This window comes from Pseudomonas sp. P867, assembly GCF_019891455.1.
GTDB lineage: Bacteria > Pseudomonadota > Gammaproteobacteria > Pseudomonadales > Pseudomonadaceae > Aquipseudomonas > Aquipseudomonas synxantha_A.
Genome location: NZ_JAFLXB010000006.1, coordinates 169,788 through 226,418 on the forward strand (window position 1 = coordinate 169,788; position 56,631 = coordinate 226,418).

Annotated in this window: 54 protein-coding genes (2 of these 54 running past the window's edge); 32 read left to right on the top strand and 22 right to left on the bottom strand. The window is 60.9% G+C overall.

Going from position 1 to position 56,631, the window contains the following annotated elements:
- Window positions 1-1,238, top strand: partial view of an AMP nucleosidase gene (gene amn / locus J1G33_RS13450; RefSeq protein ID WP_164699529.1) — the 3' portion only. 235 nt of this gene lie to the left of the window's left edge; 1,238 of the gene's 1,473 nt are visible here — the last part of the coding sequence; its start codon lies beyond the left edge, outside the window; it ends in the stop codon at window positions 1,236-1,238.
- Window positions 1,239-1,309: 71 nt separating this feature from the next.
- Window positions 1,310-1,942, top strand: coding sequence for a pseudouridine synthase (locus tag J1G33_RS13455; protein ID WP_005791693.1), 633 nt, complete (start codon window positions 1,310-1,312; stop codon window positions 1,940-1,942).
- Here J1G33_RS13455 and J1G33_RS13460 read toward each other — a convergent pair.
- The gene (locus J1G33_RS13460) at window positions 1,937-2,146 is read right to left on the bottom strand and encodes a DUF2788 domain-containing protein (protein WP_025999909.1); all 210 of its coding nucleotides are present in this window, start codon (window positions 2,144-2,146) and stop codon (window positions 1,937-1,939) included. The two genes, J1G33_RS13455 and J1G33_RS13460, sit on opposite strands and share 6 nt — an antisense overlap.
- Window positions 2,147-2,339: 193 nt before the next feature.
- Window positions 2,340-2,819 (bottom strand): Lrp/AsnC family transcriptional regulator, encoded by a 480-nt coding sequence (locus J1G33_RS13465; RefSeq protein WP_003194418.1) that lies wholly within the window; start codon window positions 2,817-2,819, stop codon window positions 2,340-2,342.
- A gap of 416 nt (window positions 2,820-3,235) precedes the next feature.
- On the opposite strand from J1G33_RS13465, the gene J1G33_RS13470 reads away from it, so the two are divergent.
- On the top strand, window positions 3,236-4,192 hold the full coding sequence (locus J1G33_RS13470; RefSeq protein ID WP_032879324.1) for a DUF6515 family protein: 957 nt from the start codon (window positions 3,236-3,238) through the stop codon (window positions 4,190-4,192).
- Here J1G33_RS13470 and J1G33_RS13475 read toward each other — a convergent pair.
- Window positions 4,189-5,082 (bottom strand): cation diffusion facilitator family transporter, encoded by an 894-nt coding sequence (locus J1G33_RS13475; RefSeq protein WP_103734846.1) that lies wholly within the window; start codon window positions 5,080-5,082, stop codon window positions 4,189-4,191. The genes J1G33_RS13470 and J1G33_RS13475 overlap by 4 nt on opposite strands.
- A gap of 9 nt (window positions 5,083-5,091) precedes the next feature.
- Window positions 5,092-5,511 (bottom strand): hypothetical protein, encoded by a 420-nt coding sequence (locus tag J1G33_RS13480; RefSeq protein WP_005791686.1) that lies wholly within the window; start codon window positions 5,509-5,511, stop codon window positions 5,092-5,094.
- A 318-nt stretch (window positions 5,512-5,829) separates the two neighbouring features.
- Between J1G33_RS13480 and J1G33_RS13485 the strand changes: the two genes are divergently transcribed.
- The 4 genes from J1G33_RS13485 to J1G33_RS13500 all read left to right on the top strand — a co-directional run bounded on the left by J1G33_RS13485 (window position 5,830) and on the right by J1G33_RS13500 (window position 10,185).
- Window positions 5,830-6,480 (top strand): hypothetical protein, encoded by a 651-nt coding sequence (locus tag J1G33_RS13485; RefSeq protein WP_223018208.1) that lies wholly within the window; start codon window positions 5,830-5,832, stop codon window positions 6,478-6,480.
- A 54-nt stretch (window positions 6,481-6,534) separates the two neighbouring features.
- Window positions 6,535-9,045, top strand: coding sequence for an ATP-dependent helicase HrpB (gene hrpB / locus J1G33_RS13490; protein ID WP_223018209.1), 2,511 nt, complete (start codon window positions 6,535-6,537; stop codon window positions 9,043-9,045).
- A gap of 128 nt (window positions 9,046-9,173) precedes the next feature.
- A complete protein-coding gene (locus tag J1G33_RS13495) occupies window positions 9,174-9,746 on the top strand; it encodes a hypothetical protein (protein ID WP_223018210.1) in 573 nt (190 codons plus the stop codon).
- A 13-nt stretch (window positions 9,747-9,759) separates the two neighbouring features.
- Complete coding sequence (locus J1G33_RS13500) at window positions 9,760-10,185, top strand: hypothetical protein (RefSeq protein ID WP_005791680.1); 426 nt, start codon at window positions 9,760-9,762, stop codon at window positions 10,183-10,185.
- A 415-nt stretch (window positions 10,186-10,600) separates the two neighbouring features.
- On the opposite strand, the gene J1G33_RS13505 is transcribed toward J1G33_RS13500, so the two are convergent.
- The 4 genes from J1G33_RS13505 to J1G33_RS13520 all read right to left on the bottom strand — a co-directional run bounded on the left by J1G33_RS13505 (window position 10,601) and on the right by J1G33_RS13520 (window position 16,234).
- Window positions 10,601-11,557, bottom strand: coding sequence for a TauD/TfdA family dioxygenase (locus tag J1G33_RS13505; RefSeq protein WP_223018211.1), 957 nt, complete (start codon window positions 11,555-11,557; stop codon window positions 10,601-10,603).
- 31 nt (window positions 11,558-11,588) lie between these two features.
- Entirely contained in the window at window positions 11,589-12,326 is a 738-nt protein-coding gene (locus J1G33_RS13510; protein ID WP_005791677.1) for a TSUP family transporter, read from the bottom strand.
- A 329-nt stretch (window positions 12,327-12,655) separates the two neighbouring features.
- On the bottom strand, window positions 12,656-15,112 hold the full coding sequence (locus J1G33_RS13515; protein ID WP_223018212.1) for a membrane-bound PQQ-dependent dehydrogenase, glucose/quinate/shikimate family: 2,457 nt from the start codon (window positions 15,110-15,112) through the stop codon (window positions 12,656-12,658).
- 219 nt (window positions 15,113-15,331) lie between these two features.
- Window positions 15,332-16,234 (bottom strand): GntR family transcriptional regulator, encoded by a 903-nt coding sequence (locus J1G33_RS13520; protein WP_005791674.1) that lies wholly within the window; start codon window positions 16,232-16,234, stop codon window positions 15,332-15,334.
- 189 nt (window positions 16,235-16,423) lie between these two features.
- Between J1G33_RS13520 and J1G33_RS13525 the strand changes: the two genes are divergently transcribed.
- Window positions 16,424-17,191 (top strand): TIM barrel protein, encoded by a 768-nt coding sequence (locus tag J1G33_RS13525; RefSeq protein WP_032879335.1) that lies wholly within the window; start codon window positions 16,424-16,426, stop codon window positions 17,189-17,191.
- Window positions 17,192-17,194: 3 nt separating this feature from the next.
- On the opposite strand, the gene J1G33_RS13530 is transcribed toward J1G33_RS13525, so the two are convergent.
- Window positions 17,195-18,283 carry an endonuclease/exonuclease/phosphatase family protein gene (locus J1G33_RS13530; protein ID WP_032879337.1) on the bottom strand — a complete coding sequence of 363 codons (1,089 nt, stop codon included), beginning with the start codon at window positions 18,281-18,283 and terminating at the stop codon, window positions 17,195-17,197.
- Between the two features lie 41 nt (window positions 18,284-18,324).
- On the bottom strand, window positions 18,325-18,984 hold the full coding sequence (locus J1G33_RS13535) for a YciC family protein (RefSeq protein ID WP_057703350.1): 660 nt from the start codon (window positions 18,982-18,984) through the stop codon (window positions 18,325-18,327).
- Window positions 18,985-19,167: 183 nt separating this feature from the next.
- On the opposite strand from J1G33_RS13535, the gene J1G33_RS13540 reads away from it, so the two are divergent.
- From J1G33_RS13540 to J1G33_RS13550, 3 genes are all read left to right on the top strand, one after another.
- Window positions 19,168-19,890, top strand: a complete 723-nt coding sequence (locus tag J1G33_RS13540; protein WP_223018213.1) for a DUF2076 domain-containing protein — start codon at window positions 19,168-19,170, stop codon at window positions 19,888-19,890.
- A 120-nt stretch (window positions 19,891-20,010) separates the two neighbouring features.
- Window positions 20,011-20,487: an NYN domain-containing protein gene (locus J1G33_RS13545; protein WP_005791666.1), complete on the top strand. Its 477-nt coding sequence runs from the start codon at window positions 20,011-20,013 to the stop codon at window positions 20,485-20,487.
- A gap of 31 nt (window positions 20,488-20,518) precedes the next feature.
- Window positions 20,519-21,130 carry a 3'-5' exonuclease gene (locus tag J1G33_RS13550; protein WP_032879341.1) on the top strand — a complete coding sequence of 204 codons (612 nt, stop codon included), beginning with the start codon at window positions 20,519-20,521 and terminating at the stop codon, window positions 21,128-21,130.
- 68 nt (window positions 21,131-21,198) lie between these two features.
- Here the strand turns inward: J1G33_RS13550 and J1G33_RS13555 are convergent, their stop codons facing one another.
- Window positions 21,199-21,660: an Lrp/AsnC family transcriptional regulator gene (locus J1G33_RS13555; RefSeq protein ID WP_005791661.1), complete on the bottom strand. Its 462-nt coding sequence runs from the start codon at window positions 21,658-21,660 to the stop codon at window positions 21,199-21,201.
- Between the two features lie 161 nt (window positions 21,661-21,821).
- Between J1G33_RS13555 and yedA the strand changes: the two genes are divergently transcribed.
- Window positions 21,822-22,718 (top strand): drug/metabolite exporter YedA, encoded by an 897-nt coding sequence (gene yedA / locus J1G33_RS13560; protein WP_032879345.1) that lies wholly within the window; start codon window positions 21,822-21,824, stop codon window positions 22,716-22,718.
- A 48-nt stretch (window positions 22,719-22,766) separates the two neighbouring features.
- On the top strand, window positions 22,767-24,101 hold the full coding sequence (locus J1G33_RS13565; RefSeq protein WP_032879347.1) for a DEAD/DEAH box helicase: 1,335 nt from the start codon (window positions 22,767-22,769) through the stop codon (window positions 24,099-24,101).
- Window positions 24,102-24,221: 120 nt separating this feature from the next.
- On the opposite strand, the gene J1G33_RS13570 is transcribed toward J1G33_RS13565, so the two are convergent.
- Both J1G33_RS13570 and J1G33_RS13575 read right to left on the bottom strand, forming a co-directional pair.
- Window positions 24,222-25,448: a TIGR03862 family flavoprotein gene (locus J1G33_RS13570; protein ID WP_223018214.1), complete on the bottom strand. Its 1,227-nt coding sequence runs from the start codon at window positions 25,446-25,448 to the stop codon at window positions 24,222-24,224.
- Window positions 25,449-25,619: 171 nt separating this feature from the next.
- Entirely contained in the window at window positions 25,620-26,540 is a 921-nt protein-coding gene (locus J1G33_RS13575) for a histone deacetylase (RefSeq protein WP_005791657.1), read from the bottom strand.
- Between the two features lie 76 nt (window positions 26,541-26,616).
- On the opposite strand from J1G33_RS13575, the gene J1G33_RS13580 reads away from it, so the two are divergent.
- Genes J1G33_RS13580 through J1G33_RS13590 form a run of 3 tightly spaced genes read left to right on the top strand, consistent with a single transcriptional unit; the run spans window position 26,617 to window position 28,678 of the window.
- Window positions 26,617-27,186: a GNAT family N-acetyltransferase gene (locus J1G33_RS13580; RefSeq protein ID WP_005791656.1), complete on the top strand. Its 570-nt coding sequence runs from the start codon at window positions 26,617-26,619 to the stop codon at window positions 27,184-27,186.
- 38 nt (window positions 27,187-27,224) lie between these two features.
- Window positions 27,225-28,094 (top strand): acyl-CoA thioesterase II, encoded by an 870-nt coding sequence (gene tesB, locus J1G33_RS13585; protein WP_005791655.1) that lies wholly within the window; start codon window positions 27,225-27,227, stop codon window positions 28,092-28,094.
- Window positions 28,091-28,678 carry an HAD family hydrolase gene (locus J1G33_RS13590; protein WP_032879354.1) on the top strand — a complete coding sequence of 196 codons (588 nt, stop codon included), beginning with the start codon at window positions 28,091-28,093 and terminating at the stop codon, window positions 28,676-28,678. Before tesB ends, J1G33_RS13590 begins: the two co-directional genes overlap by 4 nt.
- Window positions 28,679-28,810: 132 nt before the next feature.
- Here J1G33_RS13590 and J1G33_RS13595 read toward each other — a convergent pair whose 3' ends face one another.
- The 3 genes from J1G33_RS13595 to J1G33_RS13605 are packed head-to-tail and all read right to left on the bottom strand — an operon-like array spanning window position 28,811 to window position 31,129.
- Window positions 28,811-29,785, bottom strand: a complete 975-nt coding sequence (locus tag J1G33_RS13595; RefSeq protein ID WP_223018215.1) for an alpha/beta hydrolase — start codon at window positions 29,783-29,785, stop codon at window positions 28,811-28,813.
- Window positions 29,786-30,673: a neutral zinc metallopeptidase gene (locus J1G33_RS13600; RefSeq protein ID WP_032879358.1), complete on the bottom strand. Its 888-nt coding sequence runs from the start codon at window positions 30,671-30,673 to the stop codon at window positions 29,786-29,788. It lies immediately after the preceding gene.
- A 45-nt stretch (window positions 30,674-30,718) separates the two neighbouring features.
- Complete coding sequence (locus J1G33_RS13605; protein WP_223018216.1) at window positions 30,719-31,129, bottom strand: membrane lipoprotein lipid attachment site-containing protein; 411 nt, start codon at window positions 31,127-31,129, stop codon at window positions 30,719-30,721.
- Between the two features lie 184 nt (window positions 31,130-31,313).
- Between J1G33_RS13605 and J1G33_RS13610 the strand changes: the two genes are divergently transcribed.
- Window positions 31,314-32,192, top strand: coding sequence for a DMT family transporter (locus J1G33_RS13610; protein ID WP_005791650.1), 879 nt, complete (start codon window positions 31,314-31,316; stop codon window positions 32,190-32,192).
- Between the two features lies 1 nt (window position 32,193).
- On the opposite strand, the gene J1G33_RS13615 is transcribed toward J1G33_RS13610, so the two are convergent.
- Window positions 32,194-33,528, bottom strand: coding sequence for an MFS transporter (locus J1G33_RS13615; RefSeq protein WP_148854033.1), 1,335 nt, complete (start codon window positions 33,526-33,528; stop codon window positions 32,194-32,196).
- Window positions 33,529-33,754: 226 nt separating this feature from the next.
- Between J1G33_RS13615 and quiC the strand changes: the two genes are divergently transcribed.
- A complete protein-coding gene (gene quiC, locus J1G33_RS13620) occupies window positions 33,755-35,656 on the top strand; it encodes a 3-dehydroshikimate dehydratase QuiC (RefSeq protein ID WP_032879364.1) in 1,902 nt (633 codons plus the stop codon).
- Window positions 35,657-35,731: 75 nt separating this feature from the next.
- Window positions 35,732-36,397 (top strand): TetR/AcrR family transcriptional regulator, encoded by a 666-nt coding sequence (locus tag J1G33_RS13625; RefSeq protein WP_032879366.1) that lies wholly within the window; start codon window positions 35,732-35,734, stop codon window positions 36,395-36,397.
- A gap of 80 nt (window positions 36,398-36,477) precedes the next feature.
- On the opposite strand, the gene J1G33_RS13630 is transcribed toward J1G33_RS13625, so the two are convergent.
- Complete coding sequence (locus tag J1G33_RS13630) at window positions 36,478-37,329, bottom strand: shikimate dehydrogenase (RefSeq protein WP_187432799.1); 852 nt, start codon at window positions 37,327-37,329, stop codon at window positions 36,478-36,480.
- Window positions 37,326-37,772, bottom strand: a complete 447-nt coding sequence (gene aroQ, locus J1G33_RS13635; protein WP_005791645.1) for a type II 3-dehydroquinate dehydratase — start codon at window positions 37,770-37,772, stop codon at window positions 37,326-37,328. The genes J1G33_RS13630 and aroQ overlap by 4 nt, the downstream gene beginning before the upstream one ends.
- Before the next feature lie 205 nt (window positions 37,773-37,977).
- Here aroQ and J1G33_RS13640 point away from each other — a divergent pair, with 205 nt between their 5' ends.
- From J1G33_RS13640 to J1G33_RS13680, 9 genes are all read left to right on the top strand, one after another.
- Complete coding sequence (locus tag J1G33_RS13640) at window positions 37,978-38,499, top strand: RNA polymerase sigma factor (protein ID WP_223018217.1); 522 nt, start codon at window positions 37,978-37,980, stop codon at window positions 38,497-38,499.
- A gap of 63 nt (window positions 38,500-38,562) precedes the next feature.
- Window positions 38,563-39,561, top strand: a complete 999-nt coding sequence (locus tag J1G33_RS13645) for a FecR family protein (RefSeq protein ID WP_103734833.1) — start codon at window positions 38,563-38,565, stop codon at window positions 39,559-39,561.
- A gap of 222 nt (window positions 39,562-39,783) precedes the next feature.
- Window positions 39,784-42,441, top strand: coding sequence for a TonB-dependent receptor (locus J1G33_RS13650; RefSeq protein ID WP_223018218.1), 2,658 nt, complete (start codon window positions 39,784-39,786; stop codon window positions 42,439-42,441).
- Window positions 42,442-42,522: 81 nt separating this feature from the next.
- The gene (locus J1G33_RS13655; RefSeq protein WP_032879376.1) at window positions 42,523-43,143 is read left to right on the top strand and encodes a heme acquisition protein HasA; all 621 of its coding nucleotides are present in this window, start codon (window positions 42,523-42,525) and stop codon (window positions 43,141-43,143) included.
- A 170-nt stretch (window positions 43,144-43,313) separates the two neighbouring features.
- Complete coding sequence (locus J1G33_RS13660; protein ID WP_122734118.1) at window positions 43,314-45,062, top strand: type I secretion system permease/ATPase; 1,749 nt, start codon at window positions 43,314-43,316, stop codon at window positions 45,060-45,062.
- Window positions 45,059-46,384 carry an HlyD family type I secretion periplasmic adaptor subunit gene (locus J1G33_RS13665; RefSeq protein ID WP_223018219.1) on the top strand — a complete coding sequence of 442 codons (1,326 nt, stop codon included), beginning with the start codon at window positions 45,059-45,061 and terminating at the stop codon, window positions 46,382-46,384. The genes J1G33_RS13660 and J1G33_RS13665 overlap by 4 nt, the downstream gene beginning before the upstream one ends.
- Window positions 46,381-47,709: a TolC family outer membrane protein gene (locus J1G33_RS13670; protein WP_223018220.1), complete on the top strand. Its 1,329-nt coding sequence runs from the start codon at window positions 46,381-46,383 to the stop codon at window positions 47,707-47,709. The genes J1G33_RS13665 and J1G33_RS13670 overlap by 4 nt, the downstream gene beginning before the upstream one ends.
- 135 nt (window positions 47,710-47,844) lie before the next feature.
- Complete coding sequence (locus tag J1G33_RS13675; protein ID WP_032879383.1) at window positions 47,845-48,273, top strand: DUF4160 domain-containing protein; 429 nt, start codon at window positions 47,845-47,847, stop codon at window positions 48,271-48,273.
- On the top strand, window positions 48,270-48,725 hold the full coding sequence (locus J1G33_RS13680) for a DUF2442 domain-containing protein (protein WP_078822382.1): 456 nt from the start codon (window positions 48,270-48,272) through the stop codon (window positions 48,723-48,725). Before J1G33_RS13675 ends, J1G33_RS13680 begins: the two co-directional genes overlap by 4 nt.
- A gap of 70 nt (window positions 48,726-48,795) precedes the next feature.
- Here J1G33_RS13680 and trmA read toward each other — a convergent pair whose 3' ends face one another.
- Together trmA and J1G33_RS13690 are read right to left on the bottom strand one after the other, a co-directional pair.
- The gene (gene trmA / locus J1G33_RS13685; RefSeq protein WP_078822381.1) at window positions 48,796-49,875 is read right to left on the bottom strand and encodes a tRNA (uridine(54)-C5)-methyltransferase TrmA; all 1,080 of its coding nucleotides are present in this window, start codon (window positions 49,873-49,875) and stop codon (window positions 48,796-48,798) included.
- Window positions 49,872-51,167, bottom strand: a complete 1,296-nt coding sequence (locus tag J1G33_RS13690) for an NCS2 family permease (protein ID WP_005791636.1) — start codon at window positions 51,165-51,167, stop codon at window positions 49,872-49,874. The genes trmA and J1G33_RS13690 overlap by 4 nt, the downstream gene beginning before the upstream one ends.
- A 188-nt stretch (window positions 51,168-51,355) precedes the next feature.
- On the opposite strand from J1G33_RS13690, the gene J1G33_RS13695 reads away from it, so the two are divergent.
- From J1G33_RS13695 to J1G33_RS13710, 4 genes are all read left to right on the top strand, one after another.
- A complete protein-coding gene (locus J1G33_RS13695; protein ID WP_005791635.1) occupies window positions 51,356-51,802 on the top strand; it encodes a DUF4879 domain-containing protein in 447 nt (148 codons plus the stop codon).
- Window positions 51,803-51,898: 96 nt separating this feature from the next.
- Complete coding sequence (locus J1G33_RS13700) at window positions 51,899-52,423, top strand: (2Fe-2S)-binding protein (protein WP_103734826.1); 525 nt, start codon at window positions 51,899-51,901, stop codon at window positions 52,421-52,423.
- Window positions 52,420-53,409 (top strand): xanthine dehydrogenase family protein subunit M, encoded by a 990-nt coding sequence (locus J1G33_RS13705; RefSeq protein ID WP_078822380.1) that lies wholly within the window; start codon window positions 52,420-52,422, stop codon window positions 53,407-53,409. Before J1G33_RS13700 ends, J1G33_RS13705 begins: the two co-directional genes overlap by 4 nt.
- Window positions 53,406-55,589 (top strand): xanthine dehydrogenase family protein molybdopterin-binding subunit, encoded by a 2,184-nt coding sequence (locus J1G33_RS13710; RefSeq protein WP_223018221.1) that lies wholly within the window; start codon window positions 53,406-53,408, stop codon window positions 55,587-55,589. Before J1G33_RS13705 ends, J1G33_RS13710 begins: the two co-directional genes overlap by 4 nt.
- Window positions 55,590-55,726: 137 nt before the next feature.
- On the opposite strand, the gene J1G33_RS13715 is transcribed toward J1G33_RS13710, so the two are convergent.
- Window positions 55,727-56,631: the 3' portion of an MFS transporter gene (locus J1G33_RS13715; RefSeq protein ID WP_005791631.1), read on the bottom strand. The gene runs 334 nt beyond the window's last position; the window shows 905 of its 1,239 coding nt (coding positions 335-1,239); its start codon lies off the right edge, out of view; its stop codon occupies window positions 55,727-55,729.

A 56,631-nucleotide genomic window follows, 5' to 3' on the forward strand; every position in this document is an offset into this window, starting at 1 on the left:
TGCAACTGCCGGGTACCTACAGCGTCACCGTGACCCACCCCGCCGCGTTTCGTAAGTATCTGCTGGAGCAACTGGTGCCGCTGATGCACGACTTCACCGTCACGGTGGAAGTGGGCGTCAGCCAGCAGAACATTCCGTACCCGTATGTGGTGGAGCAGGGCGACGAACTGGCCGGCTCCGGCGTGACCGCCGCGACCCTGGCCCGCGTATTCCCCAGTACCGACCTGTCCGCCGCCACCGACGGCATTGCCGATGGCCTTTACGACTGGGAAAACACCGACCCGCTGCCCCTGGCATTGTTCGACGCGGCGCGCGTGGACTTTTCCCTGCGCCGCCTGGTGCATTACACCGGCAGCGATTGGCGCCATGTACAGCCGTGGATCCTGCTGACCAACTACCACCGCTACGTTGACCAGTTCATCCTGCACGGCCTGGAACAACTGCGCAGCGACCCGCGTTTTATCCGCATGGTGCTGCCGGGCAACGTGGTCATCGACAAGAGCATGGACCACGGCGAAGCCTCGGCGATTGCCGCCGGCGTGGTCTGGCATCGCTACCAGATGCCGGCGTATCACCTGCAAGCCAGTGACGGCCACGGCGTGACCCTGGTGAACATCGGCGTGGGCCCGTCCAACGCCAAGAACATCACCGACCACCTGGCCGTGTTGCGCCCGCATTGCTGGCTGATGATCGGCCACTGCGGCGGCCTGCGCCAATCCCAGACCATCGGCGACTACGTACTGGCCCACGCCTATATGCGCCGTGACGGGATTCTTGACCGCGTGGTACCGCCGAACATCCCGATCCCGGCCCTGGCCGAGGTGCAGTTGGCGCTTCAGCAAGCGGCGGCCCACGTCACTGGCGAAAAAGGCGAGGAGCTGAAAAAACGCCTGCGCACCGGTACCGTGCTGACCTATGACGACCGTAACTGGGAATTGCGCTGGGCCCAGGAACGGCCGCTGATCAACCTGTCCCGCGCCGTGGCCGTGGACATGGAAAGCGGCACCATCGCCGCCCAGGGTTACCGTTTGCGCGTGCCTTACGGCACCTTGTTATGCGTATCCGACAAACCCTTGCACAGCGAGATCAAGCTGCCGGGTTCGGCCAACGCGTTCTACGAGCGTGCGGTCAGCCAGCACTTGAAGATCGGCATCGAGGCGGTCGACCTGTTGCGCACCGAACTCAACTCGTTGCACTCGCGCAAACTGCGCAGCTTCGACGAGCCGCCGTTCCGCTAAGCGGTTGGGATGGTCATTTGGCGGTCAGGCCACTAGCATTGTCGGTCCTGACCGTTAGATGTTCCTTTGCCATGTCCCGTCCTACCCGTCCCGATTCGCGCCGCCCAGGCGTGAAACCTTCGCAGCCTGTTCGGCGTGTCGCCAAGGCGCCACCGGCCGAGCCGAAGCTGATCCTGTTCAATAAGCCGTTCGACGTGTTGACCCAGTTCAGCGACGAAGGCGGTCGCGCGACCCTCAAGGATTTCATCGACATTCCCGGTATTTACCCGGCCGGGCGCCTGGACCGTGACAGCGAAGGCTTGCTGCTGTTGACCAACGATGGCCAGCTTCAGGCGCGCATCGCCGACCCCAAGCACAAGCTGGCGAAAACCTACTGGGTGCAGGTGGAAGGCGAGCCGACCGAAGAACAGCTGCAACGCCTGCGCGATGGCGTCGAACTGAACGACGGCATGACCTTGCCTGCCGAGGCCCGTCAGTTGGATGAGCCGGCATTATGGCCGCGCAACCCGCCGGTACGTTTTCGTAAAAGCGTGCCCACCCATTGGCTGGAATTGGTGATTCGGGAAGGACGCAACCGTCAGGTTCGGCGCATGACTGCCGCCGTGGGCCTGCCGACGCTGCGCCTGGTGCGCGTGCGCATTGGTGACTGGTCTATCGACGGCCTGGATCAAGGCCAATGGAAAGCAGTACCGGCGCGCCTATAAAGCGCCGGACTCGATCAAGCCGATCACCACGCTCTTGATGATGAACGCGGCCACGCCCAGGCCCAGCACGAAAAACAGAATGAATGAGCCAAAGCGCCCGGCCTTGGATTTCTTCGCCAGGTCCCAGACGATAAAGCCCATGAAAATGATGAGGATAGTGACCAGGCCGGTCATCATCCATTCTTCAAACAGGGCGGGGTCGATGTTGTTCATGGGGCTCTTCCAGCAAGACAAGCGAGCAGTATACGGCAGCGTTACAGACGCAACATTGACCTGAGTCGAAGCACAATCCAAATGTGGGAGGGGGCTTGCTCCCGATGACTGAGTGTCAGTTATTTATCAACTGACCTACCGCTATCGGGAGCAAGCCCCCTCCCACATTTGAATCTCTGTGTTCTCAGGTGCGCAGGTGGGTCAGCGGCAGTTCGGTGCTGTTGAGTACCTGGTTGAGCACAAAGCTGGAACGCACGCTGGTCACCCCTTCGATGCGGGTCAGATGGCCCAGCAGCAGTTTCTGGTAATGGTCCATATCCGGCACCACCACCTTCAACTGGTAGTCCGCGTCCATCCCGGTCACCAAACTGCATTCCAGCACTTGCGGCAAGGTGCGAATGGCGGCTTCAAAATTCTCGAAACGCTCCGGCGTGTGCCGGTCCATGCCGATCAATACGTAGGCTGTAAGGCTAAGGCCGAGCATCTTGCGATCCAGCAGGGCGACCTGGCGGGCGATATAGCCGTCGTCTTCCAATTGCTTGACCCGGCGCGAGCAGGGCGAAGGCGACAGGCCGATGCGTTCGGCCAGCTCCTGGTTGGAGATCCTCGCGTCGCGCTGCAATTCCGCCAAAATACTCAGGTCGTATCGGTCAAGCTTGCTCATTGGGTTGGCCTTTGTCGTAACTATTGCGGTGAATTATCCATGAAGGGTTAAAAATTGCGCAAGCACTGTTTATTGACGCAATCTTCGCAATCATCTGTCCGCCCGGCACGCCTATGATTACCCACAGAATCACCGCCTGGACAACAGTCCACAGCAGCGCGCCCAATCAGGCCCGCTGCGGCCGCCGCCCCAGCAGGGTTGAGCCGGCCTCCAGGCTGCACACTGTCCACAAGACGGCGTGAGGTGAGCCAACGTCAAAAGCGTTGAGCACGGACGAAATTCTCAAGGGGTGGCCGACGGGTCACCCCTTTTCTTTTGCCTTGAGAAAATAGTGCCCACGACTGATAACCTGCGTGAGAACCGGGTGAGGCTTTTCCAGTCTCATGTGTAGGCCCTAATCCGCAGTGAGGAAAAGCATGAAGCGCATCTGGCGTATGGCAGGTGTTGGTTTGCTGGTGGCAAGCGTCGGCACGCAGGTAATGGCCGACGAGCGCGATAACTCACCGGGCCCGGGTCAACGGCCTGAGCACAATCAGCCACGTCCACAAAACCCGCAGGATGATCGCGGCGGCCAGCACGAGGGTGGCCAATGGCAAGGTCGCCCGCAAGGTCATGAGCCAGGGCGACCTGCACCGCAACCTTCCAATAACCTGCCGATCCAGGGCCGGCCCGATACGGTGCGCCAGACCCAGGAACCGCGCCAGGGTTATTACCGTGATATCCCCAGGCGCCCCGATGACAATCGGCATTGGGAGGCTGGCGGCCCCGGTTCGCGTCCGGGTAACGATCGCCCCGGTGATAACCGCTGGCCAGGCCGCCCCGACGGGCATGGCAACGGCTGGGGTCCGGGCCCGCAACATCGCCCTGGTTATGTCATCGACCGTTTTCCCGACCGCAATTACCGCGTGCCTTACCGTGGCCAGGACTACTTTTTCTCCGGCGGCTACTGGTATCGCCCCCAAGGCCCACGCTACGTGGTGGTGACGCCACCCTATGGCATCCGTGTGCATTACCTGCCGGACTATGCGCGTGAAGTATGGGTAGGGGGCTCGCTGTTGTTCCTTGCCGCTGGCGCGTACTACGCCTATGAGCAAAGCACCCAGCAATACGTGGTGGTGCAGCCTCCTGCGCAAGTGCCATCACCCCAGCCGGCGCCGCAAGGCAACGGCTATGACGTAGTGGCCTACCCTGCCAACGGCCAATCGCCGGCGCAGGTGCAGCAGGACGGCTACGACTGTTATCGCTGGGCGGTGCAGCAAAGCGGCTTCGACCCGCGCACCGTCACCTACGCCCCGGACCCGGCGGTGGTGCAAACCTACCGCCAGGCCCAGGGCAACTGCCTGGGCAGTCGTGGGTATCAGGTGCAGTACTAGGTTTTGTTGCCGGTGACCACTTCCAGCGGGTCGGCGTGCACCAATACTTCGGCTTTCGGGTATTCCCGGTGAATGGCGTCGGCGGCCTGGTCGCTGATGCCGTGAGCCACCGACAGCGTCAATTCCCCCGGCAACTCCAGGTGCAGCTGCACAAACCAGTGGTTGCCGGAAACCCGCGTACGCAAGTCGTGGGCCCCCAGCACGCCGGGTACGCCACGAGCCAGTTCCAGCATGTGCTGGCTGACATCTGACGGTAACTCTTCGTCCATCAACACCGCAAAGCTTTCGCGGGCGATCTGGATCGCACTCCACAGAATATAGGCGGCGATACCCAGGCCAAACCAGGCATCGACCTGATGAAAGCCAAAACCGGCCAACACCAGCGCAATCAGGATGCTGCCGTTGAGCAGCAAGTCCGAGCGGTAGTGCAGCGAGTCGGCGCGCACCGCGTTGGAGCCGGTCTCGCGCACCACGCGGTGTTGCAGCATCAGCAGGGCCACGGTCAGCGCCAGCGACAGGATAATCACGCCAATGCTCAGCCACGGTGCGCCGACCGGCTCCGGATGCTTGAGCCGTTCAAAGGCCTGGAGCGCAATCAGCACCGCACTGCCGGCAATAAACAAGGCTTGCGCCATGCCCGCCAGCGACTCCGCCTTGCCATGCCCATAACGGTGATCGTCATCGGCCGGGCGCAAGGCGTAATGCACGGCCAGCAGATTCAACAGCGAGGTCACGCCGTCGAGCAGCGAGTCGGTCAGCCCGGCGAGCATACTCACCGAGCCGCTGAGCCACCAGGCGATGGCCTTGGTGATAATCAGCACACTGGCCACGCCCACCGAGGCGCGGGTGGCCAGGCGCAGAAGCCTGGCGTGTTCGGGACTGCTGGTCATGGGCTGTCCTTACGCGGCGGGCTGCAGGCCCAGGGACGCGAGTTGTTGCACGCTGCCCTTGAACTGGATCAGACGCGGGTCGTCCAGCGGCAAGCTGCGGCCGGTTTCCTTCTCAATGATGCTTTGCAGCTTGGCATTGTCGACCTTGCCGTCGGCGCCGATGGCTTCGTGCAATTTCTCGGGCGCGACCTGGGCGGTCTTGCCGGGTTCGTAGTAGATCGCGCCCGTGGCGAAGTCGACCCCAAACGCGATCAGGCCCGGGATCACGTAGAACAGCAGGCCGACGGCATCGAGCACGGCAATGGCCGGGTCGATCTTGCCGTCGATCTGGCCACGGCGGTCGGGGTAGAAAATCGAGCCGCAGGCGGTGAGTTGGCTCAGCAGGGTGACGGCGAGGACACCGCCGATGACACGGGAAGCGATACGCATGAAAAAGTCTCCTGAACACGATTTAAGGGTGACTATAAGCCAGATCTGCCAAACGCTTATGAACCAATGTGGGAGCTGGCTTGCCTGCGACAGCGTCGGTTCGGGGAATACAGCGGTGACTGTCACACCGCTATCGCAGGCAAGCCAGCTCCCACCTTTGACTGCATTCCCAGTCCAAAGAGTGGGTATTTTTGAGACCTGCATCGGCATCCGGCAGTTCGCCGTTATACTCGCCGTCCTGTCTGGACGCCAATGGTGTTCAAGCTTTTCTGTTTGCAGACGAAACACCGTGCAGTTTACAAAAATCAAGGAAGGATGATGACTGAAGAGCAGCAGGCAAACACACTTTATAACCGGACTTTTTGTGAAGATCTGAAAGCTTTTTTCGTCGAATACTCCAGTTTGTTCCTGGTGTATTCGTTGTTTTCCATGGCGTTGATTTACTGGGGCACTTGTCTGAAACCCGAAGTTGGCGAGCTCTTGAACAAAGCTTACGGTGAAGGACTGGCACCTATTTCTATCGCAGTACTAATGGTCATAACCTGTCTGATCATCGGTATCACCCGTCTTATTGCACCCGTTTCATATGCAGCAAAGGAGCATTGGCTGGTGATCATGGCCTTGGCCCTGACGAAATTCATGATCAGCTTGATGGTTACTTATTACGCTTACCTGTTGGGGTTTCTTGCTGCCTGCAGGTTGCTTGAATTTCCCGTCGACATTGTGCTGTGGAAAGGGGCTTTTATTTTTCCGCTCTTTATATTCTTTATCCACTGGGCTGCGCCGCGAGTGTTCTTTGACTCGTTTCATTCAAATGTCGATTTGGATATTGTTTTAAGTCTTGGGACCCTTGGCGTCGGGGCCATCGTGGTTTTTGTGTGTCTCTATCAAAAACCTGAAGAGAGCTCCGACGAAAAGCAGGACGTCAACTCGATGGTCATGTGTTGGTATGGACGACCCATACATTAGGCAGTCGCCGGATCGGTTACGCCTCTTAACTGCGCGGATTGCCAGAGAACCCTTATGAATTCGTTGCCGATCGATGATGTTTTACCCGCCCTGCGTGACGCCTTGGCGCATCGCCATGAAGCCGTGCTGGAAGCGCCGCCTGGCGCCGGTAAAACCACCCGCGTGCCGCTGGCCTTGTTGCATGAGCCGTGGCTCGCCGGGCAAACCATCCTGATGCTCGAACCCCGGCGCCTGGCCGCACGGGCCGCCGCCGAAAGACTGGCCAGCGAGCTGGGTGAAAAGGTCGGTGAGACCGTGGGCTACCGCATTCGCCTGGACAGCAAAGTCGGCCCCAACACGCGTATCGAGGTGGTGACCGAAGGCATCCTCACTCGCCGCCTGCAGGACGACCCGGCATTGGATGGCGTGGGCCTGTTGATCTTCGACGAATTCCACGAGCGCAGCCTCGACGCCGACCTGGCGCTGGCCCTGAGCCTTAACGGGCGCGAGCTGTTTCGCGACGACCAGCCGCTGAAGATCCTGCTGATGTCCGCCACTCTCGAAGGCGAGCGCCTGGCGGGCTTGCTGGATGACGCGCCGATTCTGCGCAGTGAAGGGCGCATGTTCCCGGTGCAGATGCGCTGGGGCCGGCCGTACCAGGCCGGGGAGTTTATCGAGCCGCGCGTGGTGCATACCGTCCTCGAAGCCCTGCATGACGAGACCGGCAGCGTGCTCGTGTTTTTGCCGGGGCAAGCAGAGATTCGCCGGGTCAACCAGCAACTGGCCGAGGCCTTGGGTGATCGCCCTGATGTGCTGTTATGCCCCCTGCACGGTGAGCTGGACCTCAACGCCCAGCGCGCCGCCATCGACCCGGCGCCGGCCGGCAAGCGCAAAGTAGTGCTGGCCACCAACATCGCCGAGACCAGCCTGACCATCAACGGCGTGCGCGTGGTGATCGACGCCGGGCTTGCGCGGGTGCCACGTTTTGACCCGGGCAGCGGCATGACGCGCCTCGACACCCAGCGCATCTCCCGTGCCAGCGCCACCCAGCGCGCCGGTCGGGCAGGGCGGTTGGAACCGGGGGTGTGTTATCGGTTGTGGTCCGAAGACCAGCATGACGGTTTGGCCGCCTATGGCAGTGCGGAAATTCTCGCCGCCGACCTGGCCGGGCTGGCCTTGCAACTGGCGCGTTGGGGCGTGACGCCCAGCCAGTTGGTTTGGCTGGACATCCCACCGACTGCCGCCTATGCCCAGGCTCAGGAGCTGTTGCAACGCCTGGGTGCATTGAACGAAGCAACCCTCACCGCCCATGGCCAGAAGATGGCCGAGCTGCCGGCCCACCCGCGTATTGCCCATCTGTTATTGCGTGGCCAGGACCTGGGGCTGGCTGCCATGGCCTGTGACGTGGCAGCCCTGTTGGGCGAGCGCGATATCCTGCGCGGCGGCGGTGCCGACTTGCACAGCCGCCTGGCGCTGATGGCCGGTGAAGAACGCGCACGCGGCACTCAGGGTGGCGTGCAGCGCGCCAAGCAGTTGGCACGGCAATACCGTGGCTACCTGCGCGGCAAGGCGACCCAGCCGGTGGACAATCCCGACCACCCGCGCTGGCTCGGCGCCTTGCTGGCACTGGCCTACCCGGACCGCGTCGCCCAGCAACGTCGCCCCGGCGGCGCTGAATATCGCCTGGCCAATGGTCGCGCGGCGCTGTTTGCCGAAGCCGACAGCCTGATGAAACAACCCTGGCTGGTGATCGCCGACCTGGGCAGCCGCCAGGGCCAGCGCGAAGAACGTATCTACCTGGCGGCGGATTTTGATCCGGCGTTGTTCGACACCGTGCTGGCCGAGCAAGTGCGCAATGTCGACCAACTCGACTGGGACGAACGCGAAGGCGTCTTGCGTGCCGAGCGCCAACGCAAAGTCGGTGAACTGGTGCTCAGCCGCGAACCGCTGACCGGCCTCGACGAGTCCGCCCGCAGCCAGGCGCTGGTCAACCTCGTGCGCCGCAAAGGCCTGGAACTGCTGCCCTGGACCCCGGAACTGCGTCAGTGGCAAGCCCGTGTGATGCTGTTGCGCCAACTCGACGCCGGCAACACCAGCGAGTGGCCCGACATCAGCGACAAGGCGCTACTGGCCAGCCTCGAACACTGGTTGATGCCTTACCTGGGCAAGGTCTCGCGCCTCAGCCATTTCGCCAACCTGGATATTTCCAGCTACCTGCATAACCTGCTGCCCTGGCCATTGCCCCAACGCCTGGAAGAGTTGGCGCCGCAGCATGTGAAAGTGCCGTCGGGATCATCGGTACGCCTGGACTACAGCGAGCAGCCGCCGATTCTGGCGGTGCGCTTGCAGGAATTGTTCGGGCTGGCAGACACCCCGCGTATCGCCGGCGGGCGCCTGGCCGTGAAGTTGCACCTGCTGTCCCCCGCGCGGCGGCCGGTGCAGGTCACGCAGGATCTGGCGAACTTCTGGCGCAGTACCTATGCCGAGGTGAAGAAGGATTTGAAGGGGCGGTATCCGAAGCATTACTGGCCGGATGATCCGTTGGTGGCTGAGGCCACAGCACGGGCAAAACCTCGAGGCACCTGAGCAGTAATGGCAGCGCGCCATTAGCCCATCCGCCCTAATTGTGCCTGTCCGAGCCGCCTCCTAAAGTGGCGGCCCGAACAATAACAAGTTGCTGCCTGGCAACGTGTACCCAAGGAACGGAACTGCCCATGTCATTTCTCTTCAAGTTCAAGAAGTTGATCTTCTTGTCGGCTGCGCTGCTGTTTGCCTCCAATTCGGCAAATGCCGAAGAGCCCAATCCGATTGGTGACTGGTGGATTATCTACGGCAACGGCGTGGCCCAAAAAAACATCATGTACGTCGCCGATGCCACGTCGGTAGTGCCTTCTGAAAAAACTAAAGGCGCGACCATGGTCGCGGTGACCCTGGTTTATGAAGAGCCCGGCAAACCAATGATCGACGTGTACAACCTCGAAGCCCAGTGCTCTACGGGCAAAGTGCGCTTTATCAATGGCCAATCCGTCGAGCGTCTGGCTTACACCCTGCGCCATCTGAAAGTTGCCAATCAATTGCAAACCCCGAAAGAGTTCTGGGTACAGCAAGCGCTGAAGTTTGCCTGTGCGCCGGGCAGTCGAGCTAAAAACGACATGGCCGCCGTGGGCAAGATGGAATACCTGCAGATGATCGAGATGCTGCAGCAGATGTTCTTCAAACTCGCACCGATTCAGGAAAAGAGCCAGATGATGGACAACATCGACAGCCTGCTCGAACTGAATAAATAAGCCGGGACAGCCAATGACTTACATACGCTTATTGTTAACCACTCTGTTGGCCGTCTTGCTCTTGACTGGCTGTTCCACTATTGCGCAAAGCCGCTGGGAAGGGCGTGATATGCAGGAAGCGCTGGACTTGTTCGGCAAACCCGATTCGATGAAAAAGGAACTCGGTTCGAACGGCGAACCCTTGGCGGTGCTGACCTGGTACAAGTCCGCGAGCTGGACCACCACCGAAGCGGCCGGGACATCAATGACCCATACCGGTAATGGCATGGTGTACACCGAACACTATCAACAAGTCGGGCACAGTTCCGATTGCAAATTGCAGGCGAAGATCAATCAACAAAAGAAGATTGCGCAGTTCCTGATCGAAGATGGACGAATTCTTCATGGCAAGTGCACCAATGTCAGGTATGTCCCCGGTTATATTCCCCCAGGAATGTGAGCGGTCTTCGCGGTCAGGGGCCTTGTGCCGTCATGGTGTATTGGGGCCAGAGGGGCGTGGTTGGCTTTTGAATGTCAATGTTTTCCCGTCTGAGCTCCCTTCGCTATGCGCCGTGGTGTGTCAACCCTCTATAAAATCCCCTTTCCAAATGTCAATCCGTCATAGCGTGATTGACAGTCAACGGTGTTTCTCACGCAAACCTCATAAGCCCGGTAAGTCAGGGGCTACAACGCTGTCAATGTCGAAGGTGCTAGGTGGTACGAAGCATTACTGGCCGGATGACCCGTTGGTGGCCGAAGCGACGGCCCGGATCAAACCCAGAAAGCCTTGAATGTAAGTAACTCCCCAGTCGTTTTGATGACTGGGGGGTTACCTGAAAGCGTTGAATCACAGCAAGGAGGTTGTCTTGAAGGGCTTAAAGCGCTTCAAGCGCACTGTCAAATTGCTTATGCGCGTCTGGCAGCGATTTGCTCGCTTGGGCGTGGATGCCGCAGGTGTACTCGATGAACGAATGCCCGGCGGTTTCAGACTGGGCAATATTGTAGTTCTGAAAGGGCAGCATGGCCCTGCGTACCGGGGATTGATCCAGGATGTTCTTGAATGTGGTGCTCGCGTCATCAGCGATCCACAGCCTTCTTACTTTTCTCTGCTGGTTGCCATCGATGAATTTATGCCGGGCATGCAGGACCCGCAGGTTATCCATCACCAGGATGTCCCCTGGCTCAAGGCTGATGGGGGTAATGTAACGCTCGTTGGTGGAGTAGTGGGTCTGGATGTATTTAAACGCCGCGTTGGCCCATTCGGGAATAAACGCAGTGCTGTCATATCGGTAGCGAACTCTTAACGTTTCGTCATCGATTTTTTCAAAGACTGCGCAATCGATGGACAACAAGTCGTCGCGGCAGTAAGTAACACTGCCGCTGGTCATCAAAATTTTTAATGTCTCGGCGTTATTGGCAAGCAGGTCATTGTAGATTTTCTGCCCATCCACCAGGAAGTTGTCGCCGCCAAATTCAGGCTTTGAAACGCACTGGAGAATGACGAATTTGGGTGGCGTGATTTTTTTCGCAGTGCCCTCTACGTAGGCGATGCCATTCAAGAATGACCCATCGGTATGCGGGAAAAAATCGCTCGACAGTTCGCCATGATAATCATCCTTGAAGCGTTGCCAGTCCTTGTTGATCGGCTCGCCACCGCCCACCACACCGTGTTCATCGGACTTGGTATGAAACTGAATCAGCCCAAACTTGCCGGCGGTCTCTCTAAAGGCTTCCAGAGAGTGGTCTTGAGGCTTGATAACGCAATATCCATGCTCTTTCAGAAACGTCGAGATTTCTTTGGTTTCAAAAAAATCAAACTTACGTATGCTCATTTCACGCTCCTTGTTTTATTGGAAGAACTTTTTACAGGCCGTTGAAAAAATGATCGAAGATCATCTTCAAACCAAAAAACGTCACCCCTGCCTTTAACAGCATTGCGCCGACACGCTGCGATATACGGTCTCTGAGAAAGCCGCCCAAGTACGAACCCAATGTAGAGGCGGTAATCATGATGATGATCAGGTTGGCGTAATCCATGAACGCAAAACCTGCAATAACAAAGGCGGCGACCTTGAGCCCGTGCAGTACGCTCATTTGCATGGCGTGGGTGACAATGACTTCGTTTTTATTAATATTCATCTTCATCAGGATGGGCTGCGATATCAAACCGGTTACGGCCACGAACAGTGAAAGGAAGGTTTGAAAAAAGCCCACCAGGGCAAAGTTTTTAAATATAAAACCCAGGCGTGCGACAATCTTGGTCCAGGTGATGGCCAGGATGAAGAAGCCGAGAATCAGTGATAAATATTGCTCGGGAAATTTGCCGATGAAGAAGTAACCGATGAACGCGCCGACCAGGCAGCCGATAACGTATTTAGGCAGGATTTCCACTTTTGCACTTTTGAAGTCAAACGCGAATCGACTGGCGTTGCTGACCATTTGAATCAAGCCGTGAACCGGCACAACCGCAGAAATGGGGATGAATTGAGGCATAACCGCAAGCAGTCCAATCCCGCCGCCCACGCCAATGGCAGCCGTCATGAATGACGTAATAAAACTGACGCCCACCAATAGATACAAACCATCAGAAAGTTCGAGCATTGTTAATTCCTATCCAATTTTATAAAGCGTAAAGCGTATATATCGATGCGCAGGCTTCTCATCAGGTGAGTAAACCGGGCGCAATCGCCTGCGAGCGCGCTGAGAGAGTCAGGCGCTTTGAATCTGGCGTAGAAGTGGGTATTGCTACGTGAATAAAGGGCAGCAGTGATGGCCGCTACTTATAAACTTCCTGCGGTAAGTCATTAGCCTGTCATCACTCTGAAGTGATGCGATACGTGCCAGAAACTACGCCATGACTGAGGGGGTAGAACATGTATATGTTTTACCCACCGATACGGTCATAGCGAGCCTCTCTTACAGCACTCGATTTACTGCTCAGGCAGGGCCCAGGCGATGATGCTGTCACCTAACTTGGTTGGGATTCGGTCATGACCGCCAACCACCGCCACCACGTACTGTCGACCCTGGCTCATGTAGGTCAAGGGTGAAGCCTGATTGCCTGCCGGGAGGCGTTCTTCCCAGAGCAGCTCACCGCTTTCGCTGTTGTAAGCCCGCATGAACCGGTCAATAGCGGCGCCGATGAACGTCACGCCGCCAGCGGTTGTCACGCCGGTTGCATCACTCGGCGTACCGATTTCGAAGCGCATCTTGGAGGCTATCCCCCAAGGTCCACTGTCATAGCCTGTGCCGAACGGGCGGCTCCACACGACATCGCGAGTGCGCAGGTCGATACCGGAGATAAAGCCCCAGGGTGGCGCAATACAAGGCTGGTCCAGGGATGACATCCACGGGTCTTTAATTGCGCCGTAAGGTAGCCCGGCCTGGACGCGGAAGCCCTGGGCGTTGCCCGGCGACTCCTGGAACGACTTGGCATTGATGGCGTCGAGTTGTTCGCGCGGTACCAGCCCCTGCATATAAGGAAGGCGCTGGTTGTTGATGATCAGCAGCCCTCGCTTGAGGTCGACCATCACACCGCCCCAGTTCAAGCCGCCATGATGGCCGGGGAAGATCAGGCTTTGCTGGCCCACGACCGGCGGGGTGAAGATCCCTTCGTAGCGTGCCTGGCGAAATTCGAGGCGACATTGCATCTGATCGAAAGGCGTCAGGCCCCAGGCATTGGCTTCGGTCAGTACTTCCGGTGTTTTCGATGGACGCCCCATGGTGCTCGGCATATCAGGGGACAGTGGCTGGGTGGCTGCGGTGTAGTCTCCCGGGGCGGTGCCCTGTGGGACAGGAGCTTGCACGATATCCACCAGTGGTTCGCCGGTGGCGCGGTCAAGCACGAACAACTGGCCGGATTTGGTCGCCTGGATCACGGCCGGGCGTGGCCCGGCAGCCGTCGGAAAATCAATCAGGCTGGGTTGCGGGCTCAGGTCGTAGTCCCATAGATCATGGTGGACTGTCTGGAAGTGCCAGCGGACTTTACCGGTGGTGGCGTCCAGTGCGACCAGGGACGAGCTGAACGTGTCTTCTTGTGCTGTGCGGGTGCCGCCATAGAAGTCGCCCGCTGCGTTGCCGGTGGTGACATACACCAGGCCCAGTTCATCGTCGGCCGACAGCGGTGCCCACGAGTTGGGGGTGCTGAGGGTGTAGGTCTCGTTGTTACCCGCGGGGGCGTTGGTGTCTGGCCGGCCCAAATCCCAGGCCCACTTCTGTTTGCCGGTCACTGCATCGTAGGCGCGCACCACGCCCGAGGGGGCAGGGCGCACATCCGAGTCGAGTACTCGGCCACCGGTGATCACCACCCCGCGAATGACCAGAGGGGCAGACGTGATGCCCGTCGAGCCTTTTCTGAAAGTGCCCAGCCCGTCTTTCAAATCCGCAAAGCCTGCGTTGCCGAAGCCCGGACACGCCTGGCCGGTCAGGGCGTCTACCGCGCCCAGGCGAATATCATTGGTGCCCCAAATGATGCGCGAGGCGCACAAGCCACTGGCATTGGGGACTTCGAAATAAGAGACACCACGGCAGTAGGCACCGCCATTGGCGAAGTAGTCCGGGTCGACTTTGGAGTCGAACCGCCAGTTCTCCTTTCCAGTGGTGGCATCCAGGGAAATGATGATTTGCTTGGGGGTGCAGGTGTAGAGCGAGTTACCCACCTTGATCGGCGTGGCTTCGTTCAAGTACTTGGTTTTCTCACCGGGTTGCTTCACGTCGCCGTGGTGGTATTCCCAGGCTTTGACCAGGCCCGACACATTCGAAGGCGTGATTTGCGACGCGGCTGAATAGTGGTTGCCCAGGTTGGAGCCTGCATAGGCGGTCCAGTTGGTCTCGGTGTGTGACGCGGCAATATTGCCGTCTGGAGAGGCGACAGAACTGCGGCTGAAGGCGGCGGCGGGGCGTGTGGTGGCAAGCGTCGAGTCGGCAAGGTGAACGCTTGTGGGGAAGAACAGCGGCACCAGGATGGTAGCCCCCATCACCAGCGGCAGCACACCCATAATGGTGAAGTAATGACTTTTTCTGACCTTGGCAAAATCACGCCGTACCACGGGCCAGAACGCCAGGAACGGCACGCTGAGAACCGCCAGCCAGGCCAGGCGTGGAATATAGGCCCAGCCATCGTAACCAGACTCCCACACCGCCCAGGCATAGGTGGCCACAGAGGCTGCGCCATAAAGGTAGAGGCCCAGGGACTTTTTCAGGCCCAAGAGGATGGCCGATAACAACAGCGCGGTGCCCATCATCGCGTAATAGGGTGACCCGCCCGCGGCCATCAGCACGCCGCCTTTATAGGCCAGCATCACGCCAAGCAGGGCAACCACTGTGTTGTACACCCCGAACAGGAGGTTTGAGACTCCCGCTGCACTACCCAACGTCCTTTCGTTCATGGCCACCATCCCTGTGCGATTCGTTACGGATCCGAGTCCGAGCGGCGCGCATGATTGCCTATTGTTGTAACGAAATACAATATGTAGTGAAAAAATTAACTGTTTGGTGATTTTTTTGTATTCTGTTTTGATCAGAAACAATTGTGCTAGGCTGCTTGGCCCGTTATTGGGCGCGGTGATGGCGAAGCTGCGGCACTGACGGGTAGTCAGTGACGTGCTCTAGATTTGGCTTTCTTCTGGCACTGCGCGTTGATCAGTCTTGAGTCGGCCGACTTGATCCAGGTGGCGCCAGAGAAACTGTGCGGCTTCTTCACGCCGATCAGACTCGATGAGGTCGAGCAAATGGATGTGTTCCTGGCATTGCGCCTTAAGACGCGTGCGATCAATGTTGGCCTTGTAGCCCATAAAGCGCCTGAGCTGATTCTGGTGGCGTATGGCGTCGATGAAAAAAACATTGCCGGAGCACTGCACGATCATTTCGTGAAACTGGGCCCCCAGCTGGAACAGTTGCGCGCGGGACAAGGTCTGGATCTCGCCGTCGATCAAGGCCTGTTGCTGTTGCCTGGCCTGGGCAAACGCGGCGTGATTGACCTGATAACCGGGCTCAAGCAGCGCCGCCGGTTCGATGGCCATCCGGAAACGGTAGCTATGAATATGCGCCTGCGTGTTATGCACGAAGTCCTTAAGGCCCCACCCTTGGCCTGGCTTACGCTCCACCATGGCTTCGCCGGCCAACCGGTTCAGCACCTTGAGCAACTGCCCCCGGGGCACCTCATAGCGTCGCAACAACTGCGCTTCGAAAAAGTGCGCCGGTATTTCTCCGCTCAGAATGTCGTCGACCACACGCAGGTAAAAGTCTTCGAATGGATCGCTGGCGCAAGGGACTGCGGCTTCCTGAATCTGCCCGGCACCTTGTTTGAGGAAATAGCCACGATTGGGCTCTTGAATGGCAAGGTCCCACTCGGCGAGCAAGGCAAAAACCCGCCGGATCGGCGAGCGCGACACCCCGAGCGCTTGCGCAAATGTCTGCTCGCGCAAGGGCTCACCGGCTTTCATCGAACGGGCGCGAACCATGTCGATGACGCGTGGGGCCAACTGCAGGGCGAGGTCTTTCTTGATCACAGGTTTTATTCCGAATGGTTAGCTTCAGTCCGTTCCCGTCGGGGCAGATGCCCCCACCGCACTGGAGTGGGAAAATACCATACGAAGAGCATGAGTATTTGCACTGACCACTTTCAATAGCGCGGCGCTGGAGCCGCGAATGAGGCTCCAGGCTGATGATTTGTTTATTCCCAGGATGGATAGTTACCCATGCTCAAATTCAATGCTCACCTCGGTTTCCAGTTCAACGAATTGCCTTTTCTGCAACGCATCGAAGCCGCCGCCGCTGCCGGTTTCAGGGCGGTGGAGTTCCCATCGCCCTATGAATTTGACGCCAGCCTGCTCGCCGATCACCTGGCTCAATACAACCTGCCGTTGATTCAGTTCGCAGCGCCGGCAGGTGTTACCAAAGGCATCGCTGCCTTGCAGGGCAAGGAGCAGGAATTTCGCGATGGGCTGCGCGAGGCGGCCCGCTATGCGAAGGCGCTGAACTGCTCGGATGTGCACATCATGTCTGGCGTGACCACGCCCCAGGATGAGAGCGCGCCTGCCTACGCAAGTAACCTGGAATACGCGGTCAAGTACCTCGAAGATCAGGGTTTGCGAGCGCTTATTGAAGTGATCTGCCCGCAGGCGATGCCCGGCTATTACATGTCTGACTTCAACAAGGCGCAACAGGTGCTGGAAACCTTTACGAGTGTCGGGCTGATTCTGGATCTTTACCATGCCCAGCTTTTGACCGGCGACGCAGCCGGGGTACTGGCGCAGTTTTACGACAGGACCGTCCATGTACAAATCGCCGACAACCCGGGGCGTCACGAGCCGGGCACCGGGACCATGGACTTTGCCGCCTTGTTCGCGGCGCTGGAGCAGCGTGGCTACCGAGGATGGATCGGCTGTGAGTACCGCCCATCCGGCACCACGGTTGAAAGCCTTGAGTGGCTTAAGCCGCTGCGGGCCCAGGTGTTGAAACCCTAGGGGTTATTGTGCGGCAGGCAGCAGGAAGCGGGCGATCACCGGCAGGTGGTTGGAAATACGCAACGTATCGTCTTGGCGCACCTTCGCCTCCACGCGTTTGATCCGCGAGCTGTAGAACAGGTAATCCAGGGTGCGATCCGGGCCATCAAGGCTTGGGTCGTTGGGGAAGTGCGTCAGCCATTTCTCACGGTCGATGCCACTGGATTGGCTGTTGCTGGGAATCATCGGGTATTTGTCCCACAGCAGATGCAACTCACTGTCCGGCGAGTACTGGCCGCGCTTGCCAGCGTCCAGGCGCAGGAACTGGCCCAGTGGCAGCAGGTTGAAATCCCCGCCAATCAACCAGGGTGTGCCGCGACCTTCGAGTTTATCCAGCAGTTTTACCGTGCTTGCCACTTGCTCCTGCACCGCGCTGCGCCCAGGTGCGCCGCCGTCCAGGCGGGTGTTGAGCACCGCCAGTTGGCCGCCATCGCTCAAGGGCAGATATGTCAGCAGCAGAGCTGGCTTGGGTTGGAACTGGCGGCTGATGACGTTGGCATCGGCGGTCGGCAATTGCAGGCGCTCGGCGTGCTCGATCTGGTAGCGGCTGAGTGTCGCCAGCTTGCGCCCGACGCTGCCGAAGATATGCAGGCTGGGCACAAAGTCGGCTTTCCAGTCGAAGGCCTGGGCGCTGCACGGGTAGAGGTCGACCAGGCGCTCCTGCAATAGCGCAAGCTGGTCCTGATAGTGGGACGGTTTGGCGCCTTCGTCGAGCTCCTGCAACAGCAGGATGTCGGGTTGTTCGTCGCGGATCACCCGGGCCACTTCGTCGAGGCTGAAGGCCATGTCTTCGACGGTAGGGCGATCGTCCGGGCCGCTGCCGTCCGGGGTGTCGTACCAGAACACGTAGTTCTTGCCGGCCAGGTATTGCACATTCCAGGTCATGACCTTGAGCGCCTGCCCCGGCAGCAGCGTCGGCGCACGGGGTGCCACGCAGCTGACGGGCAGGGTTTCTTTGTCGGCAGGGCGCCAGGTCAGGCTGTAGATCAGCGCGGCCAGCAGGCCGGCGATGATCAACAGGCTCAACAGGGTGATGCGCAATAAACGGGTCATCGGCTCGGCTTATATGCGTGTCAGAAGAGGCACGGAGCATATCACCGCGCGTCGGCGTCGCCACCGATCAACATGAATAAACGGAACAGCACCACGCTGGTAAACAACTGCAGGAAGCTGTGCGCACTGTCCATCAACAGCCCCAGCAGCGGCGCGGGCTCGGGATACGCCGCTACGCTGGCACCCTTGAGCAGCCACAACGGCGTCATCACGCACAGCAGGCACACCAGGATTCGCCAGAAATGCCCGCGGGTCAGGCGAAAGCTTTCCTTCATCGCCGCCAACGCCGGCATACCGCGCAGCACCAGCAGGTATTCGGCAAACGCCAACACCACCATCAGCCACAAGCCCGGCAGGAAATACAGCGACAGGCCCAGCAATATCAACAACGTGCTCATGGCCGTCAGCAGGGCGAAGCGCGGCCACAGGCTCAATGCCATAGCCCATACATCCTTGGTGCGTGGTGACTCGCCACGGGTGCGGGCGTCGAGAAACAGGATCAGGGCGCCGGTGTACAGCGGGTACACCAATAAACCCACGACCACGCTGTAGCCGGGAAACGCATCCGGGCCCAGCGTGTGGTCCAGTATTTGTTGCAGCAGGGCTTCGAGGATCACCAACGGCAGGCACAACTGCACGATGGCGCCCAGGTTGCGCTGGGTAAAACGCAAGGAGTCGCGCAAAACGTCTAACGGATTCATCAGGGTCATCACAGGCCTGGAAGCAGAGGGCCACACTTTAACCGATCAGGGTCCAAAGGGGCGCAAACGTAAACCTTGAGTAAAGACCATTGAAACAACTCGTAACATCCCCATAACTGGAAGGCACCCGGCCTGATCACAGGCGGGACCGGAATTTTTTATCGGCAATCTAACGAGGTCGCCATGAACAGCGAAGAGCAAACCCTGATCGATGGACTGTTTTCACGGTTGCAGCAAGCCGAAACGGACTCAGCCCCCCGCGACGCCCAGGCCGAAGCGCGGATCAAGGAGCACATGACTCGCCAACCCGCCGCCGGCTACTACATGACCCAGTCATTGCTGGTGCAGGAACATGCGCTCCAGGCTCTGGATGCGCAGAACAAGCAGCAGGCGCAACAGATCCAGCAATTGCAGGACGAACTGCAGCGGGCCAAGTCGGCGCAACCGGCGCCGGCCAGTGGTGGTGGGTTCCTGTCGAGCATCTTTGGCGGTAGCTCTCGCGAGCCACAGCCTGCGCCGAACAACTCCGGTGGCGGCTGGCGTGAGCCGGCGCGGCCGTCGTTCAACCAGCCAGCACCGCAGCAAAACTATCAACCGCCGCAAGCACCGGCTGGCGCACCCGTGGGCAGCGGCTTCCTCGGCGGCGCCATGAAGACCGCTGCCGGTGTGGCCGGTGGTGTGTTGCTCGCCGAAGGTATCAGCAGCCTGTTCCATCACAACTCGCAGCCACAGGTGGTGGAAGAAATCATCGAACAACCGGCACCGGCCAGCGACCAGGGTGACTGGGGCAACGATGACCAGAAGTTTGCCGGCAATGACAGTTGGGGCAGCAACTCTGACAACTTGGCTGACAGCGATTATTCCGACGATTCCTCTTCCTTCGGCGACGACGATTCCTTCGTCTGACACCTCTTGGCCCGGGGCGCCACGGCGCTCCGGTCTGATTTTTTCCCGGAAACGCTCCCTTGGCTGGCATACTGGCGCCCTTTCCGGGCGCTGGCGCCTGGCTGTCCATGAGGAAGTGCGGTGAAGAAAATTGCAGTGTTCGCCGATGTACAAAACCTCTACTACACCGTGCGCCAAGCCTATGGCTGCCACTTCAACTACGCCGCCCTGTGGGCTGACATCAGCGCTCGCGGGCAGATTGTCGAGGCGTACGCGTATGCCATCGACCGTGGCGACAGCAAGCAGCAGCAATTCCAGCAGATCCTGCGCAACCTGGGCTTTACGGTAAAACTCAAGCCGTATATCCAGCGCAGCGATGGCTCGGCCAAGGGCGACTGGGACGTGGGCATCACCCTCGACATCATGGACGCCGCCGACCATGTCGACGAAATCGTACTGGCCTCCGGTGACGGCGATTTCGACATGCTGCTCGAACGCATCATCCAAAAGCATGGCGTGCGGGCCGTGGCCTACGGCGTGCCGGGGCTGACGGCCAACTCATTGATACGCGCCGCCAGCCACTACGTGCCGATCGAAGGCGCGTTGTTGCTCAAATAGAAATAGATTGTTGAATGGAGTTGGAGCAGGTTTGGAACGTATAGCGGTCATCGACTTTGAAACCACCGGCATCACCCCCAGCAGCCAATGCCGGGCCACGGAGATTGGCGTGGTCATCCTCGAGCGCGGTCAAATCGTGGACCGCTACCAGAGCCTGATGAACGCCGGTGTGCGCGTACCGGCCTTTATCGAACAGCTCACCGGCATCAGCAACGCCATGCTGCGCGGTGCGCCACCGGCTGAGCGAGTGATGAACGAGGTCAATGAGTTCGTCGGCACCACGCCCTTGATGGCGCACAACGCCGCCTTCGACCAGAAGTTCTGGGACTATGAGCTCGGCCTGATCCGCCGCACCCGCCTGCAGAAATTCGCCTGCTCCCTGCTGCTGGCCCGCCGCCTGATGCCGGCTGCGCCCAACCACAAGCTCGGCACCCTCAACGCCTACGCCAAACTGCCCCACACCGGCCAGGCTCACCGGGCGCTGGCGGATGCGGAAATGGCCGCCAACCTCACGGCGCACCTGGCCCAGCAACTGCGCCAGACCCACGGCCTGCGCGAACTGTCCCATGACCTGTTGTGCACCTTGCAGAAAGTGCCCGCCGCCAAAATCAATGAGCACCTGAAAAAGCATCGCGGGTTCTAAACCAGCCACCCTCTCAAGCACACCAAATATCCAAATGTGGGAGGGGGTTTGCTCCCGATGGCGGTAGGTCAGCCACCATTTTTCCCATTGGCTTCCAACTGCCCCAACGGCACCCGCCGCTCTATGGCGCTGGACAAAATAATCGAGGTCTTGCTGAACCCGAACTTCGCCACTCGATTAATCAGGTCTTCCAGCTGCGGCATGGTGCCTACCGCCGCTTGCATGATCACGCACGGGTCGCCCGTGACCCGGTGGCATTCGGTCAGCTCGGGAATTTGCGCCAGGGCGTCGTATACCTTCTGGCTGCCGTGATTGGTCAGCCGCAGTTCGATCACGCATTGAATCGGCAAACCGACCTTGGATAGATCCACTTTGGCCTGGTACCCGGTGATCACTCCGCTGGCCTCAAGCTTGGCCACGCGTTCGGCCACGGCGGGGGCGGAGAGGTTCACGGTGCGCGCCAGTTGCGCGTAGGAAGCACGGCCATCTTCAAGCAGGGCGCTGAGCAGCATGCGGTCGTATTTGTCCATGGTAAGGCTCCGGTGGCGCGTGGCTTTCGAAAGCACGGGTTATAGCCCTCATAACCATGGTTTGAAAAGTGTATGGGCGGTTTAAACAGGTTTTGTAACTTAAGTTTATCCACCTTCGTTTCTAGAATAAGTCTCCCTTTTCCTGCCATTAGAGCCGCCCAATGCCTGGCCCACGTCGCTTTCCCTTACCGTTGATCGCCGCCTTTTTCGCGTTGTATGTGATCTGGGGTTCCACTTACCTGGTGATCCGCATCGGTGTGGAGTTCTGGCCGCCGCTGTTGCTGGCGGGGATTCGGTTTTGCACGGCGGGTGTGTTGATGTATGGCTTCCTCAGGTGGCGCGGGGTGCCGGCGCCAACCTGGCCGCAGTGGAAGGCCGCCGGGATGATCGGCATTTTGTTGCTCACCGTGGGCAATGGTGGTGTCAGCGTGGCCGAACACATGGGTGTGTCGTCCGGTGTGGCGGCATTGGCCGTGGCGACCGTGCCGTTGTTTACCCTGTTGTGCGGGTTTTTCTGGGGCGCGCGTAATACGCGGCTGGAATGGGCCGGGGTGATCCTGGGCATCATCGGCATCGCCATGCTCAATATGGGCAGTACCTTGCAATCAAGCCCATCGGGTGCAGTTTTGCTGTTGGTTGCGGCGGCCTCCTGGGCTTTCGGCTCGGTGTGGAGCCGCCACCTGCCACTGCCCCAGGGCGCCATGGCCAGTGCCGCAGAAATGCTCGTGGCCGGCGTGGCGCTGCTGATTGTCAGCGCGCTGTCGGGCGAGCACCTGCAGGCCATGCCGCCGCTGGAAGGCTGGCTGGCCCTGGCCTACTTGACGGTATTCGGTTCGATCATCGCCTTTAACGCCTACATGTATCTGCTCAAGCATGTGCGTCCGGCAGCGGCGACCAGCTATGCCTACGTGAACCCGGCTGTGGCGGTGTTGCTGGGGATTGTATTCGTCGGTGAGACCATCGGCCTGGAAGAAGCCTTGGCGATGCTGGTGATCATCAGCGCCGTGTTGCTGATCAGCCTGCCCCAGTGGCGCAAGCCCAAGCCGGAAATAAGGTAAACTGCCGCGCATTACGCCCTTGCGCTGAATTTTTCCTACGGTAACTACATGACTTTCGCCACCCTTGGCCTGATCGAACCCTTGCTGCGCGCCCTTGAGACGCTTGGCTACCAGACCCCGACGCCGGTGCAGGCGCAAGCCATTCCGGCGGTGCTGGCCGGTCGCGACCTGATGGCCGCGGCCCAGACCGGCACCGGCAAGACCGCAGGTTTCGCCTTGCCGCTGCTGCAACTGCTGACCATGGAAGGGCCGAAAGTCGCCGCCAACTCGGCGCGTGCGCTGATCCTGTGCCCGACTCGCGAACTGGCCGAGCAGGTTCACGCCAGCGTCGCTGAATATGCCCAGCACCTGCCGCTGACCACCTACGCGGTATACGGCGGGGTAAGCATCAACCCGCAGATGATGAAGCTGCGCAAAGGCGTCGACATTCTGGTCGCCACCCCTGGCCGCCTGATCGACCTGTTCCGCCAGAACGCGCTGAAGCTCAACCAGCTGCAAACCCTGGTGCTGGATGAAGCCGACCGTATGCTCGACCTGGGCTTCTCCGAAGAGCTTGCCAACATTTATCGCATGTTGCCGAAAAAGCGCCAGACCCTGTTGTTCTCTGCGACCTTCTCCGATGACATCCGCCTGTTGGCTGGGCAGATGCTCAACGACCCGCTGAGCATCGAAGTCAGCCCGCGCAACGTCGCTGCCAACACCGTCAAGCAGTGGGTGGTGCCGGTGGACAAGAAGCGCAAGCCTGAACTGTTTGTGCACCTGATGCGCAAGGGCCGTTGGAAGCAGGTATTGGTTTTCGCCAAGACCCGCAACGGCGTGGACGCCCTGGTGGACAAGTTGCAGGGCCTGGGCATCAACGCCGACGGCATCCATGGCGACAAGCCCCAAGCTACCCGCCAACGCGCACTGGACCGCTTCAAGACCAGCGAGGTGCAAATCCTGGTGGCCACTGATGTGGCGGCCCGTGGCCTGGATATCGAAGACCTGCCACTGGTGGTCAACTTTGACCTGCCGATCGTGGCCGAGGACTACATCCACCGTATCGGCCGTACCGGGCGCGCGGGCAACACTGGGGAGGCGATTTCCCTGGTGTGCGCTGATGAGGTGAACATGCTCTCGGCGATCGAGATGCTGACCCGCCAGACCCTCACCCGCAAAATGGAAGCGGATTTCGAGCCGGAGCATCGTGTACCGGATACCGATGCCAGCGGGCAGGTGGTGAAGAAGCCGAAAAAACCGAAGAAACCCAAAGCGTCCGGTGGTGGCGGTAAGCGCAACCTGGGCAAGTGGGTGGACAGTGGCGAAGTGGCGCCGGCTGAGCCGTCGATCAAGCCAGTGCGCAAGGTGCCGGTGTTTAATACTGGGCCGCGTAAGAAGAAGTGATTTTGCGCTGTGGCTGATGGCCTCATCGCAGGCAAGCCAGCTCCCACCTTTAAATTGTGAATACAGTCAAAGGTGGGAGCTGGCTTGCCTGCGATGGCGGCCTTGAATCCAGCGCGGCTCTCAGCGATTAAGCCACTCCAACATCCCCAGCCCAGCCGCTCTGCCACTGGCAAAACACCCCGTCAGCAAATACCCACCAGTGGGCGCCTCCCAGTCCAGCATTTCCCCCGCACAAAACACTCCAGGCAATGGTTTGAGCATCAACCGCTCATCCAGCGCTTCAAACGGCACACCCCCCGCCGTACTGATCGCCTCATCCATCGGCCGCGTCCTCACCAATGTCAGCGGCAACGCCTTGATATCCACTGCCAACTGCGCCGGATCGGTGAAGTGTTCAGCGGGCGTCAGCTCGCGCAGCAGGGCTGCTTTCACGCCATCCAACCCCAACTGACTGTGCAAGTGCTTGCTCATCGACCGCGAACCCCGGGGCTTGGCCAATGCGGCCTGCACTTTGTCCAGCGGCTTGCTCGGCAGCAAATCGATATGCACCGTGGCCGCACCGCTGCGGTTGATCGCTTCGCGAATTGGCGCCGACAAGGCGTAAATCAAACTGCCTTCAATACCGGTGGCGGTTATCACGCATTCACCCAGCCGAGGCTTGTCATCCCCCAGGCCAATGGCGACGTTTTTCAACGGTGCGCCAGCGAATTTGCTGACCATCAACTCGCTCCACGCCGACACTTCGAACCCGCAGTTGCTCGGTTGCAGGCGCACATAGGGCAGGCCTTTGCCTTCAAACAGGTTCAGCCACGCACCGTCGGAGCCCAGGCGCGACCAACTGCCGCCGCCCAGGGCCAGCAACACCGCGTCGCTGTGGACAACTTTCTCGCCGTCCGGGCTGTGGATAAGTAAACCGCCTTCGGCATTCCAACCTGTCCAGCGATGTCGGGTGTGGATAACCACACCTTGATCCCGCAGGCGCTTGAGCCAGGCGCGCAACAGCGGTGCGGCTTTCATGTCGGTAGGAAATACGCGGCCGGAGGTGCCGACAAAGGTCTGGATACCCAGGCCATGGATCCATTCGCACAACGCCTCGGCGCCAAAGCTGCGCAACAGCGGCGCCATGTGCGGGGCGCGTTCGGCATAGCGCGACAGGAACGCGGGGTAGGCTTCGGAGTGGGTGATGTTCATGCCGCCGACACCGGCCAGCAGGAACTTGCGCCCCACCGAAGGCATGCCGTCGTACAGGTCGACCCGCACGCCCGCTTGGCTCAAGACTTCGGCAGCCATCAGCCCGGCAGGGCCACCGCCGATAATGGAGACGTGGTGGGCAGAAGTCTGAGGCATGGGCAGGGCTACGGTGATGTGAATAGGCCGAGCATTCTACCCGACCACGACGCCGCTGCCTGATCAAAAAACGTACACTTTCCTACAGGCCATGCGGCCACTCGCGTGCAGCCGCTTACGCTCAAGTTATCCACAGGCCGTTCCACAGGCATTGTGGGTAACGCCCATAGTTCAATGACAGCCTGATGACGTCCACACCCGTTGCGCGCTGTGATGCAGGATGCCGTGACGACGGGCGAGGGCGGGGCGGTCTTTGCTGTAACCGCCGCCGATCACGCCCATCACCGGTATGTCGCGGCCCAGGCAGTGGCGCATCACGCTTTCATCGCGGGCGGCGACGCCTGCGTCTGTCAGCTTGAGGTAACCGAGGGCGTCGTCCTTGTGTACATCCACGCCAGCGTCGTACAGCACCAGGTCGGGCTGGTAGAGCGGCAGCAAATAGTTGAGCGCGTCATCCACTACCTTGAGGTAGTCGGCATCGCCCATGCCCATGGGCAGCGGGATGTCCCAGTCGCTTTGGGCCTTGCGTGCCGGGAAGTTCTTTTCGCAGTGCAGCGACACGGTGATGGCCTCCGGTGTGTCGTGGAGGATGCGTGCAGTGCCATCGCCCTGGTGCACGTCGCAATCGAAGATCAGCACGCGATTGACCCGGCCGCTGGCCAGCAGATAGCGGCTGATCACTGCCAGGTCGTTGAAAATGCAGAATCCCGCCGGATAATCGTAATGGGCATGGTGGGTACCACCGGCCAAATGGCAGGCCAGGCCATGTTCGAGGGCCTGTTCAGCCGCCAGTATCGAGCCACCCACCGCACGCACGGTGCGCCTCGCCAGGGCTTCGCTCCAGGGCAGGCCGAGGCGGCGCTGGTCTTCGCGAGACAGTTCGCCGCCCATGTAGCGTTCGATATACCCAGGTTCATGGGCCAGGGCCAGGATGTCTGCCGGGCACAGCTGCGGGCGCAGCAATTGGCTGTCCTGGGTCAGGCCACTGTCCACCAGGTGGTCACGCAACAGGCGAAACTTGTCCATGGGGAAGCGGTGGTCCGCCGGGAACTCAGGGCTGTAGTCTTCGTGGTAGATCAATGGCAAGGGCATGGGATTTTCTGACGGGAACCTGCGAAGGATCTTAACAGCGCTGTACACTCACGCACATGGCAAGGCAGGGGGACCCATGGAGCCGATACTGGAATTGGAAAGTGCACGCTTGGTGCTGCGCCAATGGCGCGACAGCGACCTGCCGGAATTTGCGCGCATGTGCGCTGACCCGCAGGTGATGCGCTACTTTCCGGCTAAATTGAGCCACTTGGAAAGCGCCGCGCTGATCGGCCGGATTCGCGGGCATTTCGCTGAATATGGCTTTGGTTTCTGGGCGTTGCAGCGCAAAGACACCGGTGAATTTATCGGCGTGACGGGCCTTGCGAATGTCAGCTTCGAAGCGGGCTTCACCCCGGCGGTGGAGATTGGTTGGCGCCTGGCCCGTGAGCATTGGGGCCTGGGCTATGCCAGTGAGGCGGCCTGGACGGCATTGCGCTGCGGCTTTGATCGCTTGCAGCTGGACGAAGTCGTCGCCTTTACCACCGAAGCCAATCTTCCGTCACAAAAAGTCATGCAGGCCATCGGTATGCATTACGATCCGCAGGCAGATTTCGAACACCCCAAAGTCGCAGCCGGTGACCCGCTGCGCCCGCATGTTTTGTACCGCATCACCCGCGCCCAATGGTTGGACACGCTGCACGGATAAGCAGCCCGGAATGCCCTATTGATTGTAGGAGTTGCTCTATGAGCCAAGTATTGGAAGATCTGGTGGACTTGCTGACCCTGGAGCCGATCGAGGAGAACCTCTTTCGCGGCCGTAGCCAGGACCTGGGCTTTCGCCAGTTGTTCGGCGGCCAGGTGCTGGGTCAGTCGTTGTCGGCGGCCAGCCAGACCGTAGAAGAAGCGCGGCATGTGCATTCCCTGCACGGTTATTTCCTGCGCCCTGGCGATGCCGCGTTGCCGGTGGTGTATTCGGTGGACCGTGTGCGCGATGGCGGCAGCTTCAGCACGCGCCGTGTCACCGCGATTCAAAAGGGCCATCCGATCTTTACCTGTACCACCTCGTTCCAGTACGACGAAGCAGGCTTCGAGCACCAGACCACCATGCCGGTGGTGGTGGGCCCGGAGAATCTGCCGTCGGAGCTGGAGCTGACCCAACAGCGTGCGCACCTGATCCCCGAGCACATGCGCGACAAGCTGCTGTGCCCCAAGCCCATAGAAGTGCGCCCGGTCACCGAAAAAGACCCGTTCAACCCGCAGCCGTCCGACCCGGTCAAGTACGTGTGGTTTCGTGCCGACGGCGCCCTGGCGGATTCGCCGGCGCTGCATAAGTACCTGCTGGCCTATGCCTCGGACTTCGGCTTGCTGACCACCTCGTTGCTGCCCCATGGCAAGACCGTGTGGCAGAAAGACATGCAGGTGGCCAGCCTCGACCATGCGCTGTGGTTCCACGCTGACCTGCGCGCCGATGACTGGTTGCTGTATGCCATGGACAGCCCATGGGCCGGCAACTCCCGGGGTTTCTCCCGCGGCAGCGTGTACAACCGCGCCGGGCAACTGGTGGCATCGGTGACCCAGGAAGGCTTGATCCGCCATCGCAAGGACTGGGCATGAGCCTGTCAGACGTTAAACATTGGGTGTTCGACATGGACGGCACGCTGACGGTGGCAGTGCATGACTTTGCCGCCATTCGCGTGGCGTTGGAGATTGCGCCTGAGGACGACATCCTCACGCACCTGGCTGCATTGCCGGCGGATGTTGCGGCAGCCAAACATGCCTGGTTGCTGGAGCATGAGCGCGAGTTGGCGCTGGGTTCGGTCGCGGCCGAAGGTGCCGTTGAGTTGGTAAGGGAATTGGCCGGGCGTGGTTATCGCCTGGGCATCCTGACCCGCAATGCGCGGGAGCTGGCCCATATCACCCTGGATGCGATTGGCTTGGCGGACTGCTTTGCCATTGAGGATGTGCTGGGGCGTGATGACGCGCCGCACAAGCCTGATCCGGGTGGCCTGTTGAAACTGGCGGCGGCCTGGGGGGTAGCGCCGAGCGAGATGGTGATGGTGGGGGATTATCGCTTTGACCTGGATTGTGGCCGGGCGGCGGGGGCCAGGACGGTGTTGGTGAACTTGCCGGATAACCCGTGGCCGGAGTTGGCGGATTGGCATGCCGAGGATTGTGCGGCGCTGCGCCGAATGATCTAACCCAGGCGACGGAGATCAAATGTGGGAGCTGGCTTGCCTGCGATAGCGGTGGGTCAGCTGACACTCTGTCAACTGACAGTCCGTCATCGCAGGCAAGCCAGCTCCCACATTTTTATTGGGTTTCGTCAGTGATTACTGCGTGAACAGCACCTTTTCTCCCTCTGGCGAGGTAAACATCTTATCCCCGTCATGCCCCACCCCCGGCACTCCCACCAGCTTGTGACTCAACTGCGGATGGCGCAGCTTGAGGTAGTCAAAGTAGTTGTGCCCACGAATCAGCCTATACGCACCCTGGGTTTCGGCCTCGCAGCCTTTATCCAATGCCGGGTGGTTGGGGTCGGTGTCCTGCTGGCCCAACAGGTAAGTGATGTCGCGTGAGACGTAGGCTTTTTCCAGTTGCTGGGCGCCTCGGTCACCCACGTAATCGGGCAGTTTTTGCATGCCGTATTTCCAGTCGTTGAAGCTTGGGCAACTGGCCGTATCGAACGGCACCGGCCGCTGCGGGCTGAAGTAGGCGTAGGACGATGGGTTGGCCACCACGTACCGCAGGCTGATGCCTTCACTCTGCAGCAATGGGTGGTCATGGCCGGTGAGGGCGAAGCGTTGGACGACCTGGCCGCCACCGGAATGCCCGGCGATCACGATTTCCTTCAGCGCCGGGAACAGCTTGCGGTTGCCCAGGTGCTTGATGATCTGGTCCAGAGCGCCATAAGAACTGACCTGCCCAGGCGCGGTGGAAGCTTCGCCAGCCATCCAGTCGTTGCCCTTCCAACGCAATACCTGATTGCCCAGATGGTTACGCTTCACGTCCGATTGATTCAGAAACTGCGGCGCGATCACCAGCGTAGTGCCGCCGACCCCGGCATGGGTGGCGGCGTCGATACCGCTTTGCAGATAGGTCTGCGCATTGCGCAAGCGGCCATGCACGATGATCAGCGCACGTGTGACCTTGGGCAGCGGCTGGCGCCAGTCCTGGCTTACGCCGAGGCTGAGGTCGCCGGCCTCCAGATGAAAGCGATCGGGGCTGACCACCTTGACGCCGTGTTCAGCCGCCAGGGTGCAGCAGGACACGAACACACCCAGCAGCAACCCCAATCGTTTGATCATTTAGAGACTCTTGGCCGCGAAGGTATCGCATTGAGTGATCTGGCCCTGTGCGAAGCCGGTCTTGAACCAGCGTACCCGTTGCGCGGAGGTGCCGTGGGTAAACGAGTCCGGCACCACGCGCCCTTGCCCCTGTTGCTGCAAGCGGTCATCGCCAATGGCGTTGGCTGCATTCAGGGCTTCTTCGATATCGCCGGGCTCCAGCCAGTTCAGGCGTTTTTGCGCCCGATTGGCCCACACCCCGGCAAAGCAGTCGGCTTGCAGCTCCTGGCGTACCAGCAGGCCGCCATCGCCTTCCATCTGCCGACCCTGTTGGCGCGCCGCCTGGATCTTGGACGAGATGCCGAGCAGGGTTTGCACGTGATGCCCGACTTCGTGGGCGATCACGTAGGCCTGGGCGAAATCGCCGGCGGCCTGGAAGCGTTGCGACATTTCGCGGAAGAAATCCAGGTCCAGGTAGACCTGCTGGTCAGCCGGGCAATAGAACGGGCCGCTGGCCGAGGTGGCGCCACCGCAGGCGGAGTTCACCCGGCCACGGAACAGCACCAGCTTGGGGTTCTTGTAGGCCAGGCCGTTTTCCTGGAACACCTGGCCCCAGGTGTCTTCGGTATCGCCCAACACCGCCCGCACAAAATCGGCGTGCTCATCATTGGCCGGTGGCGCCTGGCGCGATTGCGAACTCACCGACGGCGCCTGTTCCATCTGGCCGGTCAACTGGCCAAGGATCTGCATCGGGTCCTGGCCGGTCAGCCAACCAATGCCGACGATCAGCACAATGGCCGTCAGGCTCAGGCCCTTGCCGCCGCCAAAGCGCATACCGCCACCGCCGCCGCCACTGTCATCGCGGGCATCCACCACGTTGTCGCTGCGTCGGCCTTTTTTCCATAGCATGGGAGCATTCCTCTGTGTGCTAACCGTGATTGATTATGGTCGGTATTAACGGCAATAGCCTTCGCCGGTGGTCACGATCAGGCAGTCTTTTTTATCCGCCAGCCATTTCAGGCCGGTGGCGGCGCCGTCTCCGGCGCGCAACAGCTGCGGGCCGTCGGGGCGGGTGAAGGCGATGCCATCTTCGTTCGCTTCACCTTTGAAGGTGCCGGAACTGTCGGCGTCGAGGCCGTATTGCATGGTCAGAAGGTAGTGGCCGCGGCCGATGCTGTCGTCCTTGGCGATGGTCAGGTGCAAGCCTTCGACGCCGATCCATTTGCCGACCCATTGATCGGTGGGGGGCGTTTGCGGCACCAGGGTCGCCTGTACAGACGGCGGCGCCGGCTTGGGGGCATCCTTGGCTTTATCGCAGGCGGTAAGCAGGGCGAGGGCAGACAGAACAAAGAGGATTTTTTTCATAGCGGCAAGGCCTTGATTAAAAAGTGTGCAACGCCTGGGCGAGCGTGCAGGGTTGGACTCGATTCCAGTGATTTAGTGCGCTGTTCGCCCGCTGTTTGGTTATGCTCTTGGAGCAGGCGCTGGCCCGGCTGCTAGATTACCGGGTTGAGTACCATCGCGTTCAGCCCGCCAGCAAGAGAATTCCATGACTGTCAGTACCCCCCTCTCAGGCGTCAACCATCCCTTCAAAGGCATCCTGCTGATTGTGGTGGCGACGTTCCTGTTCTCCAGCCACGACGCCTTGTCCAAATACCTGGCCGGGTTCTACCCCATTGTGATGGTGGTGTGGGCGCGCTACCTGGTGCACACCCTGCTGATGGCCGGGATCTTCCTGCCGCAATCAGGCTTGCGCGTGCTGCGCAGCAAGCGCCCGGGTATGCAGGTGGTACGTGCCTTGTGCCTGTTGGGCACCAGCCTGTTTTTCACCGCCGCATTGCACTACATCCCATTGGCCGAAGCCACGGCGGTGAACTTCCTCGCGCCGATCCTGGTGACAGCGCTGTCGGTGCCGCTGTTGGGCGAACATGTGACACGCGGCCAGTGGCTGGCGGTGATCTGCGGCTTTATCGGGGTGTTGGTAATCATCCATCCCGGCGGCGAACTGTTCACGCCGGCGGTGCTGTTGCCGTTGTGTTCGGCGACGTTCTTCTGTTTTTACCAACTGTTGACGCGCATCCTCAGTAAGTTCGATACGCCGACCACCAGCAACTTCTTCGCCGGGCTGTGCAATACCCTGGTCATGAGCGCCATGGTGCCGTTCTTCTGGCAGGTGCCGAGCCTGTGGCATGGCGTGCTGATGCTGGCACTGGGGACCTGCGGGATGACGGCACACCTGATGCTCACCCAGGCGTTCCGCTTTGCGGCGCCGGCCTTGCTGGCGCCGTTTGGCTATTGCCAGATTGTGTTTGCGGGGTTGTTGGGCTGGCTGGTGTTCAGCCATACCCCCGATACAACCACGGTGGTCGGTATCGGGGTGATCTGCATGAGCGGGTTGGCCGCTGCCTGGCAGCAGCGGCGCAGGTAGGTCAAAGGTCGACGGTAGGAATCTTGCGCGGTGCCATGAAGTACATCCACGTCAGCGCAATGAAGTACATCGCCGGGATCAGGGTGAATAACACTGTGTAGTTGTTGTTGGTCACCGTGAGGATATGGCCGACGATCTGGGTCATGAACATGCCGCCGATGGCCGCGCACATGCCGCCGAAGCCGAACACCGTGCTCATCATGTGCTTGGGCGTGTAGTCCATCACCAGGCTCCAGATGTTGGCGGTCCAGGCCTGGTGGGCGCCGATGGCCAGGGAGATGGCGAACACCGCGACCCACAGCTGGCTGGAGCCGGCCGCCATGATCACACCGACTATGCAGCAGGCGAACAGCAGCATCGACAAGAGCCGCGCCTTGATCGAGTTCATCCCGCGGCCGATCAGGAATGACGACAGAATCCCGCCTCCCACGCTGCCGAAGTCGGCGGTCAGGTAAATGATGATCAGCGGAATGCCCATCTGCGTCACGTTGATGCCCAGGTTGTATTGCTGGTTCAAAAACGGCGGCAGCCAGTACAGGTAGAACCAGAACACCGGCGCAGTCAGCGCGTAGGCGATGGCGAAGGCCCAGGTGCCACGCATACGCAGGATGCGGCTGAACGGCACGCGGGGCTGTTCGGGCTCGACTTCCTGTTGCACGTAGTCCAGTTCCGATTGTTTAACGCTTGGGTGGTCTTCCGGGTTGTAGTACTTCAACCCCCAGAACACCAGCCAGATCGCGCCGAGTGCCGACATGCACAGGAACGCCGCCTGCCAGCCCCACACGTGCAGGATCAACGGCAGCAGCATCGGTGTCATCATCGCGCCGACGTTGGTGCCGGCGTTGAAGATGCCGGTGGCCATTGCACGTTCACCCGCCGGGAACCACAAACGTGTGGTCTTGACGCAGGCGGGGTAGTTGGCGGCTTCGGTCAGGCCGAGGATAAACCGGCAGACCATAAAGCCCACCGCCGAAGTGGCCAGACCGTGGGCGCCGGTGGCCAGGCTCCACAGCAGCACGGCGCAAAAGAACACGCGCTTGACGCCTACGCGGTCGATCAGGCGACCTTGCAGCACAAAGCCGATGGCGTAGCCGACCTGGAACCAGAAGTTGATGTTGGCGTAGTCCATCGCCGTCCAGCTCATTTCTTTGGCCAGGATCGGTTGCATCACGCCCAGGGCGGCGCGGTCGATGTAATTCAGGGTGGTGGCAAAAAACACCAGGGCCAGCATGCCCCAGCGCGTTTTACCCACGGCCAGGGCACCGCGGATCTTGTCGCCGATGCCGGCGTGCGGGTTGCCCGGGCGCGTGGCCAGGGCTGGATTTTGCAGAGGCATGAGGTCGTACCCGTTTTTTTGAAATTCTTATGGTGTGTTCTGGGTCTTTGTTACATGAGCGAATTGCCCGGTCGATGGTGCGCAGTGGTTAAAAAGTCGTCAATTCGCCAAAGGGGCATAGTGTTCGATAATCGCACCAAAAACTAACCGGTTCGTACATTTTAATTGCTGCCTGTAGGCTGGGGGCGAATAATTTGCCACAAACAACAATTGCCGGGAGTCTTCCATGCAACGTTCTATTGCCACTGTGTCCTTGAGCGGCACCCTGCCGGAAAAGCTTGAGGCTATTGCCGCCGCCGGGTTTGATGGGGTGGAAATCTTCGAGAACGATTTGTTGTATTACGACGGCAGCCCCCGGGAAGTCAGGCAGATGTGCGCCGACCTGGGCATTGCCATCACCTTGTTCCAACCGTTTCGCGACTTCGAAGGATGCCGCCGCGACCGCCTGGCGCGCAACCTGGAGCGCGCCGAGCGCAAGTTTGACTTGATGCAGGAACTGGGCACCGACCTGGTATTGGTGTGCAGCAATGCCTCGGCCGACAGCGTGGGCGACGAACGTATTCTGCTCGATGACTTGAGCCTGCTGGCCGAACACGCGGGCAAGCGCGGCCTGCGCATCGGCTATGAAGCATTGGCCTGGGGCAAGCATGTGAACACCTGGCAGCAGGTGTGGAACCTGGTGCGCCAGATCGATCACCCAAGCCTGGGCGTGTTGCTCGACAGCTTCCACACCTTGTCGCTCAAGGGCGACCCCAGCGCCATTGCGCAGATCCCCGGCGACAAGATTTTCTTTGTGCAAATGGCCGACGCGCCGATCCTGGCCATGGATGTGCTGGAGTGGAGCCGGCATTTCCGCTGCTTCCCGGGGCAGGGCGAGTTCGACCTGGCGGGCTTTCTTGCTCCAATCATCCAGAGTGGCTACACCGGGCCGTTGTCCCTGGAAATTTTCAACGACGGTTTCCGCGCCGCGCCGACTCGGGCGAATGCGGCGGATGGCTTGCGGTCACTGTTATACCTGGAAGAAAAAACCCGCCAACGCCTGGCTGAACAAGCCCCCGCTGCGCCCGTGGACATCCTGTTTGAAACCCCGGCGGCCAGCGAATATGACGGTATCGAGTTTCTTGAATTTGCCGTGGATGAAAGCCTCGGCGCCAAACTGACCCACTGGCTGGAGCGCCTGGGTTTCGCCAAGGCCGGTCAGCATCGCTCGAAGAATGTGAGCCTGTTGCGCCAGGGTGACATCAACCTGATCCTCAACTGCGAACCCTATTCTTTCGCCCACAACTTTTTCGAGGCCCATGGCCCATCGCTGTGCGCCACCGCGATTCGGGTCAAGGACAGCGCCAAGGCCCTGGAGCGTGCGGTGGCCTACAAGGGCCAGCCTTATCGCGGCCTGGTCGGCCCCAACGAGCTGGAATTGGCCGCGGTGCGTGCGCCGGACGGCAGCCTGATCTACCTGGTGGACCCCAGCGAAGGCGGGCTGTACGACACCGATTTCAACCTGCAAGTGGCCACACCCGCCAGCGGTGGCTTGTTGCGCATCGATCATATGGCCATGGCGCTGCCGGCGGACAGCCTCGACAGTTGGGTGCTGTTCTACAAAAGCCTGCTGGATTTCGAAGCCGATGACGAAGTGGTGCTGCCCGACCCCTACGGCTTGGTGAAGAGCCGTGCGTTGCGCAGCCGTTGCAGTTCGATTCGCCTGCCGCTGAACATCTCCGAAAACCGCAATACGGCGATTTCCCACGCGCTTTCCAGCTATCGCGGTTCGGGCGTGCACCATATTGCCTTCGATTGTGCGGATATTTTCGCCGAGGTGCGCCGGGCCAAAGAGGCCGGCGTGCCGTTGTTGGATATTCCACTCAACTATTACGACGACCTGGCGGCGCGCTTCGATTTCGACGATGAGTTCCTCAGTGAGCTGGCGTATTACAACGTGCTGTACGACCGCGACGCCCAGGGCGGTGAGTTGTTTCATGTGTACACCGAGGCGTTCGAAGGGCGGTTTTTCTTCGAGATCATCCAGCGCAAGAACGGCTATGCCGGCTACGGCGCGGCCAACGTAGCGGTGCGTCTGGCGGCGATGGCCAAGTCGCGCAGTGGGGCGGTACGCCAGGCCCGGCTATAACCGCAGGCAGGTGCTTCCTTCGGGAAGCGCCGCGGCCCATAATCAGCGCTTGCAAACAATGGCCGTGAGCGCACCATGACCCCGAGTCCCGATCTCCCCGCGGTAGCTGACGCACCGCGCAAGAGTCGCAAGAACAATCCGGAAAAGACCCGCGAGAATATTCTCCAGGAAGCCATTGTCGAGTTTGTTCAACAGGGCCTGGCCGGCGCTCGAGTGGACGCCATCGCCGAGCGCATCCACACCTCCAAGCGCATGATCTATTACTACTTCGGCAGTAAAGAGCAGTTATACGTCGAGGTATTGGAGAAGCTCTACGGCGATATCCGCAACACTGAAACCCGCATGAACCTCACGGCCCTGGAGCCGCGTGAGGCGATTCGCCGGCTGGTGGAATTCACCTTCGATCACCATGACCAGAACGTGGATTTCGTGCGCATCGTCAGCATCGAAAATATCCACAACGCCGAGTACGTCAAACGCACCGAGACCATCAAGGCGATGAACAGCAAGATCCTCGAAGGGCTGGGCGAGACCTTGCGCCGTGGCGCCGAACTGGGGTTGTTTCGCGAAGGGCTGGAGCCGTTGGACGTGCACCTGTTGATCAATTCGTTCAGCTTTTACCGGGTCTCCAACCGGCATACCTTCAGCGAGATATTCCAGATCGAACTGTCGGATGAGGCGATCAAGCACCGGCACCGGGAGATGATCTGCGAGTCGGTGTTGCGCTACCTGCAAGCCTGAGTTCAGCGCTGGGCCAATGTGGGAGGGGGCAAGTCGAATCGTCGCACCGCCCCTCCCACATTTGAACTCTGTTTCGGCAGTCAGCCATTCATGCTCTGGAAGTGCGCCAGCATCCTGTCTGCATCCGCCACTTCACCGCTGAACAACTCAAACGCCTTCACCGCCTGAAACACCGCCATGTTGCCGCCATCCAGGGTGCGGCAACCCAATGCGCGGGCGTCGCGCAGCAGTTCGGTTTCCAGCGGGAAATACACGATTTCCGCAACCCACAACCCTGCCCGCAACAACGCAGCGGGGACCGGTGTGCCGGGCAGCTTGGTCATGCCCATCGGCGTGGTATTGACTAAACCATCGGCCTCGGCCATCGCATTTTTCAGATCAGTGCCGACCTGGGCACGACCAGGGCCGAAGCGCTGCGCGAGGTTATCCACAAGGTCGCGGGCGCGGGAGGCGTCCACGTCGAAAATGCTCAAGTGCTCGACCCCCTCTGCCAGCAGTGCATGGGCCACCGCTGCGCCCGCGCCACCGGCGCCCATCTGCACCACGTGTCGGCGGGCAACGTCATGCAAGTTGCGGCGAAACCCTTCGGCGAAGCCCAGGCAATCGGTGTTGTGGCCGATCCATTTACCGTCCTTGAACACCACGGTGTTGACTGCACCAATGCCCCGGGCTTCGTCGGACAAGTCATCAAGCAGGGGCAGGATCGCCTGCTTGCACGGGTAGGTAATGTTCAACCCGTTGAAGTGCATCAGCTCGGCGGCCCGCAGTAATTCCGGCAGGGCGTCGAGGTCCAGGTGCAGCGGCTCAAGGTCGATCAGGCGATACAGGTAGCGCAGGCCCTGGGCGTCACCCTCGAGTTCATGCAGGGCAGGGGTGCGGGAAGCCTGGATACCGGCGCCGATCAGGCCGGCGAGAATGCGCGGTTTCATCAGGCGCGTCCCTTGAGTGTCTGGCTGAAGTGCTCAAGCGCCAGGTGGTAGCCGTGGCTGCCAAACCCGGCCAGCACGGCCTTGGCGATGGGCGATACAAATGAATGCTGACGAAACGCTTCGCGCGCGTGCACGTTGGATAAATGCACTTCGATCACCGGCACTTCACTGGCCACCAGCGCATCGCGGATCGCGACCGAGGTGTGGGTCCAGGCTGCCGGGTTGATCACGATACCCGCACAACGGTTACGGGCGCCGTGGATCCAGTCGAGCAGTTCGCCTTCGTGGTTGGTCTGGCGAAACTCGATTTTCAGCCCGAGTTCAGTAGCGCTGCGACCACACAGGGCGGCGATGTCAGCCAGGGTTTCATGGCCATAAGTGGCCGGCTCGCGGGTGCCGAGCAGGTTGAGGTTGGGGCCGTTGAGCACCAGCACGATGGGCGGCATAGCGGGATCTCCACAGTTCTTATTGGTTATGTGGGTAAAATGTACTGGTTGGTTAGTTTGGTCAATTGATCGCAGCGGATATGTGCGGTTATCGAACTGTTATCAACAACCTCTTACGGCCCGATCAGATTAGATATCAATTGAAAATCATTCTCGACAACGCTTAAGATGCCCGCCTGTTTCCTATACATTCCAGGGAGTCGGTTTGTCGGACGTGGATCTCAAGGGCCTGTTTCTCAAGCACGCCGATACCCTGCGCGGGTATCTGGCGCGCAAGGTACGGGACCCGCAATTGGCCGCAGACCTGGTGCAGGAGAGCTTCCTGCGGCTGGCGGAAAAACCGGCCGGTGAGCGCATCGACAACTCCCAGGGCTATCTCTATCGAACGGCAAGCAATCTGCTGATCGACCATATTCGTCAGGAAGCGCGGCGCAAGACCGACACCGTGCCCCATGAGGCGCTGGCCGAGATCGAAAGTGACGTGGCCGGGTTGGAGGCTCAGGCAATGGCGCAGCAACAGCGACAGGCATTGAAGCAGGCACTGGCGGAACTGCCGGAGCGCACCCAGCAGATTTTTCGCTTGAACCGTATCGAAGGCATGACCCACGCCCAGGTCGCCCGGCACCTGGCTATCTCCGACAGCTCAGTGCAAAAGCATCTGGCCAAGGCGTTGGCCTATGTGATGCAGCGCTTGCAGGAAGGCGAGGTGGCGCCATCCGACGAATGAATTACCGAAAAATGCCAGGCCAGACGTCAGAGCGTCTACATAACGAAAATTCGAGATTCACACGTGAATAGCCAGGGTCCGCAACAGCACAGCATTACCGAGGCGGCTGCCGAATGGGCGGTGCGCCTGCACGCCGGTGCCCTGAGCGAACAGGAGCAGGCCGAGTTGCGCCAGTGGATCGCCCGCGACAGCCGTCACGAAGGGGCGCTGCGGTTTGCCGAGCAGACCTGGGCGGCATTGGGTGAAGTACATAAGGACGAGCCCGTACACCGACAACGGCCAGCCGCGCCGACCCCGCCCGTGCGCCGCACCAAACGCAGAAGGCCATGGCAACGTGCAGCCGCTGTGGCGCTGGTCGTGGTGGTGGCCGGCGTCGGCTGGCTACGCGGGCCCGACGTGTTGCTGCACATGCAGGCCGACTACGTCACGCAAAAGGGAGAGGTGCGCACGGTGCACCTGGCGGACGGCAGTAGGGTGGAGCTGGATTCCGCCAGCGCCATTCGCCTGGATTACGATGGCGTGCAGCGGGGTATCAGCCTGCTCCAGGGCTCGGCGGTTTTTGATGTGGCGCCGATGAAAGGCGAAGAAACCCGGCCGTTCGTGGTGCACAGCGCCGGGGGCCAGACCCGGGCGCTGGGCACGCGGTTTGTGGTCGAGCGTGAGGGCCAGAGCCAGGCCTGGGTCGGTGTGCTGCAGCACAGCGTCGAGGTGTCTATGCAGGCCTCACCGACCACAGGCCCGGTCGAGCGCGTTGTGCAGCAAGGCCAGGCTGCGCGTTACAGCCTAAGTGACGGCGTGGTCAGCCTTGATCAGTTTGATGTGGATCGCGCCACCAGTTGGCGGCGCGGTGTGTTGATCTTCGACCGCCAGCCGTTGGCCAAGGTTATCGAGCAACTCAACCGTTACCGCCCCGGGCGGGTAGTGTTGACCGACGCGGCCTTGGGTGAGCGCGAAGTCAGCGGTGTCTTCCGCCTGGACATGCTCGACAGCGCACTCGCCACCCTGACCCAGGAACTTCAAGTGCAACGCTTGGACCTGGCCGGCCTCAGCCTGATCTATTGACCTTTCGCGTTATCGGCAGCAGCTCTGTCCTGTGGCGAGCAAGCTTGCTTGCGACTGCTGCGCAGTCGAACGGGAGCAAGCTCCCCCGCCACACGCGGGCTGGTTTTCAAACCCTCATTAAAAATTTCTAAAAAGCCTTACTGACTTCTCGCGTCTCGCGCGTCTTGCTAGGTGAGAAGCATTCGCATAAACAAAAAACGCTTAGCGCAGGGATAACCACACATGTCAGCACTCACCAAGGGGCGTATCACCGGCAGCCGGTTGGCCCTGGCCATTCACTTGGGATTGTTTGCCGTCGCCGCGCCGGTGCATGCCGTGCACCCTGCGGCTGGCGCAGCCCAATCTGCTGTGTTGAGGTTCGACATTCCTGCGCAATCCCTGGGCAGTGCAGTACTGGCGTTCGCCGATCAGGCGGGCCTGCAAGTGCTGTTCGACAGCCAGCGCCTGCAAGGGTTGAGCAGCTCCGCGCTCAAGGGCAGCTTCGACGTGCAGGAAGGTCTTGGCCGCCTGCTGGGTGCCGCACCGGTTGAATATCGTTTCACCGGCGAGCGCCAGGTCACCTTGACCCGCGTCGAGCAACAGGCCGGAGCGCTGGCCTTGGGCACCACCACCATCACCGGCCTGCACAAGCAGGACTGGGTGTATTCAACACCACGTTCGGTCAGCGTGGTCGATCGCGAGCAACTGGACCGCAACCCGCCACGCCATGCTGCCGAGATGCTCGAAGAGGCGCCTGGCGTCTATTCCGCCGTCAGCCAGCAAGACCCTGGCCTGTCCGTGAATATCCGCGGTATCCAGGACTATGGCCGGGTCAATATGTCGGTCGATGGCATGCGCCAGAATTACCAGCAGAGCGGCCACCAGCAACGCAATGGCACGCTGTATGTCGACCCCGAGTTGTTGTCCGAAGTGGTGATCGAAAAGGGCGCGACCTCAACCCAAGGCGGGGCGGGCGTGATTGGCGGGGTGGCCAATTTCCGTACCGTGGAGGCCGCCGACCTGCTCAAGGACGGCAAGCAAATCGGCGGGCGCATTCGCCTCACCACCGGGTTGGGCGGGCGCAGCAACGGCACGCACTTTATCGGCAGTTCGGCGTTTGCCGTGGGGACCGACGTGTGGGACATGTTGGTGGCCGCCAGTGAGCGTCACCTGGGCGATTACAACCCCGGCACCAAGGGCAGCATCGGCGAGCTGCGTACCGGTGCGGCGTACATGCCGGCCAGTGAAGAGCGCATCAAGCACAGCACGGTCGCCTATTCAGGCTCGGTGATGCGCTCGCGCCTGCTCAAGCTGGGGCTCAACCTGCCAGTTGATCAGCGTCTGCAACTGAGCTACCTGGTCACCGAGGTCGACTACGACGACGTCAACATGATGACCGCCGAAAAGTCCCAGTTGTGGGAAAAGCTCGGCAGCAGCAACGTCAAGGCGCAGAACTTCGCGCTGGATTACAGCTATGCACCGGACAACCCGCTGATCGACTTCAAGGCCAAGCTTTACCATGTGGATACGCGCAATGACCAATCCACGCTGGCCAGGGGGATCAGCAAGGGTTACGACGTTACCTATCAAACCAATACCTATGGCGTGCAGGCGCAGAACACCTCGACCTTTGCCCTGACCGAGCTGGCCGCACTCAAGGCCAACTACGGGCTGGAGTTTTTCTACGATAAGGTTCGGCCCGATTCCAACCAGGCCGTAGAAGCCGGCTCGGCGCTGACGGCGTCGGCGGCGGAAAGCATCACGCCCAAAGGCGACCGCGCGATGGGCAGCGTGTTCGGGCGCCTGGATCTGGACTACGACGGTTGGCTGAACCTCAACGCCGGCTTGCGTTATGACCGCTATCGGCTGCGCGGCGAAACCGGCTTGAACACCCGCACGTTCATCCTCGGCACCACCCGCCAGATTGGGGTGCCGGTCAATTACGACGTGGATCGCGAGGAGGGCCGCTTCTCCCCGACCTTCGGGCTGTCGATCAAGCCCGGCGTCGATTGGTTGCAGCTCTTCGCCACCTACGGCAAGGGCTGGCGTCCGCCGGCGGTGACCGAAGCCCTGGTCAGCGGTCGGCCCCATGGCGGTGGTTCGGAGTCGATTCTCCCCAACCCCTACCTCAAGCCGGAGCGATCCACTGCGTGGGAAGTCGGGTTCAATGTGCTCAAGCAAGACCTGCTGTTCGCCGATGATCGCGCGGGCATGAAAGTGTCGTACTTCAACACCCGGGTCGATGACTTTTCCTATATGGCCCTGGGCGTGCAGCCACCCGGCTATGGCAACGTCAATATCGGCAGTGCGGCCTACGTCAACAACCTGGAAACCACGCGTTTTCGTGGCCTTGAGTACCAGCTCGATTACGACGCCGGCTTTGCCTACGGCCAGTTCAACTACACGCGGATGCTCGGCAGCAACAAGTTCTGCAGCAAAACCGCCTGGCTCGGCGGCGTGACCAAAACCCAGAAGCGGCCCGGCAACCGGGCGCCGGTGGATGCGATGGTACCGGACGATGCGGCCAATGCTGGCGTGGGTTGCAGCGCGATCCTGGGCTCTTCCGAACACATGCCCATGGACCGTGGCACCGCCACCCTGGGCGCACGGTTCCTTGAACGCAAGCTGGATGTGGGCGTGCGCGCTCGCTACAGCGCCGGCTACTACGTCAAAGGCGCCGCCGGGGTAACCACCGCGCAAACCGGCGTCTATCCCGCCGACTGGAAGCCCTACACCGTCTATGACTTTTACGGCAGTTACCGCGCCACCGATCAACTGACCCTGCGCCTGGCCATGGAAAACGTCACCGATCGCGCCTATCTGGTGCCGTTGGGCGATGTGCTGGCCTTCACCCTGGGCCGTGGGCGTACGTTGCAGGGCACCGTTGAATATCAGTTCTGACCGCTTTTGCCCAGTAACGGGCAAAACCACAGCAGGCAATTGCTTGCTGCGGAGTGACCACCCAATGACTTGGAGTTTTGCATGAGCATTTCTATTTCATACAGCACGACCTACGCCGCTAGCACCGTCGCCCAGTACCTGAGCGATTGGTCGGCCTACTTCGGTGATCTCAACCACCGTGAAGGTTCGGTCAAAGAGGGTGTGAACACCGGTGGTTTCAATCCTGGGCCGTTCGACGGCACCCAATATGGCGTTTCGAGCAGCGTCAGTGATGCGGCAGTGGTTGCCGAAGGCAGCTTGCATTACACCTTGTTCAATCCGCCGACCCACACCCTGTGGGGCTCGCTCGATGGCCTGACCCTGGGCGATACCCTTGCCGGTGGCGCAACCAGCGGTGGCTACAGCATCGCCAACCAGGAAGTCAGCTTCACCAACCTGGGCCTGTCGAGTCTGCAATCCGAAGGCCGTGACGGCCAGGTGCACAAAATCGTGTACGGCCTGATGAGCGGTGACAGTTCGGCGCTGGCCTCGGCAATCGACACCTTGCTCAAGGGCATCGACCCAAGCCTGTCGGTCAACTCCACCTTCGACCAACTGGCCGCCGCCGGTGTGGCGCATCAGGATTCGGCTGCGTTCGCCGCTGCCGATGTGGGCCTGGTCGGGATTCAGGATGCGCCGCAAGACTTCGCCCTGGCCGCCTGATGCAAAAAAGCCGATGAAAGCTCACGCCTTCACCGGCCTGGTTGAAACCCCGTCGCCGCCCGAGTTTTCGAAGGCCAGGGCGGCGGCGGGGGCAAATTCTGTGGGTACGCCGCAGGTGCTGTCAACGCACCGGGCGAGCCCTTGCTTGACTCTTCAATGGGACAACCTCCATGACTCGGCCCGGTGCCAAGCGCGCGAATGAGATGCTGGCTGCACTCACGGCCTATAAAAGCGCCTTCTTCAACATCGGCCTGTTCTCGGCGGTGATCAACCTGCTGATGCTGGCCCCGGCGCTGTACATGTTGCAGGTGTACGACCGGGTATTGGCTTCCGGCAACCAGATGACCCTGCTGATGCTGACGCTGATGATCCTCGGCCTGTTCGCCTTGATGGGGGCGTTGGAGTGGGTGCGCAGCCAAGTGGTGATTCGCCTCGGCACGCAGATGGACATGCGTTTGAACCAGCGGGTGTTCGACGCCGCTTATGAAGCGCAACTCAAGGGCGGCACCCAGGCCGCGGGCCAGGCCCTGCACGACCTGACCACCTTGCGCCAGTTCGCCACCGGCCAGGCGCTGTTCGCCTTTTTCGATGCGCCGTGGTTTCCGGTGTACCTGCTGGTGATCTTCCTGTTCCACCCTTGGCTGGGCCTGCTGGCGCTGGGTGGTGCGCTGCTGCTGATCGCGCTGGCGTGGGCCAACCACCATGTCAGCCAGGCGCCGATGGCCCTGGCCAGCCAACTGTCGATCAGTGCCAGTCAGCAGGCCACGGCCAACCTGCGCAATGCCGACACCATCGAGGCCATGGGTATGCTCGCCACACTGCGCGGGCGCTGGTTCAGCCAGCACCAGGCGTTTCTGGTGCAGCAGAACCTGGCCAGTGAAAAGACTGCGGTGGTCACAGCCTGGTCCAAGGGCGTACGCCTGGCCCTGCAATCGCTGGTGCTGGGTTTGGGCGCCTGGTTGGCGGTCAACGGCGACATTACGCCGGGGATGATGATTGCCGGGTCGATCCTGATGGGGCGCGTGCTCAGCCCCATCGACCAGTTGATCGGCGTGTGGAAGCAGTGGGGTTCGGCGCGCCTGGCCTATGAGCGTTTGTCGTTGATGCTGCAGGATAACCCGGCGCGACCGGCACGCATGAGCCTGCCAGTGCCCAAGGGCCAGGTAAGCCTGGAGCAGATCAGCGCCTGCGCCCCCGGCAGCCGCCGGCCCGCGCTGGCCAACTTGGGCTTCAGCCTGCCGGCGGGTGACGTGCTCGGTGTGATCGGCCCCTCGGGCTGCGGCAAGTCCACCCTGGCGCGGGTGCTGGTGGGGGCCTGGGCACCGCTGGCCGGCAAGGTGCGCCTGGATGGCGCCGACCTGGCCGTGTGGGACAAACAGCAACTGGGCCCGCATATCGGTTACTTGCCCCAGGACATCCAGCTGTTCGCGGGCAGCATTGCGCAAAACATCGCGCGTTTTGAAACGGTGGAGGCCGACAAAGTCCTCGCTGCGGCGCAAATGGCTGGCGTGCACGAGCTGATCCTGCAACTGCCGCAAGGCTACGACACGCAACTGGGCGAGGGCGGCGCAGGCTTGTCCGGCGGGCAAAAACAACGGGTGGCCCTGGCGCGTGCGCTGTACGGCCTGCCGGCGCTGATTGTGCTGGATGAGCCCAATGCCAACCTCGACGAAGTGGGCGAGCAGGCGCTGCTGCAAGCCATCGCCCAGCTCAAGCAACAGCGCCGCACCCTGATTCTGATCACCCACAAACCCAATGTGCTGAGCCTGACCGACCAGTTGCTGATCCTCAAGGACGGCCAGATGCAGGCGTTCGGCCCGACGGCGCGGGTGTTGGAGGCGCGGCAAAAACCTGTGGCCAGCAAGCCGGTGTCGAGCATGAGCATGAGCTACCGCTTCGGTGAAGGAAAACCCGCATGAGCCAGAGCAAAGCTGCATGGGTCAGTGAGCCGCCGCACAACGTGCTGGCGCTGGATGACAAAAAATATTCGCGCCTGGGGTGGTGGCTGGTGCTTGGAGGCTTTGCCGGCTTTCTTGGCTGGGCGGCGCTGGCACCGTTGGACAAGGGCGTGGCGGTGCCGGGCAAGGTCATGGTGTCGGGGCATCGCAAGACGGTGCAACACCCGGCGGGCGGGATCGTCGAGCGTATCGAAGTGCGTGACGGTGACCGGGTACGCGCAGGCCAGGTGTTGTTGCGCCTGAAAGAAACACCGTTGCGCGGGCAGATGCAGTCACTGCGCAGCCAATACCTGGCGTCGCTGGCCAGCGAAGCGCGCTTGAGTGCCGAGAGCGAAGGCTTGCCGGCCATTGCATTTGGCCCCGAGCTGCTGGCCGATCCCGACGTCGCAAACACCCTGACCCTGCAACGCCAGTTATTCCAGAGCCGTGCCCAGGCCCTGGCCACTGAACAGGCGGGCCTGCGCGAAACCATCGCCGGCTTTGAGGCGCAGTTGCGCGGCACGCGGGCCTCCCAAGCGAGCAAAGTGCAACAGCGGGCGGCGTTGAGTGAACAGCTTCAGGGCCTGCGCGAACTGGCACGCGACGGCTACATCCCTCGCAATCGCCTGCTCGACAGCGAGCGGCTGTATGCGCAGATCGACGGCGCCATCGCCGAGGATTTCGGGCGTATCGGCCAGTTGCAGCGCCAGGTGTTGGAGTTGCGTTTGCGCATCCGCCAGTTGGGCGAAGACTTCCAGAAAGATCTGCGCACCCAGTTGGCCGAGACTCGCACCCGCAGCGAGGACTTGCGCAATCGCCTGGCCTCCGCCGAGTTCGAACTGGCCAACAGCCTGGTTCGTGCTCCGGCATCCGGCGTGGTGGTGGGGTTGCAGGTATACACCGAGGGCGGCGTGATCAAGCCCGGTGAGGCCCTGATGGACATCGTGCCCCAGGGAGAGCCGTTGTGGGTGGAGGCGCGGGTGCCGGTACAGATGATCGACAAGGTGCACCCGGGCTTGCCGGTTGAGTTGATGTTTTCGGCATTCAACCAATCCACCACGCCACGGGTGGCGGGCGAGGTCACGTTGGTCTCGGCCGACCGCCAGGTCGATGAGCGTACTGATGAGCCGTATTACACGCTACGGGCCCAGGTCAGCGCAGCGGGTATGCAGCAACTGGACGGCGTGCAGATCCGTCCGGGGATGCCGGTGGAAACCTTCGTCAAGACCGGCGAGCGCTCGATGCTCAACTACCTGTTCAAACCCTTGCTGGACCGTACCCATATGGCCCTGGTGGAAGAATGAAGGCGTTGTTGTTCACCCTCTGTTTAAGTTGCACGCCAGCGGCAAACGCCCTGGGTCTGTTGGATGTGTATGAGTTGGCGCTACGCAACGACCCGACCTTTCAGGCGGCGATCCAGGAGCGTGAGGCCGGTGAAGAAAACCGCGTGATTGGTCGAGCCGCGTTGCTGTCGAACCTTTCATGGAGCTACAACAACTCGCGCAATGAGTCCGAAGTCACCCAGAGTACGGCGGTGGGTAATGCCACCAGCGACCGCAATTACCGCAGCTACGCCTCGGCCCTGACCTTGCAGCAACCGCTGCTCGATTACGAAGCCTATGCGCGTTTTCGCCAAGGTACTGCCCAGGCGTTGATGGCCGACGAGCGCTTTCGCGGCAAGAGCCAGGAGCTGGCCGTGCGGGTACTAAGCGCCTACAGCCAGGCATTGCTGGCACAAGAGCGCATCGAGTTGAGCCGTGCCCAGAAGCGTACGTTTGCCGAGCGCCTGCAACTCAACGACCGCCTGCTCAAAGGCGGTGAGAGCACGCGTACCGATGTGCTTGAAACCCAGGCGCGCCTGAGCCTGGCCCAGGCCGAAGAGATCGAAGCCGTGGATGCCCAGGACGGCGCTTTACGTGAGTTGGAAGCCATTGTCGGCCAGCCGCTGCACATCGAAGAGCTGGCGCCCCTGGCCCGCTCATTCGAGATCGCGCCGCTTGAGCCCAACCGTTTCGAAACCTGGCGTGAACTGGCCATGGCCAACAACCCCGAACTCAAGTCCCAGCACCACGCGCTCGACGTGGCCTCTTATGAAGTGGAGCGCAAGCGCGCCGGGCATTTGCCCAAGGTCAGCCTGTACGCGACCAGTCGCAAGACCAGTTCCGACTCAGAAAGCAGTTACAACCAGAAGTACGACACCAACAGCGTCGGCATTCAGATCAGCCTGCCGCTGTTTGCCGGTGGCTCGGTCTCAGCCTCTACCCGTCAGGCGGCCAACCAATTGTCCCAGGCTCAATACGAGCTGGACGCGCAAACCGCCGCAACCTTGGTGGAGTTGCGCAAGCAATTCAACCTCAACACCAGCGGCGCGGCCAAGGTGCGGGCCTATGAAATGGCAGTGAGTTCCGCCACGGCGCTGGTGAGCGCCACGAAGAAAAGCGTCAGTGGCGGCGAGCGGGTCAACCTTGATGTACTCGACGCCGAACAACAACTGTTCACCGCCCGCCGTGACCTGGCCAATGCACGCCACGCGTACCTGCTGGCGCGCATTCAGTTGAAGTATTACGCGGGGTTGCTGAGCGAGCAGGACTTGCGGGCGTTGGCCGGGTATTTCCGGCCCTCGGCATGAGTGGTTACAACCCGGCATTCGCCGGGTTTTTTGTGGTTACTAGTCTGTGAAACAGCTTCGGGAATCAGGAGCCGGTTGTCGGGTGGCAGAGGGAAATTGTTACCTGGCGGAAAATAACCTAACGGATGGGTTACGATGAGAGTAGGTGCTTACAAAGGCTACGTGATTTCAGTGTTTATCAGGGATGAGCATTGCCCGCCCCATGTGCATGTCAGGGGCAAGGGATGGGATGCACGCTTTCGCTTCAGTTTTTTGGGTGGGGATGTTGAGTTGTGGGACGTAGAGCCTGAACGGAGGCGGCCACCCATGTCGGTACTGAAGGAAATACGCGAGGCGATCATGCAGCGGCACTACTTGGCGCGGGCACGCAGGATTTGGTGGGAAAAACTGCAGACGGTTTGTCTGGAGAATCATTCCTGGGATTGGGACGCTGGTGAGTTGGTTCCAGGGTTGGTCATTCGACCGGGCGTCTACGTCATCGCAAGCGCCCGGCACGACGTTGTCGAGCAACGGACTATTTTGAATCTGGTAAGAGCGCCAGATTGCGTGGGGATTAATTTATGAAGATCGTAAAAGCTAAGGTCAAACCTTATGTACCTCTCACTGAGGCCGACGTTGACAAGGCAATCGCCCGAGGGCGCAGGTTGAAGCGCCTGTACGCCAACGCCAGCAATGTGCGTTATGAAAACGACTGCCTCTCCATCGGCTTCAGCGATGGCAGCCGCGTGGTGTTGCCGGTGGCTGGCCTGCCGGAGTTCGAGGGGTTTTCAGAGAAAGACTTTCAGCAACTGGAAGTGACGTTCGGTGGCAAGGCCATCAGCTGTGAAGCTCAGGACCTGGATGTTTCGATTACCGGCCTGATCGCTACAAGCCAGCCGCTGATGGATCTGGCAACCAGCCTGGTGGCATCGCGCAATGGTCGCAAAAGCAGCGCGGCCAAATCCGCCGCCGCCCGTGCCAATGGCAAGAAGGGCGGGCGGCCACGCAAGGACGTACCAGAAACACCAGACACATGAAGAGCCCGTGTGGGAGGGGGCTCGCCACAGCAAGTCCTCTCCCACATTATTGGGTCGATGCCCCGCGGATTTATCGGCGGGTCAGCAACACACCCGATTCCATATGGTGCGTCCACGGGAACTGGTCGAACATCGCACATTGGGTAATCCGGTGCGTGTCATGCAGTTGCGCGATGTTGGCGGCCAACGTCTCCGGGTTGCAGGAGATGTACAGGATATTGTCGAAACGCCGGGTCAGTTCGCAGGTGTCCGGGTCCATGCCGGCGCGGGGCGGGTCGACGAATACGCTGCCAAACTCATAGCTTTTCAGGTCGATGCCGTGCAAGCGGCGGAATGGGCGCACTTCATTGAGCGCCTCGGTGAGTTCCTCGGCGGAGAGGCGCACCAACTTGACGTTACCGATCGCGTTTTCATCGAGGTTGCTCAAGGCCGCGTTCACCGAGGTCTTGCTGATCTCGGTGGCCAGCACGTTACGCACGCGGGTGGCCAGCGGCAGGGTGAAGTTGCCGTTGCCGCAGTAGAGTTCGAGCAAATCGTCCGGGCGGTCGCCCAAGGCTTCAAATGCCCAGTTGAGCATCTTCTGGTTCACCGTACCGTTGGGCTGGGTGAAGGCGCCTTCGGGCTGGCGGTAGCTGAAGGTGCGGCCACCGACCTCGAGTTTCTCCACTACGTAGTCCTGGCCGATCACATCGCGCTTGCCCTTGGAGCGGCCGATGATGCTCACATTCAGCTCAGCCGCCAGCTTGTTCGCGGCGGTGTGCCAATGCTCGTCCAGCGGGCGGTGATAGCACAGGGTGATCATCGCGTCGCCTGCCAGGGTGGTGAGGAACTCCACCTGAAACAGCTTATGGCTCAGGGCGGCGCTGGCTTGCCAGGCGGCCTTGAGTTGCGGCATCAACTGGTTGATGCGCTGGCTGGCAATCGGAAACGCTTCGATCAGGATCGGCGTGCGCTTGTCGTCCTGGGAAAACATTGCGTAATGGCGATCACCGCCTTCGCGCCACAGGCGGAACTCCGCGCGCAGGCGGAAGTTTTGCAAGGGCGAATCGAAGACCTGCGGTTCGGGCGCGTCGAAGGGTGCCAGCAGGTCACGCAAACGCGTGACCTTGTCTTGCAGTTGAGCGGTGTAGCTTGCGGCGTCAAAAGTCATGCGTTGAACCAGCCCAGCTTGATCACAAACAGAATCGACAGGATTACCAGTGCCGGGTTCAGCTCACGGTAGCGGCCCGAAAGCAGCTTGATGGCGGTCCAGGCGATGAAACCGAAGGCGATGCCGTTGGCGATGGAGTAAGTGAAGGGCATTGCCAGGGCAGTGATCACCACCGGCGCTGCAACCGTAATGTCATCCCAGTCGATTTCGGCCAGGCCCTGGCTCATCAGCACCGCTACAAACAGCAGGGCTGGCGCGGTGGCATACGCGGGCACGCTGGCGGCCAGCGGCGAGAAGAACAGCGCCAGCAGGAACAGGATCGCGACCACGATGGCGGTCAAGCCGGTGCGGCCACCGGCGCTCACGCCTGCGGCCGATTCGATGTAGCTGGTGGTGGTGGAAGTACCCAGCAGCGAGCCGGCCATGGCGGCGGTGCTGTCGGCGATCAGCGCACGGCCCATTTTCGGCATATGGCCGTCCTTGCCCATCAGGCCGGCGCGCTTGGCGACGCCGATCAGGGTGCCGGAGTTATCGAACAGGTCGACGAACAGGAAGGCGAAGATCACGCTGACCAGGCCGATATCCAGCGCGCCCTTGATATCCAGCTGCAGGAACGTCGGAGCCAGCGAGGGTGGCACCGAGGTCACACCGATGAAGGGTGTGAAGCCCAATACGATGGAGGCGATGGTCACCGCCAGGATACCGATCAGCACCGCACCGCGTACGGCCAGGGCTTCGAGCGCGACGATCAGGACGAAACCCAGCGTCGCCAGGATTGGCGCCGGTTGTTTCAAGTCGCCCAGGCCCACCAGGGTGGCCGGGTTGGCGACCACGATCCCGGCGTTATGCAGGGCAATCAGCGCCAGGAACAGGCCGATACCGGCAGCAATCGCCGAGCGCAGAGGCAGTGGGATGGCGTTGATGATCCACTCGCGGATGCGGAAGATCGACAGCAGGAAGAACAGCACCGCCGAAATGAACACCGCGCCCAGTGCCACCTGCCAGGTGTGGCCCATGTGCAGGACCACGGTGTAGGTGAAGAACGCGTTGAGGCCCATGCCCGGCGCCAGCGCAATCGGGTAGTTGGCGATCAGGCCCATCACGGTGGAACCGATGGCCGCCGCCAGGCAGGTCGCGACAAATACCGCACCTTTGTCCATGCCGGTCTCGCCGAGGATGCTCGGGTTCACGAACAGGATGTAGGCCATGGCCAGGAAGGTGGTGATCCCCGCAAGAATCTCGGTGCGCACATTGGTGTTGTGGGCTTTGAGTTGAAACAGCTTTTCCAGCATGCCGGCTCCCTGTGACGCTATTGTGCGTCGTTATTTGTTGACCTCTAAGTCAAAGCACAAACTGCGCCAAGCGCCTGTGGTTTCAGAGAGGATCGGAAAAAGCGGCGCATCATACCAGCAGCCGAGGCTGTGTGGCGCATGGCCTTGAGGCATACTGCGCCGACGTTCAATACCGGGTCATTGCCAGCATGAAAAAAGCCAACGCGTGGAGTCTAGCTCTGATCGCCAGTATCAGCCTGTGGCTGGGCGCAGCACCGGCGTGGGGCGCGGCTGCACCGGCGTTGAGCGAGGTGCGGGTGTTCAAGGTGGAATCGGCAAAATGCAGCGAAACCATCCCCGAACGGGTGAACACCACCCAGATGTGCGAACACCGTGGGCCCACCCAGGTGTCGGTCATGGAAGTCGGCCTGGGCAACAGCCCGATGGGCCGCTTCAATGGCGCAGAGTTGAACGGGCAACGCACGGCGGTGTGCCAGGTGGGCAACATCAGTGAGGCGTGCAACGGCGTGGGCACCTTGATGGGCTACATCTATGTGTTCGACCTGAATGTCCAGGCCCAGGGCTGGTTCGAATTCACCAATACCTCGATCAACCCCCCGCAAAACACCTTGAAAGCCCAGCTCAATATCCGCTGATCAATCATCTTGAACGCTCAAAATCCCGAGAAGTCGTACCCCTAAGACGGCGATTTTCCTGAACTCCGCGGATGTACTTCAACCCGTGAGGTGTTTATGAGCGCAAACCCCAATGGCGCGGCGGCCCAGCCGTTTGCCCGCCACCCGATACGCATGACACTCAACGGCCAGCCGCGCCAATTGGATGTGCTGCCCTGGACCACCTTGCTCGACCTGCTGCGCGAGCAGCTGGACCTGGTCGGCAGCAAAAAGGGCTGCGACCACGGTCAGTGCGGTGCCTGCACCGTATTGCGTGACGGCAAGCGCGTAAATGCCTGCCTGACCCTGGCCGTGATGTGCGACGGCGCCGAGTTGACCACCATCGAAGGGCTGGCCGAAGGCGACCAGTTGCACCCCATGCAGCAAGCCTTCATCCAGCATGACGCCTTCCAGTGCGGTTATTGCACCCCCGGCCAGATCTGTTCCGCCGTGGGCCTGGCCAATGAAGGCCGCGCCCACGACCGTGCGCAGATCCAGGAACTGATGAGCGGCAACCTGTGCCGCTGCGGTGCCTACAGCAATATCCGCGACGCCATCGAAGAGGCGCTGCCGGCGTGCCACCGCTCGGGAGGTGAACAATGAACCCCTTCCACTACAGCAAGCCTGCCGATGTTCAAGAGGCGGTGCACCTGAGCAACGCGGCCTCGCGCTTTATTGCCGGGGGCACCAACCTGCTGGACTTGATGAAAGAAAACATCAGCCGCCCGGAACACTTGATCGATATCACCGGCTTGCCCTTGCACGAGGTTGAAGAAACCGCCGACGGCGGCGTGCGGATCGGCGCGCTGGTGAGCAATGCCGATCTGGCCTGGCACCCGCTGATCGAACAGCGTTACCCATTGTTGTCCCAAGCGATCCTGGCGGGGGCCTCGCCGCAATTGCGCAACATGGCCAGTACCGGTGGCAACCTGTTGCAGCGCACCCGCTGCTACTACTTCTATGACGCTACGGTGCCGTGCAACAAGCGCGAGCCCGGTAGCGGCTGCCCGGCGCGTACGGGGTTGAATCGCATTCATGCGATCCTTGGCGCCAGTGAGCAGTGCGTGGCCACGCATCCCTCGGACATGTGCGTGGCCCTGGCGGCGCTCCAGGCGCGGGTGCATGTAGAAGGGCGTGGTGGTGCACGCGTCATCGAGTTCGCCGATTTCCACCGTCTGCCCGGCGATGCGCCGCAGCGCGACAACCAATTGGCCGATGACGAACTGATCACCGCGATCGAACTGCCTGCCGACCATCTGGCCCGGCATAGCCACTACCTGAAAATCCGCGACCGGGCCTCGTATGCCTTTGCTTTGGTGTCGGTGGCTGCGGCGCTGGAACTGGACGGCGACACCATCATCGATGCGCGCCTGGCCCTTGGCGGGGTGGCGCACAAACCCTGGCGCGACCGCGCAGTGGAAGCGGCATTGGTCGGTCAGACCGTCAGCCGCGAAACCTTCAGCAACGCTGCCGATGCCCTATTGCAAGACGCCGAGCCGCTGGAGCACAACGGCTTCAAGATCAAACTGGCACGACGCGCAATCATCCGTGCCTTGAGCGACGCCGCTGTCGCAGGAGAACAGCCATGAGTGCCATCGGCAAACCCCTGGACCGTGTCGACGGTCTGCTCAAGGTCACAGGCCAGGCGCGTTATGCCGGTGAGTTCCCTGAGGATGGCCTGCTGCATGGCAGCGTCGTCTCCAGCACCATCGCCAAAGGCCGCGTTATAAAGATCGATGCCTCCAAGGCCCTGGCCTTGCCCGGCGTGGTCGAGGTCATTGATCACCTCAATCGCCCCAGAATCGCCAGTTACGACGACGCCTTCCAGGATGATGATGCAGCCGACGGCTCACCCTTTCGCCCGCTGTACAACGACCGCGTGCTTTACAGCGGCCAGCCCCTGGCCTTGGTGATTGCCGATAACCTGGAACTGGCCCGGCACGCCGGTTCACTGGTGCACATCGAATACGCGCCTGAAGATTTCGAAACGGACCTGCTCACCCAGCAGGAAGGGGCCTACCCTTCACCGCAGACACCGCCCAAACCACGCGGTAACTTTCAGGCCGAGTGGGCCGGTGCGGCGATCAGCCTCGATCTGCATTACAGCACCCCCGTCGAACACCACAACCCCATGGAGCCCCATGCCAGCACCGTGCTGTATCAGCCGGACGGCACGTTGCATATCCACGACAAAACCCAGGGCCCGCAGAACTGCCAAGCGTACGTGCAAAAAGTGTTCGGCCTGGATAAAAGCCAGGTGCGCATTTTTGCTGCCTTTGTCGGTGGCGCCTTCGGTTCGGGCCTGCGCCCGCAGTACCAATTGCCATTGGCCGTGATGGCGTCCCTGGCGCTCAAGCGGTCGGTGCGCGTGACCCTGACTCGCCAGCAGATGTTCACCTTCGGCTATCGCCCACGCACTTTGCAGCGTTTGCAGATGGGGGCCGCCGCCAATGGGCGCTTGCTGGCCCTGGGGCATACCGCGATTGGCCAGACCTCGCGCTTCGAGGATTTCAGCGAGCACGTGGTGGAGTGGAGCGGCATGCTCTATCACTGCGACAACGTGCAACTGACCTACAAGCTGGTGCCGCTGGATGTCTTTACCCCGCTGGACATGCGCGCCCCCGGTGCTGCGCTGGGCGTGATCGGCCTGGAATGTGCCATGGATGAACTGGCCTGTGCCTTGGCCATCGACCCGGTGCAACTGCGGCTGATCAACTACGCCGAGCGTAACCAGAACGAAGACAAACCCTGGTCGAGCAAAGCCCTGCGCGAATGCTACAGCGAAGGCGCCGAACGTTTCGGCTGGAGCCAGCGCAACCCGGAACCGCGCAGTATGCGCGACGGTCGCCAGTTGATCGGCTGGGGAATGGCCGGTGGGGTGTGGGAAGCCATGCAGATGAAGGCCAGCGCCAAGGCACGCATCGATAGCCGCGGCAAACTCACCGTCAGCAGTGCCACCACCGACATTGGCACGGGCACCTACACGGTGATGACCCAGATTGCCTCTCAGGCCAGTGGCGTGGCGATGGCCGATATCAGCTTTCTGCTGGGTGATTCGTCATTGCCCACGGCGCCGTTGCAGGGCGGTTCGTTTACCGTGTCTTCCGTCGGCACCGCCGTACAGCAAGCGTGCGAAGCGCTGAATGCCAAATTGCTGGAGATCGCCCGGCAGACTTACCCGGTATTCAAGGATGCCGATTCGGTTCGGTTTGAAGACGGCCAGCTACACAGCGGTGACGTGAGCGTGTCGTTGGCGCAACTGGTCAAGGACAGCGGTGAAGACGCCTTGCAGGTACAGGTCGACAGCGAGCCCGACAAGAAGCGCGAGGGCTATGCCAGCGCTACGCACTCGGCGGTGTTCGTCGAAGTGCGGGTGGATGAAGACTTGGGCACCATCAAGGTCAGCCGTGTGGTCAGCGCGATTGCTGCGGGGCGCGTGGTCAACCCGAAGATGGCCCGCAGCCAGATCCTTGGCGGCGTGGTGTGGGGCATTGGCATGGCGCTGCATGAAGAGACCCAGGTCGACCATCAATTGGGACGCTACATGAACCACAGCCTGGCCGAGTACCACATCCCGGTGAACGCCGATATCGGCGAGATTGACGTGCTGTTTGTCGAAGAACACGACGATGTGGTCAACGCACTCGGGTCCAAGGGCGTGGGGGAGATCGGCATTGTCGGCGTGGCGGCGGCGGTGGCGAATGCGATTTACCATGCCACCGGCAAGCGGGTGCGGGAGTTTCCGATCACCTTGGATAAAGTGCTCTAGCACCGGTGTTCCAAACACCGAAGCTCCAACTGTGGGAGCTGGCTTGCCTGCGATGGCGGTGCCTCTGCCACCAGAGAGTTGCCTGATACACTGTTATCGCGGGCAAGCCCGGCTCCCACAGGGTACAACGCTTAAGCTTATGGCTTGGTTTCTTCCACCGGTACATGCATACGATCGCGATTGGCCAGGGTCGGGAACAACTTGATCCATACCCCGGTCACCACCAGGGTGCCGATCCCGCCCATCACCACCGCCGGCACGGTGCCGAACCAATGGGCGGTTATCCCGGACTCGAACTCGCCCAGTTGATTGGATGCACCGATAAACAGGCCATTGACCGCGCTGACTCGCCCACGCATCTCATCCGGTGTTTCCAGTTGCACGAACGACGCACGGATCACCATGCTGATCATGTCCGCCGCGCCGAGCACTACCAGCACTGCGAGGGAGAACCAGAACGAGGTCGAGAGGCCGAAGGCAATGGTCGCCACGCCGAATACGCCGACGGCGGTGAACATCACGCGTCCTACCTTGCGGTCTACCGAGAACCGCGCCAGCCACAGCGACATCAGCAAGGCGCCCACCGCCGGTGCCGAACGCAGCAGGCCCAGGCCCCAGGCGCCGGTCAGCAGGATGTCCTTGGCGAACACCGGCAGCAACGCGGTGGCGCCGCCCAGCAGTACGGCAAACAGGTCCAGGGAGATGGCGCCGAGGATGTCCGGGCGGCTGCGGATAAAGCGGATGCCGGCCAGCAGCGAGTCCATCGTGGCCTTGGCTTTGTTGAGCGGCGTCTGGCGGGCGGGCAGGTTCAAGGTCAGGACGCAGGCAATCAGGTACAGCGCCACGGTCGGCCCGTACACCCACACGCTACCAAACGCGTAGAGCAAACCGCCAACGGCGGGTGCGACGATGGTCGCCAGTTGCTGGGCCGATTGCGATGCCGCCACGGCCCGTGGGAACAACGCGCTGGGCACGATGCTCGGCAGCAGCGCCTGGGTGGTGGGCATTTCAAATGAGCGCGCAGCGCCCAGCAGGAAGGCGA

Coding starts and splice junctions, on each gene's coding strand:
- J1G33_RS13470 (WP_032879324.1), top strand. CDS start 3,236: ATGAAGCGCATCTGGCGTATGGCAGGTGTTGGTTTGCTGGTGGCAAGC.
- tesB (WP_005791655.1), top strand. CDS start 27,225: ATGAGCCAAGTATTGGAAGATCTGGTGGACTTGCTGACCCTGGAGCCG.
- J1G33_RS13650 (WP_223018218.1), top strand. CDS start 39,784: ATGTCAGCACTCACCAAGGGGCGTATCACCGGCAGCCGGTTGGCCCTG.
- J1G33_RS13710 (WP_223018221.1), top strand. CDS start 53,406: ATGAGTGCCATCGGCAAACCCCTGGACCGTGTCGACGGTCTGCTCAAG.
- J1G33_RS13705 (WP_078822380.1), top strand. CDS start 52,420: ATGAACCCCTTCCACTACAGCAAGCCTGCCGATGTTCAAGAGGCGGTG.
- aroQ (WP_005791645.1), bottom strand. CDS start 37,772: ATGCCGCCCATCGTGCTGGTGCTCAACGGCCCCAACCTCAACCTGCTC.
- J1G33_RS13605 (WP_223018216.1), bottom strand. CDS start 31,129: ATGAAAAAAATCCTCTTTGTTCTGTCTGCCCTCGCCCTGCTTACCGCC.
- J1G33_RS13575 (WP_005791657.1), bottom strand. CDS start 26,540: ATGCCCTTGCCATTGATCTACCACGAAGACTACAGCCCTGAGTTCCCG.
- J1G33_RS13590 (WP_032879354.1), top strand. CDS start 28,091: ATGAGCCTGTCAGACGTTAAACATTGGGTGTTCGACATGGACGGCACG.
- J1G33_RS13495 (WP_223018210.1), top strand. CDS start 9,174: ATGTCATTTCTCTTCAAGTTCAAGAAGTTGATCTTCTTGTCGGCTGCG.
- J1G33_RS13570 (WP_223018214.1), bottom strand. CDS start 25,448: ATGCCTCAGACTTCTGCCCACCACGTCTCCATTATCGGCGGTGGCCCT.
- J1G33_RS13555 (WP_005791661.1), bottom strand. CDS start 21,660: ATGGACAAATACGACCGCATGCTGCTCAGCGCCCTGCTTGAAGATGGC.
- J1G33_RS13625 (WP_032879366.1), top strand. CDS start 35,732: ATGACCCCGAGTCCCGATCTCCCCGCGGTAGCTGACGCACCGCGCAAG.
- J1G33_RS13510 (WP_005791677.1), bottom strand. CDS start 12,326: ATGCTCGAACTTTCTGATGGTTTGTATCTATTGGTGGGCGTCAGTTTT.
- J1G33_RS13675 (WP_032879383.1), top strand. CDS start 47,845: ATGAGAGTAGGTGCTTACAAAGGCTACGTGATTTCAGTGTTTATCAGG.
- J1G33_RS13600 (WP_032879358.1), bottom strand. CDS start 30,673: ATGCTATGGAAAAAAGGCCGACGCAGCGACAACGTGGTGGATGCCCGC.
- J1G33_RS13485 (WP_223018208.1), top strand. CDS start 5,830: ATGACTGAAGAGCAGCAGGCAAACACACTTTATAACCGGACTTTTTGT.
- yedA (WP_032879345.1), top strand. CDS start 21,822: ATGCCTGGCCCACGTCGCTTTCCCTTACCGTTGATCGCCGCCTTTTTC.
- J1G33_RS13665 (WP_223018219.1), top strand. CDS start 45,059: ATGAGCCAGAGCAAAGCTGCATGGGTCAGTGAGCCGCCGCACAACGTG.
- J1G33_RS13595 (WP_223018215.1), bottom strand. CDS start 29,785: ATGATCAAACGATTGGGGTTGCTGCTGGGTGTGTTCGTGTCCTGCTGC.
- J1G33_RS13690 (WP_005791636.1), bottom strand. CDS start 51,167: ATGCTGGAAAAGCTGTTTCAACTCAAAGCCCACAACACCAATGTGCGC.
- J1G33_RS13475 (WP_103734846.1), bottom strand. CDS start 5,082: ATGACCAGCAGTCCCGAACACGCCAGGCTTCTGCGCCTGGCCACCCGC.
- J1G33_RS13505 (WP_223018211.1), bottom strand. CDS start 11,557: ATGAGCATACGTAAGTTTGATTTTTTTGAAACCAAAGAAATCTCGACG.
- J1G33_RS13530 (WP_032879337.1), bottom strand. CDS start 18,283: ATGACCCGTTTATTGCGCATCACCCTGTTGAGCCTGTTGATCATCGCC.
- J1G33_RS13500 (WP_005791680.1), top strand. CDS start 9,760: ATGACTTACATACGCTTATTGTTAACCACTCTGTTGGCCGTCTTGCTC.
- J1G33_RS13515 (WP_223018212.1), bottom strand. CDS start 15,112: ATGAACGAAAGGACGTTGGGTAGTGCAGCGGGAGTCTCAAACCTCCTG.
- trmA (WP_078822381.1), bottom strand. CDS start 49,875: ATGACTTTTGACGCCGCAAGCTACACCGCTCAACTGCAAGACAAGGTC.
- J1G33_RS13700 (WP_103734826.1), top strand. CDS start 51,899: ATGAGCGCAAACCCCAATGGCGCGGCGGCCCAGCCGTTTGCCCGCCAC.
- J1G33_RS13580 (WP_005791656.1), top strand. CDS start 26,617: ATGGAGCCGATACTGGAATTGGAAAGTGCACGCTTGGTGCTGCGCCAA.
- J1G33_RS13670 (WP_223018220.1), top strand. CDS start 46,381: ATGAAGGCGTTGTTGTTCACCCTCTGTTTAAGTTGCACGCCAGCGGCA.
- J1G33_RS13535 (WP_057703350.1), bottom strand. CDS start 18,984: ATGAATCCGTTAGACGTTTTGCGCGACTCCTTGCGTTTTACCCAGCGC.
- J1G33_RS13660 (WP_122734118.1), top strand. CDS start 43,314: ATGACTCGGCCCGGTGCCAAGCGCGCGAATGAGATGCTGGCTGCACTC.
- J1G33_RS13655 (WP_032879376.1), top strand. CDS start 42,523: ATGAGCATTTCTATTTCATACAGCACGACCTACGCCGCTAGCACCGTC.
- J1G33_RS13455 (WP_005791693.1), top strand. CDS start 1,310: ATGTCCCGTCCTACCCGTCCCGATTCGCGCCGCCCAGGCGTGAAACCT.
- quiC (WP_032879364.1), top strand. CDS start 33,755: ATGCAACGTTCTATTGCCACTGTGTCCTTGAGCGGCACCCTGCCGGAA.
- J1G33_RS13610 (WP_005791650.1), top strand. CDS start 31,314: ATGACTGTCAGTACCCCCCTCTCAGGCGTCAACCATCCCTTCAAAGGC.
- hrpB (WP_223018209.1), top strand. CDS start 6,535: ATGAATTCGTTGCCGATCGATGATGTTTTACCCGCCCTGCGTGACGCC.
- J1G33_RS13480 (WP_005791686.1), bottom strand. CDS start 5,511: ATGCGTATCGCTTCCCGTGTCATCGGCGGTGTCCTCGCCGTCACCCTG.
- J1G33_RS13540 (WP_223018213.1), top strand. CDS start 19,168: ATGAACAGCGAAGAGCAAACCCTGATCGATGGACTGTTTTCACGGTTG.
- J1G33_RS13695 (WP_005791635.1), top strand. CDS start 51,356: ATGAAAAAAGCCAACGCGTGGAGTCTAGCTCTGATCGCCAGTATCAGC.
- J1G33_RS13525 (WP_032879335.1), top strand. CDS start 16,424: ATGCTCAAATTCAATGCTCACCTCGGTTTCCAGTTCAACGAATTGCCT.
- J1G33_RS13565 (WP_032879347.1), top strand. CDS start 22,767: ATGACTTTCGCCACCCTTGGCCTGATCGAACCCTTGCTGCGCGCCCTT.
- J1G33_RS13615 (WP_148854033.1), bottom strand. CDS start 33,528: ATGCCTCTGCAAAATCCAGCCCTGGCCACGCGCCCGGGCAACCCGCAC.
- J1G33_RS13680 (WP_078822382.1), top strand. CDS start 48,270: ATGAAGATCGTAAAAGCTAAGGTCAAACCTTATGTACCTCTCACTGAG.
- J1G33_RS13465 (WP_003194418.1), bottom strand. CDS start 2,819: ATGAGCAAGCTTGACCGATACGACCTGAGTATTTTGGCGGAATTGCAG.